A 41,845-nucleotide genomic window follows, 5' to 3' on the forward strand; every position below is an offset into this window, starting at 1 on the left:
TCGTGACCTACACCGTCACCGACATCGACGGCCTCACCGCCAAGGCCTTCGTCAAGGTCCCCGGCCTCACCGACCAGGCCCCGACCCTGCGACCGGGCATCACCCCGCTGGAGGTCGTCAGCGGTGAGCCGCTGCCCATCGACATCACGGACTACGTGCTCGTCGTCGAGGGCAAGACCCCGCGACTGACGACCGAGGAGAAGGTCACCGCGCTCGAGGGGACCCGTGAGGTGCCCTCGACCACCGAGATCGTCTACACGTCGAACGCCGACTACGTCGGGCCGGCCGCCGTCACCTTCGAGGTGACCGACGGCTCCGGCCCCGACGACCCCGACGGGCACACGGCGCTGCTCACGCTGCCGATCAGCGTGGTCCCGCCGGAGAACCTGCCGCCCGAGCTCTCCACCCCGACGCTCGACGTCGCGGCCGGCGAGGAGGCATCGATCGACCTCGCCCGCTTCGCGACCGACCCCGACGGCGACTCCCTGACCTTCAAGGCCACCGGCCAGGCCCAGGGCGTCACCGTGACCGTCGAGGGCAGCACCCTGCACGCCCAGGCGTCCCCGGACGTGCCTAAGGGTTCGGTCGTGCAGGTCCCGATCACCGTCACCGACGGCGAGCACCCGCCGGTCGAGGGCACCGCGACCCTCACCGTCGTGGCCTCCACCCGGCCCCTCGCGCGCGCCAACCAGGACACCGTCGACGACGCCCACCAGGGCAAGGCCACCACGGTGAACGTCCTCGCCAACGACGCCAACCCGTTCCCCGACACGCCCCTGGAGATCGTGGGTGCGGGTGTCGAGACGGGCCAGGGCGACGTCACCTACGCCGGGAACGACGTGACGATCACCCCGGCCGAGAACTACGTCGGCGTCATGGTCGTCACCTACCGCATCCAGGACGCGACGAAGGACGCCGACCGGATGGTCGAGGGCCGCGTCCAGGTCAAGGTGCTCGGCAAGCCCGAGGCTCCCGCGACCCCGCAGGTCGACGAGGTCCGCTCCAAGACGGTCGTGCTGTCCTGGGACCCGCCGAACAACAACGGCGCCGAGATCACCGGCTACACCGTGCGGTCCCAGAACGGCTACGAGAAGGCCTGCGGCACCACCACCTGCACCCTCGACGGCCTCACCAACAACGTGAAGTACACCTTCACCGTGTTCGCGACCAACGCCGTCGGCGACGGACCCGCCTCCCCGCCCTCGGCCGAGGCCCGCCCCGACGAGAAGCCCGACCCGCCCGCCGCACCCACCCTCGAGTTCGGCGACCAGTCCCTCACCGTCACCTGGACCAACAAGGCCTACACCGACCGCTCGCCCATCGAGACAGTCAATCTGGAGATCTCCCCGGCACCGCCGAGCGGGGCGATCCAGATGCCGTCCCTCTCGGGAAACCAGGTCGTGTGGACCGGGCTCAAGAACGGCGTCGCGTACCGGGTGCGTGTGCAGGCCGTGAACCTCGCGCCCGACCCGTCGGAGTGGGGCGAGTACTCCACCGAGGAGATCCCGGCCGGCCTGCCGGACGTCCCGGAGACGCCGGGCGCGAGCCGTGCCTCCGACTCGCCGCTCAACGGCGGGTCGATCGACGTGTCGTGGAAGCAGCCGTTCGAGAACGGCGACGCGATCAAGGCCTACAGCCTGCAGCGTTACAAGAACGGTGCGCGCGACGGCGCGCCGCTCTCCCTCACCGGGACGAGCTACAAGGCCACCGGGCTCGACAACGAGTCGTCGTACACGTTCACCGTGACGGCCGAGAACAAGGCGGGCGTGACGGCGGAGAGCCCCCAGTCCGCCGCGGTCGTGCCGTTCGGCCGGCCCGAAGCGCCGCCGAGCCCCACCGTGCAGAACGTCGGGTCGTCGTCGCAGGACAGCGGCATCCCGCGCGTGTCGTGGGGTGCGGCCGACGCCAACGGCAGCCCGATCACGGGCTACACCGTGACGGCATCACCGGGCAACGCCACCAAGCGGGTGGCCGGGACCTCGGTGGACTTCACGGACCTGCCCGCGGGGACCTACACGTTCACCGTGACCGCGACGAACGCGGGCGGGACCTCGACGTCCAGCCCTGCATCCAGTCAGGCACGCGCGTACGGCAAACCAGGCACACCGGGTGTCTCCGCCTCGCGCGTGAACGCGACGTCGGGCCGCTTCACCATCTCTGCTCCGTCGTCGAACGGCGGCGACGCAGTGTCGAGGTACAACTGGCAGATCCAGGGCGGGTCGAGCGGGGCGGGTCAGACCGTCAACGTCGGTACCGACTACGGGCAGTCGTTCCGGCTGCGTGCCCAGGCGTGCAACGCCGCGGGCTGCGGCTCGTGGAGCGATTACGCAACGCACAGCACGGACTCGCCCCCGGACCCGCCGAGGGTCTGGGTGACGCGCGGACCGCAGCGGGACACCCAGCCCGGTCAAGGCAACTGCGTTGGCCACATGTGCACCGTATTCCGCGTCAACGCAAACGCGACCTTCCCCTCTGGCAACTACGAGATCAAGTGCTATACGCAGGACGGTCAAGTCGGCAGCTACGCGTGGCCGGTGCGGCTCAACGCCGGCAGCTACGTCGACCTTGGATGCATCCTCGGCAACCGCGGCGGCGGTACCCATACCGTGTGGGTCACCCTCAGCCCGGCCAACGGGGTCACTGTCGACCGGACGTCTTGGCCAAATCTCTGACCGGTGCTGCGCGGTTCTGACGATGCCTGATCTGCCGTCGGCGAATGTGCCGACGGCAGATCACCCGCCTGTCCGGACCCTCCGCGGGTCACGGTGGTCCCATGACCACGCATACGTCACGCCCACCGCACGCGGAGGCCGTCGCCCCGGCGGCGGCGTCCTTCGACGACCAGCTCACGACGCGCCTGCTCCACCAGCGCATCGTCGTCCTCGGCACGGCCGTGGACGACGCCGTCGCGAACCGGCTGTGCGCGCAGCTCCTCCTGCTCTCGGCGGAGGACCCGCGCGCGGACGTCGCGCTGTACATCAACTCTCCCGGCGGCTCGGTGAGCGCCGGGCTCGCGATCTACGACACGATGCGGCTCATCCCCAACGACGTCTCGACCGTCGCGATGGGCTTCGCCGCGAGCATGGGGCAGTTCCTGCTGTGCGCGGGGACGCCGGGCAAGCGGTACGCCCTGCCGCACGCGCGGATCATGATGCACCAGCCGTCGGCGGGCATCGGCGGCACCGCGGTCGACATCGCGATCCAGGCCGAGAACCTCGTCTACACCAAGGGCCTCATGCACCGGCTGACCGCCGAGAGCACGGGGCAGGCCGTCGAGACCATCGCCGACGACTCCGACCGCGACCGCTGGTTCACGGCCGCGCAGGCGCTCGACTACGGGATGATCGACCGGATCGTCGAGTCCGTCGACGACGTCCGTCCCGCCCGCGCGGCCCGGAAGGTGGGACTGTGATGGCGAGCTACACGATCCCGACCGTCGTCGAGAAGACCCCGCTCGGGGAGCGCGCGTTCGACGTCTTCTCCCGCCTGCTGTCGGAGCGCATCGTGTTCCTCGGCACGGAGATCGACGACGGCGTCGCGAACGTCGTCATGGCCCAGCTCCTGCACCTGGAGTCCGACGCCCCGGACCAGGAGATCGGCCTGTACATCAACTCCCCCGGTGGCTCCGCGACCGCACTCATGGCGATCTACGACACGATGCAGTTCGTCCGCTGCGACGTGTCGACGATCTGCATGGGCCAGGCGGCGTCGGCCGCGGCCGTCCTGCTCGCGGCGGGGACGCCGGGCAAGCGGTTCGTGCTCGAGCACTCGCGCGTGCTGCTGCACCAGCCGTCGGGCGGCGGCGAGGGCACCATCTCCGACCTGTCGATCCAGGCCGAGGAGATCCTGCGGATCCGGTCCGAGACGGAAGAGGTCCTGTCCCGCCACACGGGGCAGACCGTCGAGCGCCTGCGCGCGGACACCGACCGCGACCTCGTGCTCACCGCGCGCCAGGCGGTCGAGTACGGCGTCGCGGACGCCGTCGTCACCTCGCGCAAGCTCGCCGCGGCCGCCTGAACCCGGGTCGAACGCTGCGTCCGTGGTCGACGGATGCGTCCCGGGACGCAGCTCTCGGCTGCAGACGCAGCACTCGCGGTGCGCCGCCGCGCGGGGCCTACCCGCGTCGCCGGAACCAGGAACGTCGACGTGGCTCCTGCGCGGGCTCGGCCGCCGGGTCCGGTTCCTCCGTCGCCGCGGGCTCTCCGGGTTCCGGCACCTCGGCAGTGTCCGCGTCGGGCACGTCTCCGGTGTCCGCATCGGGGACGTCGGCGGTGTCCGCGTCGGGCACGTCCGCGGAGTCCGCGTCCGGGTCGACGGCGGTGTCCGCGTCTGGCGCGTGGGCGTCCGGACCCGCTGCTCCCGGCTCGGGATCGCGCGCCGGCGCGGACACCGGGCGCGCCGTCGCCGCGATGCCGGCGATCCGGCCACGCTCGTCGAACCGGACGGCCACGCTCCCGTCAGGAAGCACGAGCACGAGCGCGCCGTCGTCGTCCGACGTCTCGAGCCCGCGCGCGGCCGCGTAGGACGCGACCGCGCGGCGGTGGTCGACGACCGTGACGGACAGCAGGCCCTCGCTCAGCACCCGCACGACGCGCGGCACGCTCGGCGCGGGCAGCGCGAGACCGTCGGCGTCGAGGAGGAACCACGCGCGCGTCCCCCCGCCGACGGGGGCGCTGTAGTGGGTCCAGGACCCGGTGACGGCCTTGGCCGCGAGCGCGAGGCGGTACGGGAGGTCGTCGGTGAGCGGCAGCTCGGCCTCCGCCGCCTCGCGCAGGCCCGTCTCGCGGGTCTTCTCGGCGGCGCGCAGCACGTCGTCGGGGAAGTCGTTGACGTTGTTCCACGCCCACATCCAGCTCCCGGGGCCGGGCGCGGCCGTGCCGAGGAACTGGAGCCGGCACGTCGTCGTCTCGCCGGTGTCAGCGGTGAAGGTGAACGTGCCCGTCGTCATCTCGGCGCCCCACGCGTCGTCGCCGTGGTGGTCGACGAGGTGGAGCTGGTGCTCGTGCGAGAGGAACGCGGCGTCGTCGACGAGCTCCTGGAGGACCGGGGCGGTCTGCTCTGCCGTGCCGTGCGCGGTCTGCGGCTCCGTCATGCCTCGACGGTAACGGCGTCCACCTCGCCGCACCGGGGCGCGACACGCGGTGCCGGCGGGAGCGCCAGGTGCGTGACGACCCGCGGGGCTCAGGCCGCGAGGAGCAGGACGTCGGCGGCGCGCGCGGGCGGGCGCGCCGCGAGCGTGGGAGTCGCGAGCGTGGTGCGCGCGACCGGGAGGTCGCGCACGGGCTCGCCGGCGGGGGCGGGGTGCCGCGGCGCGGAGAGCGCGCCGCGCTCGCGGACGGAGGAGAGCACGCGCACGGGGGCGACGGGGCGCAGCTCCTCCCCCGTGCGGGCCACGAGGTCCACGAGGCGCAGGCCGAGCGCGCCGCAGACGGCGGCCAGCACCTCGGAGGACGCCTCCTTGCGACCGCGCTCCACCTCGGACAGGTAGGCGGTCGAGACGCGCGCGGAGGCCGCGACGTCGACCAGGGTGCGCCCCTGCGCGAGCCGGGCCCGCCGGAGGATCCCGCCGATGACGTGCCGCAGGAGCGGCTCCGGCCGCCCACCCTCTCGGGGCCGGGGGCTCGCCGCCATGCTCGGCACCGCGCTCGTCGCGTCCATGCGGTCACGCTACCCGCGCCCTCGCCCGGGTGCCGAGGCACCCGGGCGAGGATCTGCTGCTGGCGTAAGGCCCGACGTCGGGCGGCTCACCGGTCCGGGAGGGGCGTCACCACCGCTCGAGCGTCCACGCCATCTGCCAGAACCGGATCTCGTGCCGACAGCTCAGCTCGAACGCGCGCTCCATGCGGGCGCGCTCCGCCTCGCCCGCGTCGGCGGCGAGCGCGTCGAGGCGCGACCGGAGGTCGGCCAGGACGCCCTCGGTCCGCTCGGCGGCGTAGAACTCCCACCAGCCCGCGAGCGGGTGGTCGTCCGCGATCGCGCCGGGCGTCGTCTCCCGCTCGCCGAGCCAGAACCGCCGCGCCGACCAGATGTAGGTCCACGGGCACGGCAGGAGCGCGGCGAGCAGCACGCCGAGGGAGTCGCGGCCCGCGGCGAGCATGTGGTCGACGTACGCCTGGGCGCCCGGGGCGAGGCGGTTCGTCTGCGCCTCCTCGTACGTCACGCCGAGGAAGTCGCACATCGCGTGGTGCGCGTGCGACTCGTCGTCGAGCAGGAACCCGGCCTTCTCGTGGAAGTACGCGGCCCACTCGCGGTCGGGAGCGAGCGCCATGCCGAGCCCGTAGCAGCGCAGGTAGGCCGTGAGGTACTGGTGGTCCTGGCCGACGTAGTGCCGCACCGCGGCCGGCTCGACGGACCCGTCGCGCAGGCCGGCGAGGAACGGGTGGTCGTAGAACTCGTCGAAGAGGTGCGCGTACCGGCGCGCGAGGTCGACCGTGAAGCCGGTCTCCCCCGGCCGAACGAGCGCGGTCGGGTCGTCCGCGAGGACAGGGTTCAGGGTGATGGCAGCAGGCGTCGTCATGCCCACGTTCCTCCGCTCGTGCTAGCGAGATCAGGTTCGACGGGTCCGGGCGGCCGTACCGCTCGTCTCAGTCCCTCGGCCCGGCTGCCCGGGCGGGACGCCCCGCGTGGTTCGCCGCGACCCTAGCAAGGAAGCACGGCCCGCGTCGGGAGCATCCGGCGGCGTGTGGGAATATAGTTGTAGCGACAACAAGTTGGAGCAGACATGACCACGAGCACCCCGGGCGCGCCGACCGACCGCCTCCTGTCCCCGTCCACGAGCATGGACGCCGTCACGCTGCGCGTCGGCGACCTCGAGCAGATGACGTCCTACTACACGGGCGCATTCGCGCTGGCCCCGCTCGAGGAGCGCTCGCGCGGCACCGAGGTGCACCGCGTCCTCGGCCGCGGCACGACGCCCATGCTGCGGCTCGTGCACACGCCCGGCCTGCCCGCCGTCGACCGACGCCAGGCCGGGCTGTTCCACACCGCGTTCCTCTTCGACGACGCGGCGAGCCTCGCCGCGACCGTCTACCGTGCCGCGCAGGACCGCCGCGGCGCGTTCGTCGGGTCGAGCGACCACCTCGTCAGCGAGGCGTTCTACTTCACCGACCCCGAGGGCAACGGCGTCGAGCTGTACACCGACCGCCCGCGGGAGACGTGGGTGCGCGAGCGGGGGCAGATCCTCATGGCGACCGAGTACCTGGACCCCAACGCGTACCTGCGCGCGAACCTGTCCCAGGACGCGGTCGACGCCGGGCCCGCCCTCGCCGGGCGGGTGGGCCACGTCCACCTGCAGGTCGGCGACATCGCGACCGCGCGCGACTTCTACGTCGACGCCGTCGGGTTCGAGGCCACCGTCACCGAGTACAGCGGCGCCCTGTTCGCGTCCGCCGGCGGGTACCACCACCACGTCGCGATGAACGTCTGGAACAGCGCCGGCGCCGGCCCGCGCGCCGCGAGCCTCGGGCTCGGCGACGTCGCGGTCACCGTCCCGGGCCGCGACGACCTCGACGCGCTCGTCGCCCGGCTGAAGGCCCGCGGCCTGCAGCACGCCGACGACGGTCGCTCCGTCGTCGTGCACGACCCGTGGGGCACGCGCGTCACGCTGGCCGTGCCCGGCACGACGACCGACGAGCTGCTCGCGCGATGAGCGCTCCCGCCGCCCTCGTCGCCGTCCGCTCCGACGCCGACCCAGCGGGTCCGCCCGCCGCGGGGCCCGTCGTCGTGCTGCTGCACGGGTTCGGCTCGCACGAGCACGACCTGGCGGGCCTCGGCCCGCACCTCGGCGCCCCGTGGGTGTCGCTCCGCGCCCCGCTCGCCCTCCCCCACGGCGGCTTCGCGTGGTTCCCGATCGTCACACCCGGCGACCCCGACCCGGAGCCCGTGGCCCGCGCGACCGAGGCAGTCTGGGCCTGGGTCGACGCCGAGCTCGTGCCCGAGCGGCAGGTCGTGCCCGTCGGGTTCTCCCAGGGCGGGCTCATGGCCACGCAGCTCCTGCGCACGCGCCCCGAGCGCGTGGCGGCGACCGTCGTCCTCGGCGGGTTCGTCCAGGGCGCGGAGCAGCCCGCCGACGCCGCGCTCGCCGCGTCCCGGCCGCCCGTGTTCTGGGGCCGTGGCGCCGAGGACCGCGTCATCGCCCCGCACGCGATCGACCGCACGGCCGCGTGGCTGCCCGGCCGCTCGACGCTCGTCGAGCGCGTCTACCCCGGCCTCGCGCACGGCATCGACGCGCGCGAGCTCGCCGACGTCCGAGCCTTCCTCGACGACGCCGTGGGGAACGCGGCGGCCTGACGCGGGCACGGGCGGGCCGCCCCCGGAGACACCGGGCGCGGCCCCCGCCGGGACGCGCGCCCGGCGTCAGGGGCGCACGATGGGAGCACACCCAGCCGTGCGCACCGAGGAGCCAGGCCGATGTTCCGCAGCCTCTTCCCGATCCTCTCCGTGGCCGACGTGGAGAAGTCGCTCGTCTTCTACCGCGACCTGCTGCGTGGGACCGTCGAGTACGCGTTCCCCGCCGACGGCCCGCCCGTGTACGTGAGCGTGCACGTCGGCGGGTCGCCGCTCGGGATCGGTCTCGACGACGGCACGATGCCCGCAGGCGTCGCGCGCACCGCGCTGTGGGTGTACGTCGACGACTGCGACCGGGCCGTCGAGCACCTCGCCGCGGCGGGCGTGCCGGTGCTCCAGCCGCCGACGGACCAGCCGTGGGGCGAGCGCGTCGCGCGCGTGCAGGACCCGGACGGCACCGTCGTGATCCTCGGCCAGGAAGCCGCGCCGCCGCCCGAGCCCGAGGGCCCGACCGGGCTCTCATGACCTGGGTGCCCCCACCGGGACTCGAACCCGGAACACGCCGGGTTTAAGCCGGCCGCCTCTGCCAGTTGGGCCATGGGGGCGCGGGCCCGAATCTACCGCGCGCACCGTACGCGGCGGGTGCCGAGGCCGAGGCGGGACGTACCCGGACGCGACGAGGGGCGAGCCGCGCGTGCGGCTCGCCCCTCGTGCCGTCAGGCACGGTCCCGGGGTCGCCCCCGGACGGCGGTCAGGACGCCTTGGCGGGGACCTTCTCCTCGGCGTCGGCGGAGACGCCCGCCTCGGCCGCGGCCGCCGAGCCCTGTGCGGTCTGCTTGACCGGCTCGCCGTCCTTCTTGGGCGGCACCGACGCGGCGCGGAACTCCGCGCGCGGGTCGTGCAGGGAGCCCAGCGACACGAGCTCGCGGCCCAGGAGGAACTGCCCGATCCAGCCGATGAAGATGCGGATCTTGCGGTTGCCCGTCGGCATCGCCATGACGTGGTAGCTGCGGTGCATGAGCCACGCGAGCACGCCGCGCAGCTTGAACACGCCGAAAAGCTCCGCGACGCCCTTGTACAGGCCGAGGGACGCGACGGTGCCGACACTCTTGTGGCGGTACTCGACCGGCTTCTCGCTGTGCAGCTCGAGCGCGAGGTTGTCCGCCAGACGCGTCGCCTCGCGGATCGCGTGCTGCGCGTTCGGCGGGCAGAACTTGCCCGGGTTGAGCACGTCGGGGACGGCGGCGCAGTCGCCCGCGGCCCAGGCGTTCGGCACGACGGTGCCGTCGGCGTCGGCGACCTGGAGCGTCGGCAGCACCGTGACGCGCCCCATCTTGTCCACGGGGAGGTCCGACGCCTCCTTGATGACCGGGTTCGCCTTGACGCCCGCGGTCCACACGATCGTGTCGGAGTCGAACTCCACGCCCGTCGACGTGACGACGTGACCGTCCACGCACGACGACAGGAACGTGTTGAGGTGGAACTCGATGCCGCGCTTCTTCAGCTCCTCGAGCGCGTAGCCCGCCATGGGCTCGCTGAGCTCGGGCAGGATGCGCCCCGCCCCCTCGATCATGACGAAGCGGAGGTCCTTCTCCTCGATCGTCGCGTAGTTGCGGGTCGCGTAGCGCGCCATGTCCTCGATCTCGGCGATCGCCTCGACGCCCGCGAACCCGCCGCCGACGAACGTGAACGTCAGCATGCGGCGACGCAGCTGCTCGTCCCACGTGGACGACGCGACGTCCATGCGGTTGAGCACGTGGTTGCGGACCGCGATGGCCTCCTCCACGTTCTTGAAGCCGATCGCGTTCTCCGCGAGCCCGGGGATGGGCAGCGTGCGCGACACCGAGCCGAGGCCGACGATGAGGTGGTCGTACGTGACCGAGTAGTCGTCGCCCTCCTCCGGGTGGATCGTCACGCGGCGCGCGCCGTGGTCGATCGCGACGACCTTGCCCTGGAGCACGTCGACGCCCTTGAGGGCGCGGCGGTGCGGCGCGACGACGTCGCGACCGTCGATCGAGCCCGCGGCCGCCTCGGGGAGGAAGGGCGCGTACGTCATGTACGGGCGCGGGTCGACGACGACGATCGCCGCCTCGCGGCGACCGAGCTTCTTGCGCAGTCGGCGCGCGGCGTACAGACCCACGGAGCCGCCGCCGAGGACGACGACGCGGGGCACCTTGCGGGGCCGCGGCGAAGCGGTCTGGGCACGGCTGACCGAGGTCAGGTCATTCTGAGGCATGGTTCCAGAGTATTACCGGTTGCGGCACAGGCGAGCCGGAGCGTCCGCCAGACGGGCGTGACGCGCCCCACGCTCGCCCCGCGGAGAGGGCAGACCCGACATTCCGCGCGGCGCCGTGGCCGCCGAACCCGGGGGCGTTCCTCACGACGACCACCCGCTGAGGAGCGACCCCGGGTTCGGCACCTCTCGGTCAACCGATCGCGCCGACCACGGGGGTCGGGCCGGTCGGCTGCGGGCCGCCCGCGGGCGGGGTCGGCGCGGGAGCCGTGCCGTCGGCGGGGTCCGGCGCGTCGTCCGACGGTGCGGGGTCACCCTGGTCGCCTGCGTCGCCGGTGCCCGGCTCGTCCGTGCCCGACGTCGCGTCGTCCGCGCCGACGCTCGACGGCACGGCGGTGGGCGCCTTGAGGAACGGCCACGGCATCTCGTGCGTGCGCGTGCCCGTCGCCGGAACGGGACGTCCGTCGCCGTCCGCGTACTCGACGTCCTCCTCCGCGACCGCGCGCAGCGGGTAGACGTTCCAGCGCTCGCGGCCGTCCGTCGAGAGAGCGGGCTGGAAGTACCACGCGCCGTCCACGTCGGGCACCGACCACGGGCCGTACGCGCCCTCCTCGGTCACCGTGCGCACCTGGCGCCCGCGGTCGTCGAAGACCTGGACGTCGCGCACCGGGTCGCCCGCGGCGTCGTAGACGAACAGGTTCGAGACCTGCATCCCGTCGACCCACACGCCGTCCGTGCCGCCGGGACCCGCGAGGTCGACGTTCTGCACGACCGGCGTCCCGCCCCCGCTCGCGTCCGACCAACCCTGCTGGTAGCCGCTGTCCCACCCGGACACGGAGACCGATGCGCTCGCCGCGGTGACGTAGAGCACGGTCGGGACCGCCGCGACGGCCGCCGCGACGGACAACGGGCGCACGACCTTGGGCAGGAACGTCGTCGGCAGCCAGCGACCCCGACCCCACTGGACGCTCACCACCACCGCGGCGAGCACCACGACCCGTGCGGAGAGGTCCCGTGGCATGACCGCGACCTGGTAGCCGCCGAGCAGCGCGAGCAGGAGCGTCGCCACGACCCAGCCGCGCAGGATCCACCACGCGGGTGTCAGCGTGCGGAGGAACTCCATGACGGAGGCCCACTGGGGCGTCGAGGTGACGGGTCGCCACAGGGAGCGCCACCCGGACGAGAGGATCCCGCCGAGCACGAGCAGCCGCCCGCGCAGCCCGATGCGAGGGCGGCGCGCACCGCCCGGCGCGACGGCGGGCGGGAGTCCCGCGGCGGCGCGCAGCTCGGCGGCGTACTCCGCGGGCGGGCCGAAGAGCGCGACGAGGTCGAGGCCGGAGGCCTCGGCGCTCCCGCCGGCGAGGGCGCCCGGCACGTCGGCGAGCTCTCCGGCCCTGCTCGCGGGACCGCCGTCGGGAAGCGGACGAGAGGCGCCGCCGCTGCGCGGCAGCGCGCCCGGCGCGTCGACGACCGCCTCGGCGAGGTCGGCCTCGAGCCCGTCGGTGAGCTCCTCGACCTGCTCCGGCCGCAGGTCGGCGAGGTGCGCGCGCACCTGCTGCGCGTACGCGTGGACGTGCCCGTAGAAGGCCAGGCCCACGGGTGCCCCGGCGGGCTGCTGCGCGGGCGTCGTCGTGCTCATCAGGCGGCCACCTCTCCGGTCCGCAGCAGCGCGGACACGGTGCCCGCGAACGTCTGCCACTCCTTGCGGTGCAGGTCGAGCATCGCCCGCCCCTGCGCGTTGATCCCGTAGTACTTGCGGTGCGGCCCGGCGTCGGACGGCACGACGTACGTGGTCAGCGCCCCGCTCGCGTACAGGCGCCGCAGCGTCCCGTACACCGACGCGTCCCCGACGTCGTCGAGCCCCGCGGCGCGCAGGCGTCGCACGACGTCGTACCCGTACCCGTCCTCGGCCTCGACCGCCGCGAGGACCGCGGCGTCGAGCACCCCCTTGAGCAGCTGCGTGGTGTCCATCCGACCCTCCGTCGGGCGTGGCCCTGGTCCGGCCCGCCGAACCCGGGGTCTCTCCCCACCCCGGGCTTCGGGTGGGGAGCGATCCCGGGCTCGGCGGTCGGGTCAGGCGATGGACCAGGCGATCCCGTCGAGGATGTCGTGCTCGCTCGTGACGACCTCGGTGAGCGAACCGCCCGCAGCGGCGACGTCGTCGCGCACGCGACGCACGACCTCCGACCACACGAGCGCGCCCGCGCCGATGACGTCCACGCGGCCCGGGTGCATGAAGCTGAGCGCGGTGCGCTCGGCGCGCGAGCGGTGGAGCAGGTCGTCGCACGCCGCGAGGACCGCGTCGACGGACAGCACGGCACCGTTGATGCGGTCCCGGTCGTACCGCGCGAGGCCCAGCGCGTGCGCCGTCACCGTCGTGACCGATCCCGCGAGGCCCACGAGCGTCGCCGCCTTCCCCAGCGGGACGACGGCGGCCGCCTCGTCGAGCGCGGCGCGCACGTCCGCGCGGGCCGCGGCCTCCTCGTCGGCGGTCGGGGGGTCGGACCGCAGGTGCCGCTCGGTGAGGCGCACGCAGCCGACGTCCATCGAGAACGCGGCGTCGGGGGTCGCCGTGCCGAGCACGAGCTCGGTCGAGCCGCCGCCGAGGTCCACGACCGCGTAGGGACCGGGCCGGACGGCCGCGACGGTCGACGTCGCGCCGCGGAACGACAGCGCCGCCTCCTCCTCGCCCGAGACGACCTCGGGCTCCACGCCCAGCGCGGCCAGGACCCCCGCGACGAACTCGTCGCGGTTCTCGGCGTCCCGCGTCGCCGACGTCGCGACGAACCGCGTGCGCGTCGCACCGAGCTCCGCGACCACGTCGGCGTAGCGGCCCGCCGCGTCGAGCGTGCGCGCCAGCGCCTCGGGCGCGAGGCGACCGGTGCGGTCGACCCCCTGGCCGAGCCGGACGACCTCCATGCGTCGGTCGACGTCGACGAGCGTGCCCGCCACGGGGTCGACGTCCGCGACGAGCAGGCGGATCGAGTTGGTGCCGCAGTCGATCGCGGCCACGCGCGAGGCGCCGGGCGGGAGCACCGGCGCGGCGCGCGCGCCCGGGTCACGGGTGAGGGGAGAGGTGGAGCCTGAGGTCATGCGACCAAGCGTGCCACGGCGTCAGCAGGCGCAGCGGTCGGGGCGCCAGACGTCGCGCACGCGCTCGAGCGCCTCGTCGCCCAGCGGGTTCACGCCCGGCCCGGCGGCCAGGGCGTGCCCGACGAGGACGTGCAGGCACTTCACGCGCGTCGGCATCCCGCCGGCCGAGATCCCGGCGATCTCCTCGACGTGACCGAGCGCCTCGCGCTGCGCGAGGTAGTGCTCGTGCGCGCGCCGGTACGCCGCGGCGAGCTCGTCGTCCTCGGTGAGGCGCTCGGACATCTCCTTCATGACGCCGTTCGCCTCGAGCGTCGAGGCGGCCGCCACGGCACCGGGGTGCGTGAGGTAGAAGGTCGTGGGGAACGGCGTGCCGTTCTCGAGCCGCGGCGCGGTGCGGACCACGAGCGGCCGGCCGCACGCGCACCGCGCGGCGATGCCGACGACCCCGCGCGGGGTGCGCCCGAGCTGCTCCGCGAGGGTCTCGAGGTCGCGCTCGGTGACGACGGCGTCCGAGTCGTCGGCGGGGATGGCCAGGCGGGCGTCGGGCACGGGTCTTCCTTCGGGTCGGTCGGGCGCGTCGGGGCGACGCGTCACCCATTCTCCCCGCTCGACGGCGCCGAGCCGTCGCCGTCCGGTTCCTCGCCCGCGGGCGGGGCCTCCTCACCGGCCCCGTCGTCGGCCGGTCCGCTGCCCTCGCCCGCGCCCGACGACACCGGCTGCTCGCCCGCGACCTGCACCGACGCCCAGATCGCCTCGTACCAGGGCGTGCCGTCCTCGTAGCCCTGCACCGGGCCGTCGGTGATCGTCCGCCCGGTCTGCGGGTCGATGTCGTCGACGACGGTGTCCGGGTCGAGCACGCGCCACGGCCGCTCGCCCGGCATGACGTAGTTCAGGCGGTCCCGCGCCTCGCGCTCGACGTACGCCTGGTCGTCCCAGCGGTCCAGCTCGGACTGGAGGTCGTCGTGCTGGGTCTGCGCCTGCGCGAGGTCGTTGCGCAGCTCGCGCAGCTCGCCCGTCTGGTTGACGTACGCCCGCAGGGTGGGCAGCAGCAGCACGACGGCGAGCAGCACGACGACGGACAGCACCAGGGTGCGGACCGTCACCACCTCGGGCAGCAGGAAGCCGTACCGGCTCCGGCGCCGGTCCTCCGGCGCGGGGCCTGCGGCGCGGCGCGACGGTGCGGGGCGCTGCGCCCGCGTGGCAGGGCGGCGGGCACCCGACGACGTCGCCTTCGCCCCCGTCCCGCGACCCGTCGAGGAGCTCGTCCCGGTCGTCGGCCGCGGAGCCGACGCGACCTTCGGCGCGGGCGGGGTCGCAGCAGGCTTGGCCGCCGAGGGGCGGGACGCACCGGCCGCCGTCGACCCGGACCGGGGCGCCGGCTTCGGCTTCGACCCGGACGACCCGCGCGCGGGCCCGGTCCCCGGTCGCGCGGGGGCACCGGGACGCGGAGGGCGGCGCGAGGACGGCATGCCCCGATTGTGCTGCCGCGACGGCTCCGGCCCCGGGAGCACGCGCGGTGCGCCCGCGAACGTGAGCCGATCGACACGACATCTTCACCCGCGACCGTGACCTGCGGCGCCACCCTGGTGCTCGCCGCACGCTCCGGTCCCGGACGCGCCGGAGCCCGGCGGGCCGACGAGCGGCGCACCGGGCTCCGGGTGCCGGGTCGCCCCGGCGGGGTTTGCTGCGTGACCGGACGGTCAGCCGCAGGTCAGCCCTGCACCGTCCAGCGCGGGAACGCGCCGCGACCGGCGTAGCGCGCGGCGTCGTCCAGCGCCTCCTCGATGCGCAGGAGCTGGTTGTACTTGTTGATGCGCTCGCCACGGGCGGGGGCACCGGTCTTGATCTGGCCGGCGTTCGTCGCGACGGACAGGTCGGCGATCGTCGTGTCCTCGGTCTCGCCGGAGCGGTGCGACACCATCGCGGTGAAGCCGTTGCGCTGCGCGAGCTCGACGGCGTCGAGCGTCTCGGTGAGCGTGCCGATCTGGTTGAGCTTGACCAGGAGCGAGTTCGCCGCCTTGAGCTCGATGCCCTTGGCGAGGCGCTCCGGGTTGGTGACGAACAGGTCGTCGCCGACGATCTGCACCTTGTCGCCGACCTCGGCCACGAGCTGGGACCAGGCGCCCCACTCGTCCTCGGACAGCGGGTCCTCGATGGAGACCAGCGGGTAGTCGCGCACGAGCTGCTCGTAGTACGCGATGATGTCCTCCGAGCTCGTCGCCTTGCCCTCGAACTGGTAGGCGCCGTCCTTGAAGAACTCGGTCGCGGCGACGTCGAGCGCCAGGCCCACGTCCTTGCCGGGGACGAACCCGGCCTGCTCGATCGCGACGAGGATCAGGTCGAGCGCGTCGCGGTTGCTCGGCAGGTTCGGGGCGAAGCCGCCCTCGTCGCCGAGGCCCGTCGCGAGGCCCTTGCCCTTGAGCACGGACTTGAGGGAGTGGTAGACCTCGGCGCCGGTGCGCAGCGCCTCGCGGAACGAGGACGCGCCGATCGGGGCGACCATGAACTCCTGGATGTCGACGTTCGAGTCCGCGTGCGACCCGCCGTTGAGGATGTTCATCATCGGCACGGGCAGGACGTGCGCGTTCGGGCCGCCGACGTAGCGGTACAGGTCGAGGCCGGCGCTCTTCGCGGCGGCCTTCGCGACGGCGAGCGAGACGCCGAGGATCGCGTTCGCGCCGAGCTTGCCCTTGTTCGGGGTGCCGTCCAGGTCGATGAGGGCGGCGTCGATGAGGCGCTGGTCCTCGGCCTCGAAGCCGATGAGCTCCGGGGCGATGTCGTCGATCACGGAGTTGACCGCGCCCTCGACGCCCTTGCCCAGGTAGCGGGACTTGTCGCCGTCACGACGCTCGACGGCCTCGAACGCACCGGTCGACGCGCCCGACGGCACTCCGGCGCGGGCGAACGTCCCGTCGTCCAGGACGACCTCGACCTCGACGGTCGGGTTTCCGCGGGAGTCGAGGATCTCGCGCGCTCCAACGGCTTCGATGCTGGCCACAGGTGCTCCTTCGGGGCAGGGCTGCGGGCGCTTCGAATGGGATGGCCGACCCGGGCAGGGAAACCCGGGACGCCGCGTGCGCGCCCGCGACGGTGGTGGGTTTACGACCACAGCCTAGTGCCCAGATGTGACCTGCGCCGCTGCGTCCGGTCCGTGGGCCACGGGTCGGGGACCTGCGCGACGACGATCGGGACGAACGTCCCGGTCAGACCGGTCGCTCCTCGCGCCCCGTCTCGGCCGCGATGATCTCGCCCTCGACGCGCCGCAGCTCGCCGCGCAGCGCGGCCTCGGCGTCCAGCCCGTCCGCCTCGGCGCGCGCCACGAGGGCGAGCAGCTCGCGCCCCAGCCGCTCGTCCGCCGTCGTGCCCGCGGCACCGTCCGCGGTGGTCGCACCGCCCGACGGCGCCGCGAGCGCCGCGCCGACCGCGTCGCCGAGGCCGCCGCGCCCGGCCCGGGAGAGGACCTTCTGCGCGCGGGCGAGCGCGCCCTGGGTGTGCGAGATGCCCTCGAGCACGGACGAGCGCTGCTTCTCGGCCTTCTTGATCGCGTCCCACTGCTGGTGCAGGTCGGTGACCTCGGCGTCGGCGAACACGTGAGGATGGCGTCGCACGAGCTTCGCGGCGAGGTCGGCCGCGACGTCGTCGACCGTGAACGGGTCCGGCTCCTCGCTCGCGATGCGCGCGTGGAAGAGGACTTGGAGCAGCAGGTCGCCGAGCTCCTCGCGCATCCCCGCGCGGTCGCCGGTCTCGATGGCGTCGGCCAGCTCGTGCGCCTCCTCCAGCAGGTACCGCACGAGCGACTCGTGCGTCTGCTCGCGGTCCCACGGGCACCCGCCCGGGGAGTAGAGCCGGTCCATGACGGCGACGACGTCGCGCAGCGCGTCGGTCGCCGGGTCGTGCACGGAACCCGGGGCGTGCGCGGGCTCCTGCTCGGGCTGCGGGGCGGCCGAGGCCTCGGGGGCGATCACCGGTTCATCGTAGGTTCGCCGAGCATGCGGTTCGCGCCGGTCGAGCATGCGGTCGTGGCCCGTCCGGGCGTCCGGACGGGCCACGACCGCGTGCTCGGCGGGTCGGTGGGTCGGCAGGTCAGCAGGTGCGCGGCTCCGCCGTGATGTCGCGGGTCGTCGAGCGGCCGTCGTCGAGCGCGGCCGTGACCGTGGCCGTGGTGGCCGGGACCGACGTCGCGCGGGCCGCGAACGACTGGTACGCGTTCGCGCCCGGAGCCACCGCCGTGAACGTCCGCGTCCCGTACGGGGTCGTGAGCGTGACGTCGACGGGCACGTCCTCGCGGTTCGTGGCCCGGACCGCGACGTACGCCTTGCCCGCGAGGCAGCGCGCCGACGCCTCGACGTCGAGCGCGACCTCGGGCGCGGCGCCCGCGCCGACGAGCCGTGCGACGCCCCAGCGGGCCGTCGACTGGTAGCCCGCCCCGGACGGGTCCGCCCAGTTGCGGATCGCCGTGCGGGTGCCCCCCGACGCGTCGTTGACCTGGAGGTCGAGCCCGTGGAACGTGCCCTCGCCGCCCTGGTCGGCGAGGTCGACGGCGAGCTCCACGACGTACCCGTCGGCCGTGCGCGTGGTCGCGCTCGTGACGCGCGCCCGTTGTGCCGCCTCGTCGCCCGTGCCGAACGACACGGCGTTCTCGGCGCTCACGCGGATCTGGGTGTCCAGGTCCCGGTAGGCGCCGTTCTTGGCGTTGCCCGCGTCGACGTAGACCTCGACGGAGTCCTGCACCCACGGGTCGGAACCGCTCACGTCCACCACCGGGTCGGCGACCTCGGCGAGCACGTAGAGCGTCCGGTCGCGCCACAGGGTGCGGACGGTCGCGACCGCGCCGCCGCTCCCCTGGACCTCCTTCGCGGTCGTCACGGGCGCGTTCGCCTCCGCCCACACGGCGTCGACCTCGCCGTCGACCGCGGGAGCGGCCGACGCGGGCGCGACCTCGAGGTAGGACAGCTCCTCGAGCAGGCGCAGCGTGCCCGTCGCGCCGGGCGTGTTCCACGCTGACGTCGCGTCGGTCCCCCCGTCCGTAGCGCGCACGTCGAGCGCGAGCGTGTCGCCCGCGCCGGCGGCGTCGAGCGGGAGGTGCGCGACGACGTCGTACCCGCCCGCGCGCTCGGTCACCTCCGCGGAGACCCCCGCGCTCGTCGTCCCGTCGCGGCCGACGACGTGCTCCGCGCCGTCGAGCGCGAACGTCACGGCGTCGGCGGCGTCGGCGGTCGCGTCGTCGACGCTCGCGAACGCCGTGAGGTGGTGGGGCGACCAGCGGAGCTGGAACCCGGCCTCTCCCCCGGCGGCCCCGCCCGGCGCGGCGAACGTGTGCAGCGGGAGCCGCTGCCAGTCCGGGGCCGCCGCGGCGTCGCCGTCGAGCGGGACGTCCCCGGCGAACACGTCGGCCGTGCGCAGGAGCGCCGGCAGCTCGGCGTCGACCACGCCGTGGTAGGCGGGCTTGGCCTTCAGCGCGTCGTCGAAGACGAGGGGAGCGCCGCTGTCGACGCGCCAGCTCCGGCCGTCGGTGAGGCCCCACACGGTGACGGAGTACAGGTCGTCGGCGTGCGCGCGGAACACGCGGAACGCGTCGCGGTAGTAGTACCCCTGCTCGACGAGCGACGCCTGGGTGACCGGGGTCCCGGTCGTGACGTCGAGCTCGGTGACGGCCTGCGTCACGGGCAGGTCGGCGAACCGCTCGATCGCGCCCTCGAGCGCGGAGACCGGCATCGCGAGGCTCACGTGGAACTGGTGCCCCACGCCGTCGACGGGCACCCCGCGCGCGAGGAGCCGCTCGACGAGCGCGTGGTAGCGGTCCTGCTTGCCGCCCTGCTCGGTGTTGTAGTCGTTGATGAACAGCGCGACCGGCCGCTCCCCGCGCTCCTTCGCCGCCGGGTCCGCGTAGACGTCGTTGAACGCCTCGTCGGCGTACGCGAACGCGAGGTCCAGGTACTCCTCGCCGAGGATCCGGAACCACTCCGAGCGGCGCAGGCCGTCGGGGTTCTCCCCGCCGTCCGACACGACCTCGTTCACCACGTCGAACGCCGTGAGCGGGTTGTCGCCGCCGAACGGGCCGTAGGCGTCCGCGAGCGCCTGCGCGACGGAGAAGACGTGCGTCCGCAGGCGGTCGCGCAGCACCTGCCGGTCCGCGTCCGACGTCGTCAGTGGCGCGCCGTCGGCGCCCTCGAAGAACCAGGCCGGCGTCTGCGAGTGCCACACGAGCACGTGGCCGTAGACGCGCAGGTCGTGCGCGGCCGCGTAGTCCATGAGCGCGGTGGCCTCGGGGTGCGTCCGGAACGTGCGGTCGTCGTCGTACCAGGCCTCGGGCTTCATGTGGTTCTCGGCCGTGACCTGGTCGAAGTGCCGCAGCAGCAGCTCGGAGGCCGCGCCCGAGGTCTCCCGGCTGTCGATCGCGACCCCGACCGGGACGTCGACGGTCTCCTTGATGCCCGTGAGGTCCTCGACCGCGGGCGGCGGCGGCACGCGCAGCACGACGTCGTCGACGAGCAGGTCGCTCGTGTTGTCGCCGTTGTAGTCCGTCTCCAGGTAGAGCAGCGCCTCGTCCGCGGCGGCACCCGGGAACGTCGCGGTGATCTGCGTCCAGCCGGTGCTCGTGATCCCCGAGAGCTGCGCGAGGGTCGAGTACGACGTCGCCCCGTCGACCGTGCGCGCGATGCTGAGCCACACGTCGTCCGCGGGCTGGCCCTCGGCGAAGCGCACCCACGCGCTGAGCTCGTACGTCGTGCCGGCGGCGAGCAGCCCGGTCACGTCGTGCCCGATGCCGTCGCCCTGACCGTCGCGACCGGAGACGACCGCGGCCTGCGTGCCGCCGTGCGCCACGTCCGTGAGGTCGAGCGACGGCGTCGTCGCGTCGCCCGCGCGCGGCACCCAGCCGCCGAGGCCGTCCTCGAAGCCGGTCTCCAGGAGGACCTCGCCGCCGCGCGGCGGCGTGCCGACGGGGAACGTGAACTGCCAGCCGGCCGCGAGCCGCTCGGCGACGACCGTCTCGACCGCCGCGAGCGTGCCCGCGCGGTCGCCGCCGCCGTCGTGCGCGAGCACGACCTCGCCGGGCCTCATCGCGGCGCGCAGGTTCGCGGTGAGCGTCTCGACGTCCTGGGTCTCCCAGTCGGAGATCGTGTTGACGACGGCGAGCGGCTGCATGCCGAGCGCGACGGCGACCTCGGGGGTCGCGCCCCACGAGCCGTTCGGCGCGCGGAAGAACGGGACCGGGTACTCCGGGTCGCCGAGCGCGTCGCGCAGGACGCCGAGGTTCTCGACGAGATCGGCGCGCACCTGGTCGGGCGACCACGCGCCCATGTCGGCGTAGCTGGTCGAGTGGTTGCACAGCACGTGCCCCCCGTCGACGATCCGACGCAGGAGCTCGGCGCCGCCCGGCGCCTCGACGTTCTGGCCGATGACGCAGAACACCGCGTGCAGGTCGTGCTCGGCGAGGAAGTCCAGCAGCGCGGGCGTCGTGCCGGGGTTGGGGCCGTCGTCGAACGTCAGGGCCGCGACGTCGCCGGTCCCCTCGGCGAGGCGCACCGGCGTCGGGACGGGGTTCACCGCTCCCCCGGGCACGACGCCGTCGCCGGGGTCGGTCGCGACGGTCGTCACGCGGACGTCGTCGAGCAGGAACGACGGGTGCGACCCGGAGACCGGCGCGGCCTCGACGTAGAGCGTCGCCGCGGTGAGGCCCGCGGGCAGGGTGTACGTCCCGCCGATCTCCACCCACCCGTCGGCCGTCGTCGCGACGGCCCCGCCGACCCAGGTGTAGGCGTCGCCCGCCGCACCCGTCTCCTGCACGGTGAAGTGGACCCCCGACGTCTCGGTCGTGCCCGCGGGGAGCTTGACCCAGGCCTCGACGTCGTACGCGACGCCGGGCTCGAGCAGCGCGAGCGCGTCGGTCGCGACGCCGTGCCAGTCCGCCGTCCGGCCCGTCACCGCGAGGCTCGACGTCCCGCCGTGCGACTCGGCGTCGGTCAGCGCGACGGTGACCGGCCCCCGCGCCACCCACGGTGCGCTCGCCCCCGATTCGAAATCGTTCTCCACAACGATGTCGATATCGTTATCGAGTTGGGCAGACGTCGGCGCCGCCATCGCATCGACCCCCGTCGCCGCGCTCGCTCCCCCGCCCGCCACCAGGGTGGCGAGCACCCCCGCCACGGCGGTCCTCCACGTGCGTCTCATCGTCGTCGCTCCCTTGCGATCGGCTGCGCGGGGCACGTCGCCCCCGGGCGCACCGGCGCGCCCGGGCCACACCCTAGGGGCACCCACCAGGTTCAGACAATGGTTGAACTATTCCCGCCCACCCCTCCGACCACGCCGACCGTCACCTGAGGTGCGCTCTGGCGAACCACGGTTCTGCCTCGGCCGCGGGCGCGAGGGCGGCCGAGCGGTGAGGCATCGCAACCGACCGTCGCAGCGGACGGCCCCGCCCCGGTCTGGGTGAGACCGGGGCGGGGCCGAGACGCGAGGTCACGACCTCCAGGTGTCCGACAGCGTCACGGAGCCGTCCTGGCCGACCGTCGCCGTGCGGTTGCCGCCGCTCTCCCAGACGACGTTCCCGCCGCCGTCGCGCTTGACGTACTTGTACGAGAACGTCGTCCCGGCCGGCAGGTCGAGGGTCGCGGTCCAGACGGGGTAGCCCGCGGCGGAGAGAGCGACGCCGTTCGCGGGCGCCCAGGAGCCGAGCGCCGAGATGCTCCCGACGACGAGCACGCTCTGCCCCCACGTCGTCGTCGCCGTCACGGAGAACGACGCGTCGCCCTGACCCTCGACGGGACCGGGGACCTCGCCGCCGTCCTCGCACGGATCGCCCGCCGTGACGGTCCCACCCGAGACCGCGACGGCCCCGCCCGCCAGGGAGTAGTCCTTGCCGCCGTTGTTGTCCCAGGAGCCGGAGCCGTTGGTGAACGCCGCCGTGACCGTCGCGGCGGAGCCGGTCGCGCCGTCCGGCAGGGCGACCTCCTTCGCGACCCAGCCGGTGCAGGCCGCGGTCATCGCGACGCCGGGCACGGCGGTCCAGGCACCCGTGCCGACGCGGTAGTGGACGTTGTACGCGTTCCAGCCCTTGTCGGTCGCGTAGTAGACGGTCGTCGTGCCGCTCGGGTCGACGGGACCGGGGCCGCCGGTGCCGCCGCCGTCCACCGCGCCGACGTGCAGGGCGAGCGCCCCGTAGGCGGGGACCGTCGCGGTGAAGGTGCCGGAGGAGCTCACGGTGTACTTCTTGGCGCAGTCCTTCGACGCGACGACGTCGCAGTACGTCCCGGCCGGGAGGGACGTCTGGTAGGTGCGGGTGACGGCGCTCGCGGCGTTGTTGATCGTCACGTACCCCTTGCTGCCACGGCCGTACGCGACGTGGTTGCTCCCGTCGTCCCACCAGTTCGTCACCGCGGTCCCGGCGACGGCGTTGTGGAAGCCGACCATGCCCACGATCTCGGTCCAGCGCTGCGTGCAGACCCACGCGCTGTTAGAGCAGCTCGCGTCCGGCACGGACGTCGCGGACGCGCCGGGGGCACCGGCGTCCTTGTTGTCCCAGGTGTAGCCGGAGTAGACGCTGGGCGCGCCGTAGGGCCACGAGAGCATGAACGTGTTGGCGAGCTTGTACTTGGCGCCCCACTTGTAGTTCATGGTCTCGCCGTTGCGCTCGGTGTCGTGGTTGTCGACGAACACGCCCGCGCGGTCCGAGGGGAGCTTGTTGTCGCCGATGGTGCGCAGGTCCTTGATCTGGCCGTCGAACCGGGACTTGAGGTCGCGCGCGTAGAAGAACTCGTGCGAGTCCCCGGAGCCGAGGTACTCCGAGGGCTGGATCGGCTCACCGCCCGCGCCGATGACCTCGTGCACCCAGAAGATGTTCGGGTTGGACAGCTTTGCCTTGATGGCGGCGAGGTCGGATGCGGGGATGTGCTTGGCGGCGTCGATGCGGAAGCCGGAGACACCCATGCCGATGAGGTCGTTCATGTACCCGGCGATCTTGCCCCGCACGTAGTCAGAGCTGGTGCGCAGGTCCTGGAGCGAGACGAGGCGGCAGTTCTGGACGTTGTACCGGTCGCCGTAGTTGGTGATGTTGGACCGGCAGTCGTTGAAGTCGTTCGGGCCGTACGGGACGCCAGGGAAGCTGTCGACCGAGTAGCTCGTCCCGCCGGTCCCGGTGCCGGACCCGGTGTCGGCGCCGGCGGTGTGGTTGACGACCGCGTCGACGACGACTCCCACGCCCGCGGACTTGCAGGTGCTCACCATGTTCTGGAACTCGGCACGGTTGCCGAGCTTGGACTCGATCTTGTAGCTCACCGGCTGGTAGGAGGTCCACCAGGCCGTGCCCTGGATGTGCTCCTGGGGCGGCGAGACCTGGACGTAGCCGAACCCGGCCGGGCCGATGGTGCTGGTGCACTCGGCCGCCACGGAGTCCCACGTCCACTGGAAGAGGTTGAGGATCACGTCGCCCCGGCCGTTCGGGGAGTCGACGACGGGCGTCGGGACGGGCGGTGCCGCCGCGGCGGGCGCGGCGACCGGGACCGTCGCGGCGAGCGCCGCCCCGAGCGCGAGGGCGGCCGACGCCGCCGCTGCGACGAGGCGCCGCAGGCGACCGTCGCGCCGGCCCGCGCGCCCGAGGGCGCGACGGGCGCCGGGCGCCGCTGCGGGGGTGGGTGCCGGCGGACCGGCAGGGTCGGTGGTGCGCGTCATTGCTGCTCCTTCGAGGTGCTGCGGCCGACGGCGCGCTCGGCATCGAGCGCGTGCGGGCCACGCGGTGCTGACTGCGCCCCGGGGTGTCGGGCGCGTCCGGGACTTGGCAGCGTTGCAGAGAGTTTCCGGATGTTGCTGCAACCTTACAGATCCACGGACACGCTGTCACGACCCTCGTGTGCGCCCGGCGGGTCGTGCACCGTGCGCCCGGACGGCATAGCGTCGAGCGGTACGCACCACGGGAGGAGACGACGACATGGGGACCAAGCGCCGCTGGAAGGACCTGACCAGGGGTCAGAAGATCGCCGTGGGGGTCGTGGGCGCAGCACAGGTCACGCTCACCGCCGCGGCGTACCGCGACCTGCTGCGCCGCCCGGCGGAGCAGGTCAACGGCACCAAGCTCGCGTGGGGGCTCGCGCTGCTCGTCAACTGGGTCGGGCCCATCGCCTACTTCCTCGACGGCCGCAAGCCCTGACACCGGGCCGACCCCGAGCATGCTCGGCGGGGCCGGGGGTTCTCAGCGGGAGGATGTTCCTACCGTTGCCGCCGCGCTCACCTCGCCGAGGACCACCGCGTCGATGAGCTGGCGCGCCCACGTGAGCACCTCGGCACCGCGCAGCGGCCGACCGCCGATGCGCGCCGTCGTGGGGTACGGGACGAGGAACGCGCGGATCGCGGGCTTGAGCAGCGTGCCCGGGTACAGGCGCTTGAGCCGGAGCTGCGCCGACTCCGCGAGGTCCACCGGCGCGAACCGGATGAACTTGCCCTGCGCCGTGACGTCCGTGAGCCCCGCGCGGCGCGCGTGGTTGCGGAAGTCCGCGACGTCGAACAGCGCCGACGCGACGTCGGGCAGCGCGCCGTACCGGTCGACGAGCTCGGCCCGCACCTCGGCGAGCTCGGGCGCGTCGGTCGCGGCGGCGATCTTCTTGTACGCCTCGAGCCGCAGCCGCTCGGTCGCGATGTACGACTCGGGCAGGTGCGCGTCGACCGGGAGCTCGATGGAGATCTCCGGCTGCTCCTCGGGGCCGTCGCCCCGGTAGTTCGCGACGGCCTCCCCCACCATGCGCACGTACAGGTCGAACCCGACGCCCGCGATGTGCCCGGACTGCTCGCCCCCGAGCAGGTTTCCGGCTCCGCGGATCTCGAGGTCCTTCATCGCGACCTGCATGCCGGCGCCGAGGTCGGTGTGCGCGGCGATGGTCGCGAGGCGGTCGTGCGCCGTCTCGGTGAGCGGCCGCTCCGGCGGGTAGAGGAAGTACGCGTACGCACGCTCCCGACCACGGCCCACGCGCCCCCGGAGCTGGTGGAGCTGAGACAGGCCGAGCATGTCGGCGCGCTCGAGGATGAGCGTGTTCGCGTTGGAGATGTCGAGACCCGTCTCGATGATCGTCGTGCAGACGAGGACGTCGAGCTCCTTCTCCCAGAACGCCCGGATCACCTGGTCGAGCTGGTGCTCGTTCATCTTGCCGTGGGCCACGCCCACGCGGGCCTCCGGCACGAGCTCGCGCAGCCGCGAGGCCGTCCGGTCGATCGTCTCGACCTTGTTGTGCACGTAGAACACCTGGCCCTCGCGCAACAGCTCGCGGCGCAGCGCCGCCGCGATCTGCTTCTCCTCGTACGCACCCACGTAGGTGAGGACGGGGTGGCGCTCCTCGGGCGGCGTCGCGAGCGTCGACATCTCGCGGATGCCCGTGACCGCCATCTCGAGCGTGCGCGGGATCGGGGTCGCGGACATGGCGAGCACGTCCACGTTGGTGCGCAGCTGCTTGAGCGTCTCCTTGTGCTCGACGCCGAACCGCTGCTCCTCGTCGATGATGACGAGCCCGAGGTCCTTGAACCGGATGCTGCCCGTGATGAGCCGGTGCGTGCCGATGACGACGTCGACCTTCCCCAGCCGCAGGCCCTCGATCGTCTCCTCGGACTCCTTGGCCGTCTGGAAGCGCGAGAGCGCCTTCACCGTGACGGGGAAGCCCGCGTACCGCTCGGAGAACGTCTCGAGGTGCTGCTGGACCAGGAGCGTCGTCGGCACGAGCACCGCGACCTGCTTGCCGTCCTGGACCGCCTTGAACGCCGCGCGGATCGCGATCTCCGTCTTGCCGTAGCCGACGTCGCCGCACACGAGCCGGTCCATGGGGACCGTCTTCTCCATGTCCGCCTTGACCTCGTCGATCGTCGCGAGCTGGTCCGGCGTCTCGACGTACGCGAACGCGTCCTCGAGCTCGCGCTGCCACGGCGTGTCGGCGCCGAACGCGTGCCCCTGCGTCGCCATGCGCGCCGAGTACAGACGGATGAGCTCGCCCGCGATCTCCTTGACGTGCTTGCGCGCCCGGGTCTTCGTCTTCGCCCAGTCCGCGCCGCCCATCTTGTTGAGGCTCGGGGACTCGCCGCCCGTGTACTTGGTGACCTGGTCGAGCTGGTCCATCGGGACGAACAGCCGGTCCCCGGGCTGGCCCCGCTTCGACGACGCGTACTCGATGACGAGGTACTCGCGCGTCGCCGCGTTGCCGCCCGTGCCGAGCGTGCGCTGCACGAGCTCGACGAACCGCCCCACGCCGTGCTGCTCGTGCACGACGAAGTCGCCCGCCTTGAGCTGCAGCGGGTCGACGACGTTGCGGCGCCGGCTCGGCATCTTGCGCATGTCGCGCGTGCTGGTCCCGGCGCGGCCCGTGAGGTCGGCCTCGGAGAAGACGGCGAGGCGCAGCTCCGGCGCGACGAAGCCCTTGCCGACCATGGCCGGGGTGACGAGGACGATGCCGCCCTCGGGCTCGTCGTCGAGGCGCGGCACGAGGCGCGCGGGCGTGTCGACCGCCCCGAGCTGCTCGACCATGCGCTTGGCGGGCCCGTGGCCCTCGGTCGTGAGCACCAGGCGCCAGCCCGCGTGCTGCAGCCCGCGCACGTCGTCCAGCGCGCGCGAGACGTCGCCGCGGTACGACTCGACGTCGCGCGCGCCGAGCGTGAAGGTCGGGACGCCGTCCGCGCTCTCGCCCACGTGCGCGGCGGTGGTGCCCGACGACGCGCCCGCGCCGTCCGCGGCCCGCGCACCGGCGTCGGTGGCCGCGTCCGTCGGCAGGTCGAGGTCCGGGTTGTCGAGCGCGAACGACGAGAGCGTCCACCAGCCGAGGCCGCGGCGCTGGGCGACCGCGCGGACCTCCGCGAACGTCTCGAACGACGCCGCCGACAGGTCGAGCGGCGACGTCCCGCCCGCGACCGCTCCCGTCCAGGCGGCGGCGAGGAACTCCTCCGTGGTCGCGACGAGGTCGTGCGCGCGCCGGCGCACGCGCTCGGCGTCGTCGAGGACGAGCAGGGCGTCGTCGGGCACGAGCTCGAGCACCGGGACCATCCGGTCGACGAGCACCGGCGCCAGCGACTCCATGCCCTCGACCGCGACGCCCGCGGCGAGCTTGTCGAGCATCTCGACCGCGCCCGGCAGCTGCTCGACGAGCGCCGCCGCGCGCGCCCGCACGGACTCGGTGAGCAGGATCTCGCGGCACGGCGGCGCCCACAGCCCGTGCTCCGCGATCTCGAGGCTGCGCTGGTCCGCGACCGCGAACCAGCGGATCTCCGACACCTCGTCGCCCCAGAACTCCACGCGCAGCGGGTGGTCCTCGGTGGGCGGGAAGACGTCGAGGATGCCCCCGCGCACGGCGAACTCGCCGCGGCGCTCGACCATGTCCACGCGCGTGTACGCTGCCGCGACGAGCCGCTCCGCGACGTCGGTCAGGTCCGCCGTCGACCCGGCGTGCAGCTCGACCGGCTCGAGCTCGCCCAACCCGTCGACGACGGGCTGCAGGAGCGCGCGCACCGGCATGACGAGCACGCGGACGGGGCCCGACGGCCCGACCTCCGGGTCCGGGTGCGCCAGGCGGCGGAACACGGCGATGCGCTTGGCGACGGTGTCCGCGCGCGGGCTCAGGCGCTCGTGCGGCAGCGTCTCCCAGCTCGGCAGCACCGCGACCAGGTCCGCCAGCTCGTCCGGCAGGTAGGCACGCACGCTCGCGGCGAGCTCGTCGGCGTCGCGCCCGGTCGCCGTCACCACGACGAGCGGGCGCGACCCGGGCGCCCACACCGTGCCGGACGACGCCCGGTCGCCTGCCCCGTCGACCGGCCCCGTCGCCCGCGCCCCGGCCATCGCGGCGAGCAGCGGCGGGCGCGCGCCGGCCGGGCCGACCACGTCCGCCTCGCCACGGGCGCGCACGTGCTCGACCGCCGCCGTCGCGGCGGGGTCGGCGAGCAGCGCGGGCAGGATGCCGGTGAGGTTCATGCGGTGGGGTCCCTCCGAGGACGGTGGTCGGTGGCGTCGGCGGCCACGCGCGGGGCGGGCCCGGGTCGAGGACGGTTCCGGACGGCTGAGGACACGACGGGGCAGCACGAACGGCCCGGACCGAGGCTCTCCGAGGGCGGCGAGCGGGTCCGGGCTGGGGTCGTGCAGGACGACGGCTCCCAGCGTACGCCTCGGCGCCCACACGGCGACCGGCGGCGGTCGACCGGGGAGGCGACGTTTTCACCCGGCGTCACCCTCCCGCGACCGGTGACACGGTCCCCACCGCTCCGTCATGCTCGGGGCGTGCCCACCTCCGCGGCGCCGGACCGTGTGCCGGCCCGGTCTCGCTCGTCCGTACCGCTCGTGCTGCTCGCGCTGCTCGTCGCGGTCTTCGTCGCGCTCTGGGCCGCCTCCCACCTCACCGTGGCCGGGCAGCAGGCCGACGCCGGGGCGTTCCGGACCCTCGCTCCCCTGCACGACGCCGGGCGCGACGTCGCCGGGGCGCTGCGCCGGGGACTCCCCGTGGCCTGCGCGGCCGCCGTCGCCGTCCTGGGCGTGGTCGCGCTGGTGCGCCGCGCGTGGCGCGACCTCGTCGCCGCCGTCCTCGTGGTGCTCGGGACGGTCGGGATCGCGGTCGGGCTCCGCGAGGTCCTCGTGCGGCCCGACCTCGGGGAGCACGGCTACGCCTACCAGACCTTCCCGAGCGGTCACGTCGCGGTGGTCGGCGGCCTGTGCGTCGCGATCTGGCTGCTGTGGCCGTGGTCGGGGTCGCGCGCGGCCGCGGGCTGGGCCGGGCTCGGCGTGACGGCAGCCGCCGCCCTCGCCTCCGTCGTGACGTACGCACACCGGCCGAGCGACGTCGTCGGCTCGCTGCTCGTCGCGGCGGCCGTCACGGTCGCCGTCGTGTGGCTGCTCGACGTCCCTGGGGGACCCCGCGCCGCGAGCGCGAGCCCGGCGGCTCCTCCCGCCGTCGCCGACGGGACGCCCGAGCCACCCCGGGTCAGCGACCCCTCGGCCTGACCTCGGCCAGTCCGGCGTAGAGCTCCTCGTACCGGTCGACGACGCGCTCCCAGGTGAAGTCCTCGACCCGCCGGCGGCCGGCGGCGCCGATCCGCTCCGCGCGCTCCGGGTCGTCGAGCAGGCCGAGCACGGCGGCGGCGAGCGCCTGCGTGTCCTGGGGGTCCACGAGCACGCCGTCGACGCCGTCGGAGACGATCTCCGGGGGCCCGCCGCGCACGGTCGCCACGAGCGGCCGCCCGGACCGCCACGCCTCGAGGACGACGAGCGGGGCGGCGTCCGCGCGGCTCGGCACGACGACCACGTCCGCAGCCGCGAGGCGGGCCGCCACCTCCGCCGGGTCCAGCCGTCCGGGGAGCTCGACCCGGTCGGTCAGCCCCGCCGACGCGACCCGGCGGCGCAGCGCGGCCGCCTCGCTCCCGTCGCCGACGACGACGAGCCGCGCCCGGTCGCGCAGCGCCGACGACGCGAAGGCGTCCACGAGCAGGTCGAACCCCTTGACGTGCTCGATCCGCCCCACCGCGACGACCACGGGCTCCCGCACCGGCGACCGCGCGGGCTCCCCCGCCGCGGCGTCGTCCCCCGGACGGTGGTCGGCCAGGTCGTGCCCGGCGACATCGTGCCCGGCGACGTCGTGCCCGGCCAGGTCGACGCCGTTCGGGACGACGACGGCGTCCGGCGCGCCGAAGCGGACCAGGTCGTCCGCGACGACGCGCGAGCACCCCGTCACCGCGCCCGCGACGCCGATCGAGCGCTCGAGCGCCGCGCGCAGCAGCCGCGAGTGCTCGAACACCGCGTGGTCGTCCGCGAAGGTCTCCCCGTGCGAGCTGACCACGAGCGGCGTGCGGGTGAGCGTGCGCAGGCCGAGCGCGTACGCGCCGTTGGGGCCGAAGCACTGCACGTGCAGCACGTCCGGCCGGAACGCCCGGAACGCCCGGCCCCACGCGAGCGCGGCCCCGGGCGCGGCGAGAGCGAACCGGGCGACGTCGCCGGGCCTGCTCGACGGCTGCGGGGTCGGCAGGTAGCGCACGAGGACGCCGTCGACGCGGCGCGTGCCGAGGCGCTCGCCGCGGTCGACGGTCCAGACCTCCACCGCGCTCCCGCGCGCCGCCAGCACGCGCGCGACGTGGCGCACGTGCGACTCGACACCCCCGGTGTGCGGGTCGAACGAGCTCGCGACCAGCGCCACCCGGCGACGCCCTGCCATGCGTGCCTCACCCTCTCGCGGGACGTCCCGCGCCCGGTCCACGATCACCCGCTCATCACCCGCTCCCGCAGGTCCGGCGGGGCGTCCGCGCCACTAGAGTGGGCCACTCTACCGACCGCTCCGGTCGTCCCGACCGTGCCGCACCCGCCACGCACCACGCCCCGAGGGGGACCTGCCCGATGCCGCAGCTCGTCGTCGCGACCGTCGCGGTCGAGGTCCCGATGGGGGCCCAGGTGTACCAGGAGGAGGTCGCGGCGCGCGCGGCGGAGGCGCTCGCGGACGGGCGTGCCGGAACGAGCGCCTGGTCCGTCGACCGCGCCGTCTTCCGCTCGCTTCGCTCCCCGCTCGCCGGGACCCACCGGCTCCCGCTCGGTCGGCTCGGCTCCGCGAGCCCCGCGGTGCGCCGGGCCGTCGGCCGCGCGGTCTACCCGCACGGCGCCGTCGTGCACCGCGTAGGGCTCGACCTGCCGCCGCACCCGACGCGCGACGTCGTCGCCGTGCAGGACGTCGTGTCGTGGCGCTACCACGACGAGTCCGCACCGGTCCGCGCGGCGGCCGAGGAGGTCCGGCGCGCGGCCGCCGTCGTGTGCGTGTCGGAGTTCAGCGCGGACGAGGCCGCGGAGGTCCTCGGGCTCGCCGAGCGACCGTCCGTGGCCTACAACGGCGTGGACCCGGTCTACTTCTCCGCCGCGCCGCTCCCCCGCGAGCGCCTCGCCGCGCTCGGCGTGGACGGTCCGTACGTGCTGCACGCGGGCGGCGCGTCGCGGCGCAAGAACCTCGAGGAGCTCGCCGTCGCGTGGGGCAGGGTCCGCTCCGCGCGCCCCGACCTCACGCTCGTCATGAGCGGGCCGCCGCACCCGCGCCGCACCGCGCTGTTCGCGGAGCTGCCCGGCACGCGGCTCGTCGGTCGCCTGCCGGGCGAGCTCATGCCGGGGCTCGTCGCGGGCGCCGCGGCCGTCGTCGTGCCGTCGCGCTACGAGGGCTTCGGGCTCCCCGCCCTGGAGGCGATGGCCGCGGGCGTCCCCGTGGTCGCGGCCCGCACGAGCTCGCTGCCCGAGGTCGTGGGCGACGGCGGCGTGCTCGCCGAGCCGGACGGCGCGAGCCTCGCGGAGGCCCTGCTTTGGGTGACGACGCGTGACGCCGAGGTCGAGGCGCTCGTGGGGCGCGGGCGCGAGCGCGCCGCCACGTTCACGTGGGAGCGCAGCGCCGCGCAGCACGCCGCGATCTGGCGCAGGGTCGCCGCACGCGGCTGACGGCGCCCGCGCCCCGGTGACGGCGCTCACCCTGCCGGCTCCCACGCCTGGACCGCACTGATCGTCGCGATCCACTCGCTCTCCGTCACGAGCGGGATGAAGTCGGGGTGCAGCCCGCCGACGATCCCGGTGTAGTTCGCCGCGAGCACGGGCACGTCGCGCTCGGTCGTCATCGGGAGCGTCACGCGCACCGCCGTGACCTCGACGGGCTCGAACGTGAAGAGCGCGACGCGGTCGAGGAACTGGTCGGTCTGCTGCGCCACGTCCCGCCACGCGCCGTCGGGCGTGCGGACCGAGACGGTGTAGTCGCGCAGGCCCGACGTGCAGCACCTGATGCCGGCCGTCGCGACGGCGACGCGGTCGATCGTGCGCGGGCCGTCGGTCGTGACCTCGACGCCCGGCGCCTCGTCGACGGACCCGTCGGCCAGGCGTCCCGACCGCCAGGGCTCGCGCACGGCGAAGGTGCCGGACGTGACGACGTCGGGGTCGCTCGCGTCCTCGTGCGTCGACGTCGCGGTCACGGGCCGACCCTCGAGCACGTCGTCGCCGAACGCCTCGACGGGGGCGACCTCGAGCGCCGTGCCCGCGGGCGCGACGAGCAGGACGGGCGCGCCGTTCACCGGGACCTCGACGCCCCCGGAGGGGACCTCCAGGCCGCGCTCGGCGCCGTAGACGTCCCGCGCGGTCACCGTGATCGCGCCGCCCGGCGCCGTGAGCCGCACGGCGGTGGACAGGTCCTCGCTCCACAGGGCGAACAGCTCGGCGCCCTCGACCTGGCCCGTCCCGGGCGCGCGCACGGCGTGCACCCCGGGCGTCCCGGTCTCGACCGCCTCGGGCGGCCCGAACCCGTCGAGGAACACCGCGCTCGCGGCGAACGCCGCCCCGGCGGGCTTCACGTACTGGCCGTACTGGAGCAGCGACCAGGAGTTCTCCTCTTCGCCGAACCCGCCCTCGGAGAAGAAGTACGTCCACTCGTCGACGTCCTCCAGCCCGTACCAGAGGAGCTTGCGCACGACGTCGGACCCGCCCGCCCAGAAGTTCGCGACGCCGTCGGACCACCAGCCGGTCTCGGTGTCCCACACGGGGACGTCGCCGCACGCGGCGATCGCGTCACGCAGCCGGTCCAGCTCGGCGCCGTCCGCGGAGAACCCCTCCTCCTCCCACGACCGGTTGAACCCCGTGTAGGGGTGGATGCCGACGACGTCGAGCGAGGCGCACCCGCCCGCGGCGACCAGGTCGGCCCACCACGCGGGCTCGATCCCGAGCGTGTTCCCACCGACCACCACGACGTCCGCGGACGCGGCGCGCGCGCCCGCGGCGAACGGGGCACCCACCTCCTCCTCGTAGGCGGCCGCGTCCTCGTACCCGGTGTTGTTGGGCTCGTTCCACGGCTGCCAGTAGCGGATCTGCGGCGCGTGCTCGTGCACCGCCGCGACGATCTCGCGCGCCCAGCCCTCCCACGTCCCGGCCTCCGCCGCCGCCCGCTCCGCCTCCCCGCCCGAGCCGAGCTGCAGCGTGAGGATCACGCCCGACTCGTCCGCGAGCTCCGCGGCGGCGGCGAGCTCGGCGAACGGGTCGACGTCGGCGGGCTCCTCGCCCTCCTCCGCGTCGGGCGCGAACGCCGCGTTCGGCAACGAGTCCCAGACGAGCGCGTCGGCGTCCGGCTCGGCCGTCGGGTCCGGCACGATCGCCCCGAAGTCGAGCTGCGTACGGTGGCTGCCCACGCCGAGCTGGTCCGCGAGCTGCACGCCGCGCAGCGGCCCCGCGCCGCCCCAGTCCGCGCCGTCCGCGAGCGCCGCCGGGTCGAGGCCGCTGCCCGGCGCGGCCACGGTGTAGCGCAGGCACGTCCCCGAGACGGGTTCGCCCGTCGCGGTGTCGACCAGCGTGGCGTCGACCTCGTACACCCCCGGCCGGGTCGGCGGCAGGTCGAGCGGGAGGTCGCCGCCCTCGGCGGGGAGATCGACGACGGTCTCCTCGCCGACCACCGGGTCCCACACGCGCGGGTCGCCGCGCACCTGGTAGCGCAGGCGGTACGTCCCGGCGGCGGCGCCCCAGGCGTCGTCGAACGCGGCTACCACGCGCGGCGCGGTCCCGTCGGGGAAGACGCCGTAGGGCGCGTCCACGAGCAGCCCGGCGCCGAGCCCGAGCCCGCCGAACAGCTCCTCGTTCGCCGCGTTGTACTTCACCGGCGCGCCGAGCTGGTAGGCCATGCGGTCGGCCGAGATCTCCGTGATCGCGAACCCGCCCTCGTCGCCGTGCGTGAGCACGTAGTACGGCGCGTCCCCGGCGGTGCCGTCGCGCAGCACCGGCGTGCTCTCCCACAGCGCGAACGGCTGCTCGAGGTCCTTGTGCGTGTCCGGCCACACGCCGCGGAACACGCCGTCGCTCCCCCACCACCGGAACCCGAGGTTCTCGTCGGCAACGACGAGGCCGTCGCCCTCGGGCCCGGACGAGGGCCCGGTGGTCACGCCCGTCGTGTCGTCGAGCCACGGCACGCGCGGCACGCCGAACGGTCGCCCGCGCTCCCACGAGGCGCCCAGGTGGAAGGCCGGGTCGTCGCCGCCCGGCCCGACGGCGCGCAGGTCGAGCGTGCGGCGCTCGTCGTCGCGCACGTCGGTCTGGACCAGGGCCGTGCCGTCCGGGAGCTGCGCGAGGACGGCGCCCTCGAACGGGGTGTCCGTGAGGAGCTCTCCGTCGCCCGACACCTCGTGCAGGACCTCGCCCGCCTCCTGGACGCCGACGACGGTGCCGCCGTCGGCCGTCCAGCGCACCGTCCCGTACAGGTCGAGCAGGTCGCCCGCCGTGTGCTCGCCCTCGGGGATCGTCACCGACCAGGTCGTAGTCCCGTCGGGCGCGACCTTGAGCAGGTCGCGGCGGTGCATGAGCGTGTCGAGGAGGTACGCGCTCCCGTCCGGGTCGACCTCGAAGGAGTCCGTGCGGAACGTCTCGCTCGCGCCGTCCCAGTCGAGCTCGACCGGCGTCGTCGCCTCCGCGTCCCCGGTCGCGAGGTCGTAGCGCGTCACGGTGTACGTCGCCTCGCGGTCCCACTCCAGCACGTACGCCGCGCCGTCGAGCACGCGGAACGTGACGAGCTCCCCGTCGTCGAGCGTCACGACGTCGTCGACGACCGTGCGGATCCCGTCCAGCGCCTCGGTATCGACGCCGTCGTCGGTCACCTGCTCGAGGCGGGGGAACCCGCACAGGGGCAGCGCGCCCGTCTGCGTGACGGGCGACGTCGCGGGGACCGGGGAGGGGACGAACGGCTGCGCGCCCGAGGTCGTCCCCGACCCTGCGCCGCCGATCGCGACGGCCGCGACCAGCGCGAGGACCGCGGCGACGACGCCGCCCACGACCGTGGGGTCCGCACCGCCCTCGGGCCTCTCGCCGTCCTCGTCCGAAGCCATCTCGCCGCCCTGTCGTCGTCGGGCCCTGCTCGGGTGCCGCTCCCGCGAGCGTAGGTCCGCGGAGGGTCGGCGCCGAGGGTCGGCGGGCACTTTCACCCGCGTTCGTCCGGTTCCGGGCCCGATTCACCCGTTCGACCCGGCCGCGGGCGCGAGCAGGACGACTATCTTTCATCTGTGCAGGCGACCACGGAACCCGCGATCCGCGTCGCCGGGCTGGGCAAGACCTACCGGCTCGGCGCGTTCGGCGAGCGACCGTCCACGGCCGCGGCCGCCGCGATCCAGTGGGTGCGGTCGACCGGCAAGCAGAAGTACACGCTGTTCGACGCGCTGGACGACGTCTCCTTCGAGGTCCCGCAGGGCGAGGCGCTCGGGATCGTCGGTCGCAACGGCGCGGGCAAGTCGACGCTGCTCAAGATCCTCACGCGCGTCACCGCGCCCACGCGCGGGCGGATCGAGCTCACCGGGCGCGTCGGGTCGCTCCTGGAGGTCGGCACGGGGTTCCACCCCGAGCTCACCGGCAAGGAGAACATCTTCCTCAACGGCGCGATCCTCGGCATGACCCGCAAGGAGATCACCAAGCGCTACGACGAGATCGTCGCGTTCTCCGGCATCGAGAAGTTCCTCGCGACCCCGGTCAAGCGCTACTCGTCCGGCATGTACGTCCGGCTCGCGTTCTCCGTCGCGGCCCACCTCGACACCGAGATCCTCGCGATCGACGAGGTGCTCGCCGTCGGCGACGCCGAGTTCCAGCGCCGCTCGATCCAGAAGATGCGCGAGGCCGCCCAGGGCGGCCGGACGGTGCTCTACGTGAGCCACCAGCTCCAGACGGTCCAGGCCCTGTGCACCTCGGCGGTGCTGCTCGACCGCGGGACCCTGAAGTACTCGGGCACGGTCGAGGGCACGCTCCAGGCGTACCGCGACAGCTTCGAGAGCTTCGCCGCGGCGCAGTCCGACCCCAAGAAGCGCCCCGGCAACGGCAAGGTCCGGCTCTCCTCGGTCCGCATGGAGGACGAGTTCGTCAAGTCGTCCCAGGACATCGTCGTCGACTTCGAGGCGCCCGCGAGCAAGAAGCTCGTCGGCACCTACTTCGTCTCGATGCACATCAACAACGACCAGGGGACCGTCATCGCGCAGTGCGACTCGCGCCTCGTCGGGAAGTGGTTCGACCCGGAGCAGCCCCAGAAGGGCCGCCTCGTGGTCCGCGACCTGTGGCTCAAGCCCGGCCAGTACACGGTCGACGTGTACGCGTGCCAGGCCGGCGTGCTCGACGCGTGGGAGGGTGCGTGGCGCTTCGAGGTGCTGCCCGACCTTCCGTACCCGGAGTTCACGGAGGCGTCCAGCACCGAGAAGGGCATGGTCTTCGTGAACTTCGAGTACGAGGGGGCCTGACGTGGAGCAGACCGTGCAGCGCACCGTCATCACGCCGCCGGGGCGCCTCAACCTGCCGTCCTGGCGCGAGCTGTGGAACGCGCGCGAGGTCGCCGTCCGGCTCGCGCTGCGCGACGTCATCGTGCGCTACCGCCAGACGATCTTCGGCATCACGTGGGTCATCGCCCAGCCGCTGGTCAGCGCCGGCATCTTCACCATCGTCTTCGGCGAGATCGCGGGACTGTCGACGGGGAACGTCCCGACCTTCCTCTTCACGCTCGCGGGCATGCTCGCCTGGAACCTGTTCAACGGCGCGCTCGGTCGAGCCTCCGGCTCGATGGTCGGCAACCAGTCCCTCGTGCAGAAGGTCTTCTTCCCGCGGCTCCTGGTCCCGATCTCGAGCCTCGCCTCGGTCGTGCTCGACTTCCTCGTCGCGCTCGCGCTCGCGGTCGTGCTGCTCTTCGTCTACGGCATCAACCCCGGCTGGGCGGTCCTGCTCCTGCCCGTCTGGGTGCTGCTCATCCTGCTGATCGGGACGGGGCTGGGCCTCGCTGCCGCGGCGTACATGGTCAAGTACCGCGACGTCGGGTACGTGCTGCCCTGGCTCGTCCAGATCCTCCTCTACGCGAGCCCCGTCGCCTACGCATTGTCGTCCGTCCCGGCGAACCTGCGCTGGCTCTTCGACATCAACCCGGTGACGTGGTTCCTCGAGGGCTTCCGCTGGTCCCTGCTCGGCACCGACTTCCCGCCGACGTGGCAGGTCGTGGCGCTCGTGGTCGCCGCTCCCCTGATCTTCCTCGGCGGGACGCTCGTGTTCCAGAAGAACGAGCGCGAGTTCGCGGACTTCATCTGATGCGCGTCTCCGCGTACGTCCTCCTCGCCGACCCGAGCTTCCTGCGCGCGAGCCTGCTCGCGTACTACCACCTCGTCGACCGGGTCGTGCTGTCCTACGACGAGACGAGCACCTCCTGGACGGGCACGCCGCTGCCGGTCGAGGAGTGCCTCGCGATCGTCGAGGAGGTCGACACCGACGGGAAGTGCGTGCGCGCCCCCGGGCGCTTCGCCCGGCTCGACGAGCACCCCCTCGACAACGACACGTACCAGCGCCAGACCGCCCTCGACGCGGCGTCGGAGGGGGCCGACTGGGTGCTGCAGCTCGACACGGACGAGGTCATGCTCGACCCCGCGGCGTTCCGGGCTTCCCTCGACGCCGCCGAGCGGGCGGGCGCGGGCGGGCTCCACTACCCCGCACGCTGGCTCTACTCGCGCGTCGCGCCGGGGCGCTACCTGGAGTCGAGCACGCGCCTCGGCAGGCCCGCGGCGTCGTACCCCGGGCCGCTGGCGGTGCGCGCCGGCACGACCCTCGCGCACGCCCGCCAGGCCGACGTGCCGCTCTACCGCGTCGACCTGCGGCCCTGGAACACCGACCCGAGCCACCCGCACGACACCGTCGTCCACGAGGTCGTGCGCCCCGACCAGGCCGTGCTGCACTTCTCCTGGGTCCGCCGCCCGGCGGCCATGCGGCAGAAGTTCGGGTGGTCGGGACACACGGCCCACTACTCGCGCCCGGGCGTCTACGAGGCGTGGGTCGGGCGCACCCGGCACCCGCGCCGCACCACGCTCACCACACCGCTCCGCCGCGAGGACTGGTTCCGCCTCGTGACCGTCCCCGAGCCGCCGGGAGGCGCGCCGTGAGCCCGACCGTCAGCGTCGTCGTCGTGACGTACGGCCGCCCCGAGAGCGTGCGCGAGTGCCTGGAGCACCTCCAGCGGCTCGACACCCCGCCGCTCGAGGTGGTGGTCGTCGACTCGACCCCCGCGGACACGACGCGGCGGCTCGTGCGCGAGGAGTTCCCCGACGTGCGCCTCCTGCACAGCACGCTCGGGCGCGGCACGACGCCGGAGTCGCGGCAGATGGGCTTCGCCGTCACCCGGGGCGACGTCGTGGCGTTCGTCGACGACGACGCCTACGCCGCGCCGGACTGGCTCGACGAGCTCGTCGCGCCCTACGCCGACCCGGACGTCGTCGCCGTCGGCGGGCGTGCGGACAACGGCATCCCCGGCGAGGAGCACGAGGGGCTGGACCGCATCGGCCGGCTGCTCCCCGACGGCCGCCTCACCGGCAGCTTCGCCGCCGACCCCGGCCGCGTCGTCGAGGTCGACCACCTGCTCGGGGCGAACATGTCGTTCCGCCGCAGCGCGCTGGAGGCGATCGGCGGCATCCGCGGCAACTACCCGGGCACGTGCCTGTGCGAGGAGTCCGACATCTCGCTGCGCCTGCGCGCGACGGGCGGGCGCCTGCTCTACACGCCGCGCGCGGTCGTACGGCACATGGCCGCGCCGTACGGGATCGGTGGCAAGCGGTTCGACCGGCGCTACCTGTACTACGCCCGCCGCAACCACCTCGTCATGCTCGTGCGGAACTTCGGGTGGCGGGACCCGATCGTGCGCCGGTACGCCCGCACGACCGTCCGCGACCAGCGCGACTACCTGCGCACGACCGCGCGGCGCCTCGGGCCGACCAAGTCGGACGGGACGCGCCGCCCCCTGCGCAAGCGGGTCACGGCCCCGGTCGTCCTCACGCGGGCGGTGGCGGAGCTGGTCGGACTGGCCGCCGGCGTCCCCGCCGCCGTGCGCACGACGCGGCAGGACCGCGCGGACGGGCTCGCGACGCCATGACGCCGGGGGCGGGCAGGCCGCTCGTCCACGCGATCACGCCGGGCGACCACTTCTCCCCGCGGACGGGCAGCGCCGTCCCGACCGTGGTCGACGGGCTCGCCCGGCACCGGTCCCAGGGCAGCCCGCGGCCGACGGTCCTCGTCGCGCGCGGGACGTACCCGGACCGCTACCCGAGCGCGGACGTCGTCGAGTACGCGCAGCGACGCTCGCGCCGGACCGACCGCTACCTCGACTCGGCGCTCGCCCGCGTCGGCGCTCCCCGGGTGGCGGCGCGCCGCGCGTTCGCCGCCGTCGTCGTCAGCCAGGACGAGTGGGCGCCGTCGTTCGTGCTCGCCCACAACGCCCCGGCCCTGGTGCCCCTGGTCGGGCCGCGGCACGTCCCCGTGCTCTACGCGCACAACCAGGTGCTGCGGACGTACACGACCCGCGACGCGGGCCGGACGCTCGCGCACGCCCCGGTGGTGGTGTGCGTGAGCGACTTCCTCGCGGAGCAGGTCCGGGCGCGGCTCCCCCGGGAGCTCGCCGACCGGGTCCGGACCGTCCGCAACGGCGTGGACCCGGCGCTCCTCGACGTCGAGCGCGCGGACCCTGCCGACGACGGTCTGCACGTCGTGTACGTCGGCCGGGTCATCCCCGACAAGGGCGTCCACGTGCTCCTGGCCGCGGTGGGCGCGCTGGACCGCGCCGACGTCCGCGTGACGGTCGTCGGGCGTGCCGGGTTCGACGCCCGGGACCCGCTGACGCCCTACGAGCAGGAGCTCCGTCGGACGGCGGACGACCTGCGGTCCCCGGTCCGGTTCGCGTCGTTCCTCGCACGTGACGCGCTGCCCGCCGTCCTCGCGACCGCCTCGGTCGTCGTGGTCCCGTCGACCTGGCCGGAGCCGTTCGGGCTGACCGCGCTGGAAGGCATGGCGGTCGGCGCCGCCGTCGTCGCGTCCGACGTCGGCGGGCTGCCCGAGGCCGTCGGCGACGGCGGCCTCCTGGTCCCGCCGGGCGACGTCGCCCGGCTCGCCGACGCGCTGGACGGCCTGCGCGACGCGCAGACCCTCGGGCAGGCTCAGGCGAGGGCGCGGGCGACCGCGCGGACACGCACCTGGGCGGTGTCCGCAACCCGGCTCGACGAGGTGCTGGAGGCATACCGATGACGGTCACCGTGCGGGTCGTCGCCCTCGACGACCTCTCGCCCGCCGAGATCGAGGGGTGGTCCGACCTCGCCGAGCGCGCGGTCGAGCCCAACGCCTTCCTCGACCCGGCATGGCTCCTGCCCGCGACCCGCTGGTTCCCCGCGGCGCGCGAGCTGCGCGTCCTGCTCGCCGACGACGGCGAGAAGGTCCGCATGGTCCTGCCCGTCGGCGTCGAGCGGGGTATCCACGGCCTCCCGATCTCGTACGCGACGACCGGGACCCCCTACCTGGCCAGGAACGCCGCCGTGTGCGCCCCGCTCGTGGACCGTGACGACGCCCGCGGGACGTTCGAGGCCGTGCTCGACGCGGTGGGTCGCCGCCGCGGCGGGCTGCCCGGTCTGCTGGAGCTGACGCTGTTCCCCGACGGCCCGCTCCTGACCACGCTGCTCGACGTCGCCGCGGACCGGCGGCTCCCCGTCCTCGAGCGCTACCGCCTGGAGCGTGCGTGCCTCCGGGTCCCCGGAGAGGACCCCGTCGCGCACCTGAGCAGGCGGCGGCGCCGGCACGTCCGGCAGGACGCGGCCGCGCTGGCAGAGCGCCTCGGCGGAGAGCTCACGGTCGTCGACAACGGCGCCGACCCGGCCGCGACCGAACGCCTGCTGGACCTCGAGGCGTCCGGGTGGAAGGGCGACCGGTCGCGCAAGGGCGCCGCGCAGCGCAACAAGCCGCACCAGCTCGGCTGGTTCCAGGAGGCGACGGACGAGATGCGGCGGCGCGGGCGGCTGCACGTCTTCGAGCTCGTCGGCGGCGGGACCACCGTCTACGCGAGCGCGGTGATCCGCTCCGGCGCCGGGCTCTTCGGCTACCTCGACACCTACGACGAGGCCCACGCGGACCTGGGGCCGGGGGTGGTCGGCCGGGTCCTGACGCAGGAGCACGTCGCCGCGCGCGGCGACGTCTCCCTCTTCGACCCGTGCATCCATCCCAAGTTCACGGTCCCGTCCACCCTCTACCCGGGCCGCCGGGACCTCGTCGGGCTCCTGGTCGCCGTCCGCGGACCCGTCGCACGCACCGGTGTCAGGACGGCGCCCCGGGTCTCGTCCGCCCTCCGGCGCCTGCGGCGTCCGCGTCCCACGACGCACGACGCCGAGGGCTCGCCGCCGGGGGGTGGGTGATGGCCGGGAGCGTGGTGCCGGAGCTGAGCGTGGTCATCGCGGCGTTCGACGCGCAGGACACGCTGGACGAGCAGCTGG

Annotated in this window: 31 protein-coding genes, 1 tRNA gene and 1 riboswitch; of the genes, 15 read left to right on the forward strand and 17 right to left on the reverse strand. The window is 74.3% G+C overall.

What is annotated here, in order from left to right; genetic code table 11:
• The 3 genes from NF338_RS20720 to NF338_RS20730 all read left to right on the forward strand — a co-directional run.
• On the forward strand, positions 1 to 2,672 hold a 2,672-nt coding region (locus tag NF338_RS20720), incomplete at its 5' end, for a fibronectin type III domain-containing protein (protein ID WP_264032480.1).
• Between the two features lie 101 nt (positions 2,673 to 2,773).
• The gene (locus tag NF338_RS20725; protein WP_264032481.1) at positions 2,774 to 3,412 is read left to right on the forward strand and encodes a ClpP family protease; all 639 of its coding nucleotides are present in this window, start codon (positions 2,774 to 2,776) and stop codon (positions 3,410 to 3,412) included.
• Positions 3,412 to 4,017, forward strand: coding sequence for a ClpP family protease (locus NF338_RS20730; RefSeq protein WP_087469679.1), 606 nt, complete (start codon positions 3,412 to 3,414; stop codon positions 4,015 to 4,017). The genes NF338_RS20725 and NF338_RS20730 overlap by 1 nt, the downstream gene beginning before the upstream one ends.
• 97 nt (positions 4,018 to 4,114) lie before the next feature.
• On the opposite strand, the gene NF338_RS20735 is transcribed toward NF338_RS20730, so the two are convergent.
• The 3 genes from NF338_RS20735 to NF338_RS20745 form a co-directional block, all read right to left on the reverse strand.
• Positions 4,115 to 5,092: a DUF6882 domain-containing protein gene (locus NF338_RS20735; protein ID WP_264032482.1), complete on the reverse strand. Its 978-nt coding sequence runs from the start codon at positions 5,090 to 5,092 to the stop codon at positions 4,115 to 4,117.
• 89 nt (positions 5,093 to 5,181) lie between these two features.
• Positions 5,182 to 5,658, reverse strand: a complete 477-nt coding sequence (locus NF338_RS21015; protein WP_412847398.1) for a helix-turn-helix domain-containing protein — start codon at positions 5,656 to 5,658, stop codon at positions 5,182 to 5,184.
• A gap of 106 nt (positions 5,659 to 5,764) precedes the next feature.
• Positions 5,765 to 6,517 carry a TenA family protein gene (locus NF338_RS20745; protein WP_264032483.1) on the reverse strand — a complete coding sequence of 251 codons (753 nt, stop codon included), beginning with the start codon at positions 6,515 to 6,517 and terminating at the stop codon, positions 5,765 to 5,767.
• Positions 6,508 to 6,632, reverse strand: a riboswitch (TPP riboswitch). (Overlaps the previous gene by 10 nt.)
• A gap of 89 nt (positions 6,633 to 6,721) precedes the next feature.
• Between NF338_RS20745 and NF338_RS20750 the strand changes: the two genes are divergently transcribed.
• The 3 genes from NF338_RS20750 to NF338_RS20760 all read left to right on the forward strand — a co-directional run bounded on the left by NF338_RS20750 (position 6,722) and on the right by NF338_RS20760 (position 8,811).
• Positions 6,722 to 7,648: a VOC family protein gene (locus NF338_RS20750; RefSeq protein WP_264032484.1), complete on the forward strand. Its 927-nt coding sequence runs from the start codon at positions 6,722 to 6,724 to the stop codon at positions 7,646 to 7,648.
• The gene (locus NF338_RS20755) at positions 7,645 to 8,289 is read left to right on the forward strand and encodes an alpha/beta hydrolase (RefSeq protein WP_264032485.1); all 645 of its coding nucleotides are present in this window, start codon (positions 7,645 to 7,647) and stop codon (positions 8,287 to 8,289) included. Before NF338_RS20750 ends, NF338_RS20755 begins: the two co-directional genes overlap by 4 nt.
• Positions 8,290 to 8,409: 120 nt before the next feature.
• On the forward strand, positions 8,410 to 8,811 hold the full coding sequence (locus NF338_RS20760; RefSeq protein WP_264032486.1) for a VOC family protein: 402 nt from the start codon (positions 8,410 to 8,412) through the stop codon (positions 8,809 to 8,811).
• A 6-nt stretch (positions 8,812 to 8,817) separates the two neighbouring features.
• On the opposite strand, the gene NF338_RS20765 is transcribed toward NF338_RS20760, so the two are convergent.
• The 11 genes from NF338_RS20765 to NF338_RS20815 all read right to left on the reverse strand — a co-directional run bounded on the left by NF338_RS20765 (position 8,818) and on the right by NF338_RS20815 (position 24,280).
• Positions 8,818 to 8,891, reverse strand: a tRNA-Leu gene (locus tag NF338_RS20765).
• A 146-nt stretch (positions 8,892 to 9,037) separates the two neighbouring features.
• Positions 9,038 to 10,522, reverse strand: a complete 1,485-nt coding sequence (locus NF338_RS20770; RefSeq protein WP_264032487.1) for an NAD(P)/FAD-dependent oxidoreductase — start codon at positions 10,520 to 10,522, stop codon at positions 9,038 to 9,040.
• A 190-nt stretch (positions 10,523 to 10,712) separates the two neighbouring features.
• On the reverse strand, positions 10,713 to 12,158 hold the full coding sequence (locus NF338_RS20775) for a hypothetical protein (RefSeq protein WP_264032488.1): 1,446 nt from the start codon (positions 12,156 to 12,158) through the stop codon (positions 10,713 to 10,715).
• Complete coding sequence (locus tag NF338_RS20780) at positions 12,158 to 12,490, reverse strand: PadR family transcriptional regulator (protein WP_047234130.1); 333 nt, start codon at positions 12,488 to 12,490, stop codon at positions 12,158 to 12,160. The genes NF338_RS20775 and NF338_RS20780 overlap by 1 nt, the downstream gene beginning before the upstream one ends.
• 102 nt (positions 12,491 to 12,592) lie before the next feature.
• The gene (locus tag NF338_RS20785; RefSeq protein WP_264032489.1) at positions 12,593 to 13,612 is read right to left on the reverse strand and encodes a Ppx/GppA phosphatase family protein; all 1,020 of its coding nucleotides are present in this window, start codon (positions 13,610 to 13,612) and stop codon (positions 12,593 to 12,595) included.
• A gap of 21 nt (positions 13,613 to 13,633) precedes the next feature.
• A complete protein-coding gene (locus tag NF338_RS20790) occupies positions 13,634 to 14,161 on the reverse strand; it encodes a DUF501 domain-containing protein (protein ID WP_264032490.1) in 528 nt (175 codons plus the stop codon).
• 41 nt (positions 14,162 to 14,202) lie between these two features.
• On the reverse strand, positions 14,203 to 15,081 hold the full coding sequence (locus NF338_RS20795) for an FtsB family cell division protein (RefSeq protein WP_264032491.1): 879 nt from the start codon (positions 15,079 to 15,081) through the stop codon (positions 14,203 to 14,205).
• A gap of 242 nt (positions 15,082 to 15,323) precedes the next feature.
• Positions 15,324 to 16,610 carry a phosphopyruvate hydratase gene (eno, locus tag NF338_RS20800; RefSeq protein WP_264032492.1) on the reverse strand — a complete coding sequence of 429 codons (1,287 nt, stop codon included), beginning with the start codon at positions 16,608 to 16,610 and terminating at the stop codon, positions 15,324 to 15,326.
• Positions 16,611 to 16,815: 205 nt separating this feature from the next.
• Positions 16,816 to 17,577, reverse strand: coding sequence for a MazG family protein (locus tag NF338_RS20805; protein ID WP_264032493.1), 762 nt, complete (start codon positions 17,575 to 17,577; stop codon positions 16,816 to 16,818).
• A 118-nt stretch (positions 17,578 to 17,695) separates the two neighbouring features.
• Entirely contained in the window at positions 17,696 to 21,646 is a 3,951-nt protein-coding gene (locus NF338_RS20810; protein ID WP_264032494.1) for an endo-1,4-beta-xylanase, read from the reverse strand.
• Positions 21,647 to 22,072: 426 nt separating this feature from the next.
• Entirely contained in the window at positions 22,073 to 24,280 is a 2,208-nt protein-coding gene (locus NF338_RS20815; protein ID WP_264032495.1) for a carbohydrate-binding module family 20 domain-containing protein, read from the reverse strand.
• A 256-nt stretch (positions 24,281 to 24,536) separates the two neighbouring features.
• Here NF338_RS20815 and NF338_RS20820 point away from each other — a divergent pair, with 256 nt between their 5' ends.
• Positions 24,537 to 24,755 carry a PLD nuclease N-terminal domain-containing protein gene (locus NF338_RS20820; protein ID WP_087469693.1) on the forward strand — a complete coding sequence of 73 codons (219 nt, stop codon included), beginning with the start codon at positions 24,537 to 24,539 and terminating at the stop codon, positions 24,753 to 24,755.
• 42 nt (positions 24,756 to 24,797) lie between these two features.
• Here NF338_RS20820 and mfd read toward each other — a convergent pair whose 3' ends face one another.
• On the reverse strand, positions 24,798 to 28,541 hold the full coding sequence (gene mfd, locus NF338_RS20825) for a transcription-repair coupling factor (protein WP_264032496.1): 3,744 nt from the start codon (positions 28,539 to 28,541) through the stop codon (positions 24,798 to 24,800).
• Positions 28,542 to 28,844: 303 nt separating this feature from the next.
• Between mfd and NF338_RS20830 the strand changes: the two genes are divergently transcribed.
• Positions 28,845 to 29,561, forward strand: coding sequence for a phosphatase PAP2 family protein (locus tag NF338_RS20830; RefSeq protein WP_264032497.1), 717 nt, complete (start codon positions 28,845 to 28,847; stop codon positions 29,559 to 29,561).
• Here NF338_RS20830 and NF338_RS20835 read toward each other — a convergent pair.
• Positions 29,542 to 30,765, reverse strand: a complete 1,224-nt coding sequence (locus NF338_RS20835; protein ID WP_264032498.1) for a glycosyltransferase family 4 protein — start codon at positions 30,763 to 30,765, stop codon at positions 29,542 to 29,544. The two genes, NF338_RS20830 and NF338_RS20835, sit on opposite strands and share 20 nt — an antisense overlap.
• A gap of 179 nt (positions 30,766 to 30,944) precedes the next feature.
• Between NF338_RS20835 and NF338_RS20840 the strand changes: the two genes are divergently transcribed.
• Positions 30,945 to 32,018, forward strand: coding sequence for a glycosyltransferase family 4 protein (locus NF338_RS20840; protein WP_264032499.1), 1,074 nt, complete (start codon positions 30,945 to 30,947; stop codon positions 32,016 to 32,018).
• A 26-nt stretch (positions 32,019 to 32,044) separates the two neighbouring features.
• Here NF338_RS20840 and NF338_RS20845 read toward each other — a convergent pair whose 3' ends face one another.
• Entirely contained in the window at positions 32,045 to 35,422 is a 3,378-nt protein-coding gene (locus NF338_RS20845) for a hypothetical protein (RefSeq protein WP_264032501.1), read from the reverse strand.
• 174 nt (positions 35,423 to 35,596) lie between these two features.
• Between NF338_RS20845 and NF338_RS20850 the strand changes: the two genes are divergently transcribed.
• From NF338_RS20850 to NF338_RS20875, 6 genes are read left to right on the forward strand one after another with little or no spacing between them, the layout of a single operon-like run.
• Positions 35,597 to 36,811: an ABC transporter ATP-binding protein gene (locus NF338_RS20850; RefSeq protein ID WP_052877748.1), complete on the forward strand. Its 1,215-nt coding sequence runs from the start codon at positions 35,597 to 35,599 to the stop codon at positions 36,809 to 36,811.
• Position 36,812: 1 nt separating this feature from the next.
• The gene (locus NF338_RS20855) at positions 36,813 to 37,643 is read left to right on the forward strand and encodes an ABC transporter permease (RefSeq protein ID WP_264032503.1); all 831 of its coding nucleotides are present in this window, start codon (positions 36,813 to 36,815) and stop codon (positions 37,641 to 37,643) included.
• Positions 37,643 to 38,485, forward strand: a complete 843-nt coding sequence (locus tag NF338_RS20860; RefSeq protein ID WP_264032504.1) for a hypothetical protein — start codon at positions 37,643 to 37,645, stop codon at positions 38,483 to 38,485. The genes NF338_RS20855 and NF338_RS20860 overlap by 1 nt, the downstream gene beginning before the upstream one ends.
• Complete coding sequence (locus NF338_RS20865; protein ID WP_264032505.1) at positions 38,482 to 39,468, forward strand: glycosyltransferase family 2 protein; 987 nt, start codon at positions 38,482 to 38,484, stop codon at positions 39,466 to 39,468. Before NF338_RS20860 ends, NF338_RS20865 begins: the two co-directional genes overlap by 4 nt.
• On the forward strand, positions 39,465 to 40,613 hold the full coding sequence (locus tag NF338_RS20870) for a glycosyltransferase family 4 protein (protein ID WP_264032506.1): 1,149 nt from the start codon (positions 39,465 to 39,467) through the stop codon (positions 40,611 to 40,613). Before NF338_RS20865 ends, NF338_RS20870 begins: the two co-directional genes overlap by 4 nt.
• A complete protein-coding gene (locus NF338_RS20875) occupies positions 40,610 to 41,767 on the forward strand; it encodes a GNAT family N-acetyltransferase (protein WP_264032507.1) in 1,158 nt (385 codons plus the stop codon). Before NF338_RS20870 ends, NF338_RS20875 begins: the two co-directional genes overlap by 4 nt.
• Positions 41,768 to 41,845: the final 78 nt, after the last annotated feature.

The organism is Cellulosimicrobium sp. SH8 (assembly GCF_025818875.1).
In the GTDB taxonomy this organism is placed as follows: Bacteria; Actinomycetota; Actinomycetes; order Actinomycetales; family Cellulomonadaceae; genus Cellulosimicrobium; species Cellulosimicrobium cellulans_D.

What these genes read in the sequence shown, in the direction of transcription:
- NF338_RS20870 (WP_264032506.1), top strand. Translation starts at nt 39,465, where the DNA reads ATGACGCCGGGGGCGGGCAGGCCGCTCGTCCACGCGATCACGCCGGGC.
- NF338_RS20860 (WP_264032504.1), top strand. Translation starts at nt 37,643, where the DNA reads ATGCGCGTCTCCGCGTACGTCCTCCTCGCCGACCCGAGCTTCCTGCGC.
- NF338_RS20875 (WP_264032507.1), top strand. Translation starts at nt 40,610, where the DNA reads ATGACGGTCACCGTGCGGGTCGTCGCCCTCGACGACCTCTCGCCCGCC.
- mfd (WP_264032496.1), bottom strand. Translation starts at nt 28,541, where the DNA reads ATGAACCTCACCGGCATCCTGCCCGCGCTGCTCGCCGACCCCGCCGCG.
- NF338_RS20780 (WP_047234130.1), bottom strand. Translation starts at nt 12,490, where the DNA reads ATGGACACCACGCAGCTGCTCAAGGGGGTGCTCGACGCCGCGGTCCTC.
- NF338_RS20730 (WP_087469679.1), top strand. Translation starts at nt 3,412, where the DNA reads ATGGCGAGCTACACGATCCCGACCGTCGTCGAGAAGACCCCGCTCGGG.
- NF338_RS20725 (WP_264032481.1), top strand. Translation starts at nt 2,774, where the DNA reads ATGACCACGCATACGTCACGCCCACCGCACGCGGAGGCCGTCGCCCCG.
- NF338_RS20835 (WP_264032498.1), bottom strand. Translation starts at nt 30,765, where the DNA reads ATGGCAGGGCGTCGCCGGGTGGCGCTGGTCGCGAGCTCGTTCGACCCG.
- NF338_RS20760 (WP_264032486.1), top strand. Translation starts at nt 8,410, where the DNA reads ATGTTCCGCAGCCTCTTCCCGATCCTCTCCGTGGCCGACGTGGAGAAG.
- NF338_RS20770 (WP_264032487.1), bottom strand. Translation starts at nt 10,522, where the DNA reads ATGCCTCAGAATGACCTGACCTCGGTCAGCCGTGCCCAGACCGCTTCG.
- NF338_RS20775 (WP_264032488.1), bottom strand. Translation starts at nt 12,158, where the DNA reads ATGAGCACGACGACGCCCGCGCAGCAGCCCGCCGGGGCACCCGTGGGC.
- NF338_RS20745 (WP_264032483.1), bottom strand. Translation starts at nt 6,517, where the DNA reads ATGACGACGCCTGCTGCCATCACCCTGAACCCTGTCCTCGCGGACGAC.
- NF338_RS20795 (WP_264032491.1), bottom strand. Translation starts at nt 15,081, where the DNA reads ATGCCGTCCTCGCGCCGCCCTCCGCGTCCCGGTGCCCCCGCGCGACCG.
- NF338_RS20845 (WP_264032501.1), bottom strand. Translation starts at nt 35,422, where the DNA reads ATGGCTTCGGACGAGGACGGCGAGAGGCCCGAGGGCGGTGCGGACCCC.
- NF338_RS20785 (WP_264032489.1), bottom strand. Translation starts at nt 13,612, where the DNA reads ATGACCTCAGGCTCCACCTCTCCCCTCACCCGTGACCCGGGCGCGCGC.
- NF338_RS20735 (WP_264032482.1), bottom strand. Translation starts at nt 5,092, where the DNA reads ATGACGGAGCCGCAGACCGCGCACGGCACGGCAGAGCAGACCGCCCCG.
- NF338_RS20820 (WP_087469693.1), top strand. Translation starts at nt 24,537, where the DNA reads ATGGGGACCAAGCGCCGCTGGAAGGACCTGACCAGGGGTCAGAAGATC.
- NF338_RS21015 (WP_412847398.1), bottom strand. Translation starts at nt 5,658, where the DNA reads ATGGACGCGACGAGCGCGGTGCCGAGCATGGCGGCGAGCCCCCGGCCC.
- NF338_RS20815 (WP_264032495.1), bottom strand. Translation starts at nt 24,280, where the DNA reads ATGACGCGCACCACCGACCCTGCCGGTCCGCCGGCACCCACCCCCGCA.
- NF338_RS20755 (WP_264032485.1), top strand. Translation starts at nt 7,645, where the DNA reads ATGAGCGCTCCCGCCGCCCTCGTCGCCGTCCGCTCCGACGCCGACCCA.
- NF338_RS20750 (WP_264032484.1), top strand. Translation starts at nt 6,722, where the DNA reads ATGACCACGAGCACCCCGGGCGCGCCGACCGACCGCCTCCTGTCCCCG.
- NF338_RS20840 (WP_264032499.1), top strand. Translation starts at nt 30,945, where the DNA reads ATGCCGCAGCTCGTCGTCGCGACCGTCGCGGTCGAGGTCCCGATGGGG.